This window comes from Gracilibacillus pellucidus, from assembly GCF_033949965.1.
GTDB lineage: Bacteria > Bacillota > Bacilli > Bacillales > Amphibacillaceae > Gracilibacillus > Gracilibacillus pellucidus.
This window is the reverse complement of record NZ_JAWZSR010000009.1, coordinates 57,672-115,342: the sequence shown is the minus strand read 5'-3', so window position 1 is coordinate 115,342 and position 57,671 is coordinate 57,672. Positions and strand designations below refer to the sequence as shown.

The window sequence follows — 57,671 nt, the reverse complement described above, 5'->3', positions numbered from 1 at the left end:
ATTCTTCAGGCGAAAGGTCAAGAAAACTACCGAATTTTCCTATTCCTGCATTGTTGATCAAAATATCAAACTGTCCCATTTCACTGGTTAGTGAATCGACTGCCTTATTCACCTGTTCTAGTGAAGCAACGTCAGCTATAGCATAAGCTACTTTTACTCCAGTAGGCTCTATTTCTGCTACAAGACTTTTTAAATCTGCCTCTGTACGGGCCACAAGACCTAAATTAACCCCTTCCTTCGCTAGAGCGATTGCAGTCGCTTTTCCGATTCCTTTACCACTACCAGTGATTAGGGCTGTTTTTCCGTTAATAGTTTGTCCCATCAATTATTTCCTCTTTTCTATAACAATAGTTCCTTCTTTCGTTATAAATATAATTGTACAAAATCCATTCTAATATGTAAAATAACACACTTTTTTTATCATAAGTGAGCGTTTTACGGACGTTTACTTCGTGATAAAAAATAAACTTTCCTCTCTTTATGTTTATCTTACTAGGCGAGAAAACTCCCATCTTCAAGGAATGTGAAGGGCATAGCCCAGTGAGTAAGAGGGGGATGAATCGCCTTTCGGTCTTGTACGTCTATAGACGTGCAAATAGACCGAACGTGCGTTGCCCTAAACTTGATAACGTGTTCTTTGACAACTGAACCTAGGGAGTTGCATGAGGAAACGATAAAAGGCGAAAACCAAGCCATGTTCCCTCTCATGTGTAAAAGGTTCAAGATACATAAAGAAACGTCCATTCTTGGAACCGTAGGGACTACGGGGATAGCTTGATAAAGAAGAGAAACCTCTGTTGGTAAAGACATACGCTAACAAGTACGCTCTGTTCCCAAGAATCCCCCACTTCAATCGAACTCAAGGTCGATAAGTGGGGGGTAGTTCAAATTCATTACTATAAGACACTTCCTTGTCACATCTTCCCCATCTACGTAGAACAATTAATATATTCGTGTCATTTTTTCAATGTTACATCATAAATATCTATCAACAAAAACAACAAGGTAAAACCTAATGCAAAAATCATATTTGGATCATTCATTCGGCTTATGAGTAACCGAGTGAACTTCCTTTTCTGCATTTGGGTCACTCATAATATCATTAATCAAAATGCCAGGTATTTTGATTATTGTCGTCCTCTGTCAGGGCTTCATTCTCGTTGGTTTCGATCATTTCTTCAATGGTACCGCGGGCAACCAGCTTGATTACTTCTACCGTTTTGGTCTGTCTCATTCTGTTTGCGCTGTTCTTCAACTGCTGGGTTCCACCAGCGATCATATAAGATAACGGTATCTGCGACTGTTAGGTTATGACCTATGCCACCTGCCTTCAATGAAATCAGAAATATGTAAATTTATTTCAATATATTCACTTCTTTCATTTCCTCAACCACTTCATCTATAATCTTTTCCATTGTTAGTACGTGTTTTTTTATATTTTCGATCGTTTCTCTAATAGAATCAGCTTCAACAGAAATGCTCAATACAAGTAATTTACTACCCTTTGCTTTGACAGGTAAACCTTGTTGTATAGATTTATCCACTAATTTTTGACCAAAATCCGCTTTGTTTTTGACGAAAGCTTCATAATTCGGTAACTTGTTAATCTGTCTATGTGGTTTATATGGAAATGTTTCAAACCGCACTCCAATTTCTTTTAATTGTTTTTCTTTGCTATCCAACATATTCACATATGTATCAATATGTATGTTAAACGTCTGTAAAAGACCTTCATCCTGAAACGATTCACTACTCTTCCAATTACGTTTAGAGATGAGAAATAAGAAATTGCTGCGGCCCGAGCCTCCAGTTTCTCCCCAATCCAGTAGGAATTCTTTATATGTATAGAACTTCTCATGCAAAATTGTCTGCCAACATATTTTTCGTTGTATGTTATCCATCTGCTCATTACATTCTAGGCTCTGATAAGGTTGTTTTAATGGCTCATAAAAATGATGTAACTTCTGCTGAAAATCATTCATTAGATATTGGAGTGTTTTATTATGTAATTGCCAATCCCCATGTAGAAAAATTGAATAATTTAAAAATGCAAATTGTGAGTTTTTCGGCCTTACCGTAGAATCTAAAGCAAGAAAGATAAAATAGAACTCACTGTTTTCTTCTTCTGCATTAAATCTGCTTGCTATTCTAGTCTTCGCTTCCAAGGATTCATAGCGATTCGTCTGTTCCTTCCCTTCAACGGCTCCCATTTTATTTTCTATCACAATAAATGATACTTGATTGTTAGTGGTTGCACAGATAATGATATCTGGTGTTCCAATCCCCTTGCCTAATCCAACTCGTTCATTAATAGAAAAATGAGTATTTTCTGTCGTTGTAATTTCTGCCCTATTTAAAAATTCTCTTAAAAACAGGCTAGAGTCTCTGAAACAATTAACGAGAAAATCAGAAATTGTATCTTCTCTATACATAATATTTAAAGCATCAAAAACGTTCACGGTATCTACTCCTAACTTCTTATTTGGAAACTATTAAATTCTAACACACCAGATCCTGTTGGTATACAAAAAAAGGAAGAGGTCTGCCGTTTCATTACAAGAAAGTTCTTCGAAGCAAGAAAAACGAAGCTCTTTTGAGCTTCGTTTTTTCTATATATTTTCTTATTCAATAGCCTCTTTCTCAAAAACTCTCGATCGAATTAAAAATCGCTTCCCTTCTGGATTTTCCAGTGAGAACATCCCTCCTCGCCCTTCCACTACATCAATAATTAGTTGGGTATGCTTCCAATATTCATATTGATCTTTCGACATATAGAAAGGATTATCATCTACATAACCTAATAAAATATCAGCATCTCCAACTCGAAATTCTCCTCTTGGATAGCACATCGGCGAGCTTCCGTCACAGCAACCACCAGACTGATGGAACATTAAAGGACCATGCTTTTCTTTCAACAGCTCCATTAGCGCCACTGCTTCCTCCGTTGCTAAAACTCTTTCACGTTCAGTCATACACCCGCCTCCTTTCTTCAGGATTAAAAGAATCCTTTTGGATCGGTACTATAACTTACAAGCAAGTTTTTCGTTTGTTGATAATGAGATAACATCATGAGATGATTTTCTCTGCCAATTCCTGATTTTTTATAACCACCAAAGGCAGAGTGAGCAGGATAATCATGATACGTATTAGTCCAGACACGCCCTGCCTGAATACCTCGACCGAACCTGTATGCCTTATGGAAATCACGCGTCCAAACACCTGCACCTAATCCATATAATGTGTCATTCGCAATTTCCAAAACTTCTTCGTCATTTTTGAATGTAGAAACTGCAAGTACCGGACCAAATATTTCTTCTTGGAAAATTCTCATCTTATTATGACCTTTGAAAATAGTTGGCTTGACATAGAATCCTTTGGAAAACTCTCCATCTAATTGATTTCGTTCACCACCAACGAGCACCTCTGCCCCCTCTTGCTTACCGATATCTAAGTAAGACGAGATCTTTTCCATTTGCTCTGTTGATGCTTGAGCACCCATCATTGTTTCCGTGTCTAATGGATCACCAATTTTTATTGCTTTCACACGTTCAACAGCCCGTTCAATAAACGCCTCATAAATATCTTCATGAATGAAAGCACGTGAAGGACAAGTACAAACTTCGCCTTGATTTAAAGCAAACATAACTAAACCTTCAATCGCTTTATCTAAAAAGGCATCATCATCAGCCATGACATCTTTAAAGAAAATATTAGGCGATTTTCCTCCTAGTTCTAACGTAACTGGAATAATATTTTCAGAAGCATATTGCATAATGAGACGCCCTGTTGTTGTTTCACCAGTAAAGGCTATTTTCGCAATACGGCGGCTCGAAGCTAACGGTTTCCCTGCTTCTAAACCAAATCCATTTACAACATTTAGCACTCCAGGCGGAAGTAAATCATGAATAAGTTCAAGTAAGACATGAATGGATGCTGGTGTTTGCTCTGCAGGCTTCATAACAACCGCATTACCTGCCGCTAGCGCTGGAGCAAGCTTCCACGTTGCCATCAATATTGGAAAATTCCATGGAATAATTTGACCAACAACACCAAGTGGTTCGTGGAAGTGATAAGCAACTGTATCCTCATCAAGTTGACTAATCGATCCTTCTTGCGCTCGAATCGTTGCTGCAAAATAACGGAAATGATCCACAGCTAAAGGCAAGTCTGCAGCTAACGTTTCTCGTACTGCTTTACCATTATCCCATGTTTCTGCAACAGCTAGCATTTCTAAGTTTTCCTCTATTCGGTCGGCTATTTTATTTAAGATATTTGCTCGCTCTGTCGGAGATGTCTTTCCCCATGCTGGCGCAGCTTTATGGGCTGCATCTAGCGCAAGCTCTACATCGTCAGCAGTAGAACGAGCTATTTCACAAAACACTTCACCTGTAACTGGTGTTACGTTTTCAAAATATTGTCCTTTTACCGGCGCTTTCCATTCACCACCAATATAGTTGTCGTACCTTTCCTTGAAGTTTACAACGGAATCTGGTTGGTTTGGCTTTGCATACTTCATTCTTATTCCTCCCCATTTTAATATTACTTAAAGTAGGTCTCCAGCTATCTGGATAATACCTATTTAAATCATATTGATTTTTCTCTCCCTTGCCTAAAACACGGGTTCTTTGGGTTGGCGCGAACTTATCCGTACCGATGATTAATACTCCTCAACCGATTGCAATTAACTTCTTTTAGTAACCGCTTACATAATGAGATTATAGCATATGACCCTTACGTTTTCTATAAAAATCTATATTTTGTCAGAAATAACTTTTAGTATATCTATCCTCCCCAAAAGGCTCCTGGTCGAACGTGTCTATGGCCGCCCCAGCAATTATTTTCTGTTGTAAAGCCTTAATCAGATCTCCTTCAAAACTAATTATCACTATTATAGTATATGGGGGGATTGTTTAAACGTTATGTCGCTCTGCTTCAACTATTCGATGATTACTATTGATTCTATCTCTCTTTTAAGTAAATATAGGATTCACTGAGCCACGGGTGAATTACTTTTAACCGCTCTTTTCTTCTCATTAAGAAATCCACATAACTAAAAGATGCGTTTTCAATAGAAATACTTAATGATGTATGTAGATCATCGATGTATGGAGGAATACCATTTTGATCCCACTCTATTTTGTCGGCTACAAATACAACGTGATCTAATAAACTAGGATTAGCCCTTAAAGTTGTGTGGCATTCAATTGCTTCTAAAATTTTCTGATCTTTTATAAAGAAAATCTCTTCAGCTATTACTTTTGAGATTTTTTGATGGATAATCATAGGAAATTCTCTTTCTTCAGGTAAAAGGTTTACGTTTAGTAACTGTCCAACATGAATTCTTTCATTGTTCGGAACAATTCCCCCAATATCATGTAACAACCCCGCTATATACGCTGCATTTTTATCCACTTTGAACTTTATTGCTAGGTTTTCTGCCATTTGGGCTACTCTTACTGAATGCTGATAAATATGGTTACAATTATATTCATTAAATATAATCTTTACATTGTCTTCAATAGCTCCCCCTTTTCTTATCCTGTTATATAAATCTTCTAGAAAATTAGATTCGATCATCGAATTTTAGCCCCCTTGTTCATTCATTCATAACAAATATGGCAGATTAAATAAGATCCTATCTGGTTGAATATTTATGTCCATTCGTTTTTGATAACATACAGGTCCATGCGCTTACAATAAAGTTTCGCTAACAATCAGAGAGTTAGCGTCCGTTTATCCCCACTTAGCTTCCTCGTTTTTACTCGAACCTTGAATTGGGGGTTTTACGAACGTTTACACCATGATAAAAATATAAACAAAATTTTTCTCTTTTAATATTTCCTTATAAGGGATATTCATTACTATAAGAGCACTCCTTGTCACATCTTACCCATCTATGTAGAACAATTAATATATTCGTGTCATTTTTTCAATGTTACATCATAAATATCTACCAACAAAAATAGCAGCGTAAAACCTAATGCCAATATCGTCATAGTCGTATCTCCAAAGGAAAAGAAACTTCCTATCAAAATAAACAACATAAATCTAATTACACTAATTATCGTTAATGCCCAAATCATATTGCGAAAAAAATATGTAACTACCGCAAATGCTAAATTATCCGCAATTAAGGAATACGCAACTACAATCACAGACATGAATAGCAATTGCTTTATATCTAATTCGACTGAAAATATGAAACTAACTAAATTGTCAGCACCAAACACAACAAAAATAAAAAACATCAAAACAAGCGTTAGAATAAGCGAAAGAGCTAAAGAAGCGAAAATTTTAACATGCAAGGGATCTTGCTCCTCATTATCCTTTTTCGTTTGATAAGTTATAAACACAAATAACAAAATAGTACTAACCACATAAATACCTAAGAAAACAAATAGAAAATTCCACATTTTTTGTTCCTTTCACTTATTTTTGATAACTTCAGCTATGAACTTATATAACTGATCTGCTAGGATGTTAAGCCAACACCTGCTGTAACTCCATCAAATCATCAATAACAAAATCCGCTTGCACAAGTTCTTCTTCTTTCGCAAAATCAAAATTACACCCAATAGCAACCAAATTATTTTCTTTAGCCGCCTGAATATCTGATAAACGATCACCCACTACCGCTCCATTAGTAATACCATATTTGTTTACGATCACTTGCACTAAATCTGATTTATGTAAGGAATCAATTTGCTGTATACTGAATGTTTCAGTAATCCAATTATCCAAGTGATAATAACGGACTATTGCTTCTAAATAAGCTGTCAATCCATTACTAGCTATGTAAATGGAGTAGCCATTTTCTTGTAAAAACTGCAACACTTCTCTTACATGAGGGTATAATGCTCCTTTCCCGTTTCTGATATTTTCTATTAATCTATCTAGAAAATAAGCATCTGTTCGTTCTCTTTCTTCAACAGAATGATTAGGTAATAACATCTCCCAAACCTTTGGTAAAGGTACACCCATTATTTCACGGTATTTTTCAATAGGTGTATCTGCATCCCATTTATTTAAGGAGCGTAAATGGGCAAAAGTATCTTCTAGTGATAATTCTAAAATCGTTTCTGTTTGAAATAACGTTCCATCCATATCAAAAATAATAGACTGTGACATCGCTTTTTCCTTCTTTCTCTTCGATTTAAACAACCCCAGAAAAATAGATAATCGAATATACAATAAGCCCACTAACAAGCAAACTTAGCGTTACAACACTTAACAAATATTTACTAGAATCTGGCGCCATTTTTCGCTCCATGATCACACGCAATATAAATGATACGCACGGTATAATAAAAACAAACCAGCGAAGTTGCGTGTAATCACTTAGAGCAAATGGGATGATGAGTAAAGTTAATAAACGCAATCCTTTTTCTGTATACTCATGCCATTTATTCAGAAATTTTTTCTCTAATTCATGATCTTCTATTTGTTTTATTTTGATTAATTTACGGTTGATGATTTGATCTAATGCAAATATCGAGAAATAAATAATCAGCATGAACAGCATATAAACTACCCCTTGCTTTTCTGCTTATAATCTACGGTAAGCCAAATAATTAAACAAAGTAAAAAAGCAATAAACGATACCGGAATTACCCATAAGTTCGTTCCATCCAGCATAAAGCTTATCAACATTATCGCAACCGATATAACTGGTGCCATCACATAATAAGCTTTTGCACGATAAAACCACCCATAAGGGAAAAAGTGGGCACCTGTAATAATCGCAAATAATGCTATTGCATCTTCAGGACTATTCACCATCCCGATCACAATTATCGGAAAATAGATTAGTTGTGCTAGATTTAAATACAATCCTAGATTTCCTAATGGATTATTTTTCAGTTGCCAATCTGCTTTTATCAAAGTAGACAATGCAACAGCTAATGGAAACATTAATCCAGTGGAAAACAGCATAAACATATTTTTTTGTTGTATTTCAATCGATAGAGAAAATAAGATCGAAATAATTGTCCAAATAATAATGGCAGAAAGCAAAAATCCTATACCGTTTTTTCCTTTTACTGATAATTCATTTCTTGCTGTTGTTAAATTCAAAAATAGTCCTCCCTCACGGATATAACTCGCTTTTTTTCAAAAGTTCTGTCTATGAGGTGGGTTCTCACGGACATAACTCTGCCTTTTTACAATGTTATGTCTATGAGATGGGTTCTCACGGACATAACTCATCTATTATTCCTATGCTTCCCTTATAGGAATTTTCTTGCACATATATCTGGTAATGTTAGCATTCCAGCTAAGATTAACAATTAACTTTTGATTTTATAAGATTTTTCAATAATATCCCTCATTATTTTGTACCACCTCTTCTAATGAATGCTACACACTTCTATTCTAGCAATGGTACTACATTCACAACGGGTTCTTCATAGGGATGATGCTCGTTGATGACCAATTTTGCTTTATCCATATTTTCTATCGAACAACGAAACTCCATTTTACATTCAGAGCCGTAAGAGATTTCTCCCTCGGCTCCTTGAAATGGTGTGGAACCTTCTAATGGTCTCCAATATCCTTTTACAACGGAATAGGAAATAACATGATCATAGTTACCAACTTGTAAAAGGCCATGACTGTTCAATTCATTTCTTAGTTTCTCTATATTTTCTTCCGGAAGTAGCACCTCTACTTTTACATGTGTAAAATTCATAAAAATCCCTCATTCCTCCAGATAATTCAACACTCGATCCACTCGTTCCTCGACAGAACAATCTCCAACTATTCTCAATATCGGACAGGATAATTCCTTCATCCAATACTCATGTAGCACTTTACTCCTTACTTCCATTCCGGCTGTATCATATAAAGCTGCCCATTCTAAAAATGTTTGAGACTCTTCATATCTGCTACCACCAGCTAGTACTTCTTTTCCATATCGCTCAAATTCTCTGTCCTTAAGTCGCTGTAACCTGATATCTTTTGGGATTTCTAGAAATATGACGAGATCAAAATAATCTTTGAAACTATCTCCCCAGCCACAGATCGCACCTGAGAGAATCCAGTTTTTATGTGAAGTTACATCTTGTTTTAACATACTACGTCTTTCTGGCGCGGACCTTAATTCTGTATACTTGGTCTCCCATAAATAATCATCAGAATCAAGCTTTGTATGTGGTAATACGTCTGATAGAGCTTCGCCTAATGTCGATGTTCCAGAACCAGATGCTCCTAATATGTGTATGTTGTTTTTCACTGTCTTCTCCCTCCTCAAAACCATTAATTTTCCATTCCTTGTATCCGACTATTCAATAACTTCCCTTATTTATATATTCCGCAATAAAACTTTTATCATTTTCAGTTAATTCACTTGGTAAATTATCCACGGCAAAATATCTCATATCTTTCGATTCACTATAATCAATCTTTAAATCTCCACAAACATCTTTCGTATAATATACAGCAGTTACCGAATATAGTTCGTCTCCATTTTGGACTTTCAAGTAATAGTTAGAACCAGAGAATACATTCAATAATGTCAGATTTTCCACTACTAATCCTGTTTCTTCAAAAATCTCTCTTTTCGCTACCTCTTCAAAACTCTCCCCTAAATCCATTAAACCACCTGGCAATCCCCACTTCCCATCATGTCTCTCCTGTAACAATATCTCATCCTGTTCATTTATCATGATAACAACTGATCCAGGTAATATAATTGGTTTATTACCTACATACTGTCTTAGATATTTGAAGTATTCCATGAATATTTACTCCTTTTCTTTGACCAAGTAGCCTGAATGAAAAAAATTCATCTGCACTCTTTCTCTAAACTTGCTCGGTTAACTTACGTACATTTCTTTTTGATGCGGGAATCTTACGGACTCATGCACCGTGATAAAAACAGCTTAAACGATTTATCAGTCGGAGAAAGTAAATTTACTCGATAGAATGTGAGATTGTTCGTTACATGTATATCTCCTAAAGATGGTTGCCAATGTTCAAATGCACCAGCTGTTATCATTATTTTATCCTGCCCATTTTGCATAGCTAAGCTATCCTTTTTCCAAAAGTAATGGTTATCTTCTATTTTCTCGATACCCGTTCCAGCAATTACCGTACTTGAATCAACAATAAAAACTACTTGCATAAACACATCTTGTAGGTCATCAGCATGTATATGAATATTCCAGTTCTCCCCTTCTCTAATGATATCCACCCATACGCTAAACGTTTGCACATGAGTAGCTTCTCTTAATTGATGTGGAAGCAGATACCATATACTTGTATCACCACTGGTTGATTGAGGTAGTGGGCCTGTATAACCTTTTTCTAACACCGTTGATAAACGATACCCACCATCGATTTTCTTAATAGAATCAAATTCAACCACTCCTGGGGAAAAACTAGTGTATAGTTGTGTGCCTAGTAGCTTTATTTTCCCGTAACGTAAAGAAAAAAATGATGGATTCATCCCCATAATTGTCACGCTTACATCGTCTTTACGATATCTTACAGTTGGTGCTCCAAACGAAGTATGCATGCTACTATGTTTTATGTTGGCGTGATGTCCCACCATTTCCATCTTGTGTAGATTTTCTTTTATATTATAATCTTCATTAATCAATAATTCGTATGTTTTTGGTAGGTCAGCTCTTGTGATATGTTCTTGTTGAATATGGGGAAAAGTTAAATATCCGAGCATAAGATGATTATTAACAGGGCCTATATCGTTGATTTTTTCTAATGCTTGATCAGCCATCGCCATGTACTCTGAATTGGCATCCTTAAAGGCCATTAAGCGATAGATTAAGTGATATGGTGACAGATCATATGCATTACCTAAATCTTGCCGTCCTGAATAATCAGTGACTACTTCTCCATCTGGATGGACAAGATATCGCATCATATCAAGGTTTTTTCGGATATACGTAAATAATGCTGGTTTATCTAGGAGTGAAGCAGTGTAATATAAGCAAATATTACTGACGGAATTATATATGCCATTACTCCTTTCCGTCCATTCACCATCTTCAGATATATCAATTCCTTCTCGGAGCCATTCTTCTGCTCTTTGTTTTAATGCTGGATCATGAAAGATCGCATAAAGATTTGCCAGAGCGGCAGTTAAGACCCAGCGATGGTTAGGTGTATGACAACCACCAGTTAACATGGCTGGAATCGACCTTACTAAAAATAATGTCACTTTTTCAGCTAATAGATTGGCTCCATCATTTTGTAATAAATGATAGACTTGCGCAAAACCTATTACAATAAAAGCTGTATCTGGTGGTGAATGATAATTGGTCCAACCCGGTGATATTGTACCGTCTTCATGCTGTTGGTTTAACATATAATCCAGTGCATCTGTCAGTCTTTCTGCTAATGCTTGTTGATGAAAGTATGTTGAGTCTTTATTAACATACGAGCATACCCACGTCCCAATCACACTGCTTGTGCCAACATGGCTAGGGCTTGGTATACCTGTAGTTTTGTTAATAATCCCTCCGTGGTATCTACTATCTTTATCCTTCACTTGATCGGCGATATATAATGAGGTATGTTCATCATTGATACGAACAAGTTTGTTATATCCACTCATCCTTTGTTCACCTCATCCTCTTGTTTTACAATGATATGCTCTGGATGAGAAGGCAATTCGGTTAATGCAGTTCTTAAAAACGCTGGATATAGTTCCACCTCTTTCAATTGGCTGATTGGTATCCATTGAAAAACAAGTCGGTCACCTTCTGCTCCATAAAAAGGAGTCTGATCAATGACCATAGCATGATTATCCGATGTAACCGTATAATAGAAGCCAATTTCATGAAAGAGATTCTCCTCATAGGTAAAAAAATTCTCCACTACCCAAATTAAACGGCCTATTTGTACGTCTATATCTAATTCTTCGAGAAATTCTCTTTTTAGACTTGTTGGTGAATCTTCTGTTAAAGCAACTCTACCACCTGGGAGTGACCATTTCTTATCGTTAGCGCTTCTATGTAAAAGGACATGGCCGTTCTCGATCCATATTCCAGCCACTCTATAATTAAAAACGGCTTCATTTTTTTTACATACTACATCCATACTTGTTATCTCCCTTTTTGCTCATCCCATATTTTCAGCGCCTTTGCTTCTATCTCCTTCACAAGCCCATCTTTCCCCTCCATATATGAAATCATATCATCCGGGAATTGTTGTGCTAAACGCTCTTTTAATGTTCCGTAACGTTCTCGATCTTCTGGATGGCTTCGCAAATAATCTCTGAATGCTAGATGTCGGTTGATTTCATCACTACCATGCTGAAAAATATGGACATGATGTGTACGATCGTCTCCACCTTTTTGAAAATATTTTCTACCAGAGATACCATTTTCCCCTTTGCATTCATATCCGAGCTTGTTCATTTCTTGATTGAATGCGTCTACATCATCAATATTCTTAACAACGGGCATCATATCAATGACCGGTTTCGCTTGTAATCCTGGAACAGAAGTACTGCCGATATGGTGGATGGCTATCATTTCTTGTCCAAAAATAGATTGTAGTTTTTTCGCTTCTGCTTCAAACATCGATGGCCAATTTTCATTTGATGGGCAAACCTCTACTTTTCTCATGATATCTTACCATCCTCCCCAGCTTATTTTTTCGCAACCGCTTCAAACGTAATGATTTCATTCATTTTAGTCGGATATTGTCCATAAACATAATCGGAGGAGATCGTAATATCCGTGAAACCAACCTTTTCAAGTAATAGCTTAAACTCTTCTACTCCATACCAGCGGAGCGGAAAACGTTCTAACTCTGTTTGGATTAGCTCACCGTTACGCCATTTTTCATAACGATGATGGGAAATGGTATGTTGATTGATATAATCTACCTCTACTATTTTACTTTCTAATGTAATCATATGATCGTCATCAGCTTCCCATGTCCTTGTCGATACTTTGTCCATAGAGAAATCTTCTTGCAAAAAGATATCGATGATTAGCTTGCCTCCATCAGATAGATGCCGATAAAAATTTTCTAACGCTCTAATCGAATCTTCTCTTTTATGTAATAATAGGAATGTTCCGGTTGGCACAATAATAGCTTCATAGTTTGTGTCTAATGAAACGGACTCCATTTCTCCTTGGAACAATGTCGGATGTAGTCCTCTGTCTGCACAGTTTTGCTGGCATATTTTTAACATTTCATCCGATACATCAAATCCTTCAACATCTAGGCCTTTTTCTAAAAGTGGAATAAGAATACGACCTGTTCCAACCCCTGGCTCCAAAATTTTGCCTTTGCAAGTAGCTAAACGCTCATGATAAAATTCCACATCACCATATGACAGACCAATATATTTGTCTAAATCGTATACTTCTGAAGAAAGCTTACTATAGTAACCAAGCATATATTTTTATTCTCCTTTGCTTTATCATCTGCATAACAATACTCACTTTATATTAACATTAAATGGTTAAAGTTCCAATAAAGTGAGACTTGAATCAGTGGGAGTTTTTGACTCTCACTAATTGTTAGCGAAACTTATCAGGGAGTTAGCGTCCGTTTATCCCCACTTATCTTCCTCGTTTTCACTCGAACTTTGAAGTGGGGGTTTTACGGATTCATGCACCGTGATAAATACTTTGTGTTGTACTAGTAATATAATTGACGTTTTTAAAAAGGTTCCGCTCACCTATTTAGTGACCGGAACCTTTTTTCTGATACGCTATTAATTTATCTCTAATTTCTGAATCATTTACTCTTCGGCTATCTAGACAATTATATCCAACTTATCGATAATCTCATTTTAATGACAAAAGGTACATTTTTCATTTCCATATAAAGAGAGACTCCAATTAGTGCTGTGCTGTAATGAAGTCATCTATGAGGCTGATGAATGCCCTAAAATTTGAGCTTACTGTGATTCGGGCACTCATCACGCTTATGATTGACCTATATTTTGATTCTACTCCGTTTCGGCTTTTCATCAGGCAATTGCCACTTGCGCATCCCTTTTGCCATGATAAAGTCTGACTCACTAGTCGATTTCAAATCGGTAGCTCTACATACACTTCTTCTGCTTCAATAATCGTTTTAAATGTCTGTACACATCCTTCATCTGGTGCTTGCACTTCGCCATCTGCTATGTTAATTTTCCAATCATGCATCGGACAAAATACGTATTGACTTGAAACTATACCTTCTGATAATTTTCCTCCTCGATGTGGACATTTATTTTCGATTGCTTTGATGCCGTTATTCGCTAAACGAAAAACGGCTAGCTCTTTATCCCCTACCATCACTGCTTTGCCAAGGCTTATCGGGAAATCATCCATTTGTCCGATTCGTACTTTCTTCACCGTTTGTTCCATTACACGTCACCCTTTCTTCTTAGTGTGTTTGAATGTTTTGATACAGGTCCTTCACCGTTTGTTCATCTTCTATTACCGCTTGCCATGGTTCTTGATAAGCTGACAATGCGCGCTCCATCCGCTCATTCAATGCTTGGCGAACATGCTCATCCATTACTACTTCTTGCACATGTTCTAGACCTACTCGTTCAACAAATGCAGAGGTACGTTCCAAGTAGTTGGCATTTTCACGATAATATTGCAAAAATGCTGCTGTGTATGCTAATACTTCATCTTCTGTTTTCACTCTTACTAACAGTTCCGCTTGCCTTAAATCTGTACCACCATTACCACCAACATATACTTCCCAAACACCATCTAATCCGATGACACCGACATCTTTTACGCCACCTTCTGCACAATTACGTGGACAAGCGGAAACACCCATTTTTACTTTATGTGGTGTATTCAATCCTTCAAATTTCTTCTCTAACTGAATCCCCATACCGACGGAGTCTTGTGTACCGAAACGACAGAATTGTGCACCAACACATGTTTTAACCGTCCGGACTGATTTTCCGTAAGCATAGCCTGATGGCATCCCTAAATCTTTCCACACATCTGGTAAATCTTCTTTTGTAATTCCTAGTAAGTCTATTCGTTGTCCACCAGTTAACTTAATCATGCCAACTTGATATTTCTCTGCCACATCAGCAATTTTGCGTAAATCTTCTACATTTGTCACACCACCATACATTCTTGGTACAACTGAATAGGTGCCATCCTTTTGGATATTGGCATGTAACCGTTCATTGACAAAACGAGATTCGCGTTCATCCTCATAATCTGCTGCATGCACCATTCCTAAGTAATAGTTTAGTGCTGGCCGACACTTGGAACAGCCTTCCTCTGTTTTCCAACCTAGAACATTCATGACTTCTTTTGTATGGGTCAATCCTTTTTCACGAATTGCCGCTATTACTTGCTCACGAGATAAATCGGTACAACTACAGATAGTTTCACTACTGCTTTCACTATAATCATCCCCTAATGTTAATTCTAATAAATCCGTAACCATCCCTTTACATTGACCACAAGAACGAGCCGCATTCGTTACATTTTTCACTTCTTCTAATGAAGTGAGACCCTCTCGGTTAATGGCTTCGACAATCGTTCCTTTAGAAACACCATTACAACCACAAATGACTTCTTCATCTCCCATTGATTGCACAATACTTTCTTCTTCCTCCGCATTTTGCTGGCTTGCTAAATAGTCCTCAATGCTGGCATTTTTCTTCATGTAACTGAATAATTTAGCGCCTTCTTTCGTATTGCCATACAAAACAGTTCCAACGATTTTGCCTGATTGAATGACGATTTTTTTATACGTTTTCTGCCATTCATCCAATACCTTCATCGCTTTCGTATCTGCTGTCTCGTTAATAATTCCTGCTGAAAAAACATCTACACCTGATATTTTTAATTGTGTCGAAACAATAGAGCCTTTGTATCCTTGATGGTTCATGCCACAAATATGTTTCGCCAACACTTGGCCTTGTTCATATAACGGGGCAACTAAACCATAAGTTGTATGATTATGCTCCGCACACTCTCCTACCGCATAAATATTCGCTACATTTGTTTGCATAAAATCATTGACGACAATGCCTCGATTAACGGTAAGTCCTGTTTCTTTCGCAAGCTGAATATTCGGCCTTATCCCAATTGCCATCACGACTAAATCTGCCTGTATCACTTGCCCATCTTGAAATTGAATCCCTGTTACACGCTCATCTCCTAATATTTCTGTTGTTTGTTTATTAAAATGAAACTGCATCCCCTGTGTTTCTAATTCTTCTTGAAGTAATCCTGCCGCTGTTTGGTCTAGTTGTGCTTCCATCAAATAATCAGCAAGCTCGATGACATCTACTTTCATCCCTAAATTCAATAAACCACGCGCAGCTTCTAAACCTAAAAGCCCACCACCTATAACCGTTGCATGTTGATATGTTTTGGAGGTTTTGATCATCTCTTCACAATCAGCTATATCACGAAAACCAGTAACACCTTTTTTATCAGAACCTCGAATCGGTAAAATAAATGGATGTGAACCTGTCGCAATAATAAGATAGTCATATTCCGCTTCTTTTCCTTTGTCTGTAAAAACGACTTGCCGCTCCTTATCAATTTTCACAACCGTTTCTCCTGGATAAAGCAAAATATTATTGTCTTCATACCATTGCCATTCATTTAATATAATGTCCTTCAGTTCCGTATCCCCTTGTAACACATTTGATAATTGAATTCGATTATAATTCGGGTATGGCTCTTTGCCGAAGACTGTTATCTCAAAATAATCAGGTAACAACTTTATTATCTCTTCAATCGTACGAATCCCAGCCATACCATTTCCAATTAAAATAAGCTTTTGCTTTTCCATATCGCTAACCTCCTATTTCTCTTATTGCTCAACATTTCACATTTTGTATTATTATACTTGCTTCTTGTTTATTATTCTGTGATATACATCACCTTTTGCATAAAAAAACTGCACCTCCAATTGTTAGATTGTGTCTAACAATTGGGGTGCAGTTCAAATCTCCTGCTTTTTTAAAAATTAGTCATATCAAATCCGTTTAATAGATAAGTCGCAGCAATTAAAATAAGTAAGTATGCGGCAATTGTCCAATATAAATCGAATTTTGGTTTTTCCATATGAACCATAAATAAGTAAATATGAAGCACACCATAAAGCATGATAGAAAATAGATAGGTAAGAACAAAGAGATCTACTAATAAAAATCCAAAGAATAACGTTACTAAACAAAATATGATTGCAAAAGGTATGTTCACAATTGCATAATGTGTCAGCAATTGCTTATGCTCCATCTTTTTGTTCCCTGCATAAAGCAAGAATAAGTAAAGAGAGAAATAACCAACCGCAAACGTAATTATCCATGAAAGTGCCGTACTAAAGATTAACGTAAAACTAACAGTTGAAAAATAACTTAAAAGTCCTTCAAATCCAAATCGATAAAACAAGAAGGTACAAATACCTATTAACAAGGATAAAACCACCAAAATAAGTCCACTTGTTTGCATACTTATCGCTCTATTAGAACTAATAACAGCATGCGGTCGTAAAATGGAATCCAACAAAATGCTTTGTGTCTCTTTCACACTCTTCTTAAAAGCAGCATTCATCGCCGATTTTTTTTCTTCCTTTGCAACAGGCAAAGTCTCATCTGTTCCTTGCTCTACCGTATCTTCTATCTGCTCTGATTGTTCCAGATCTTGTGTATCACGATTTTCCACTTCGTCACCTCATCATTCTAAATTTACCAACAAAATACAACCTATCATTAATGAATAGTAACTTCAATAGGTAATTTCCATCATTTAGAATTAAGGGTAATATGTACTATTTATGAACAAACTACTCTCTTTTGCTCTGGATTTTTATAAATAAATCTGTTTATCTACACTTTATTTTCTTTTTCTCTCTCGTTTTGTAGATATATTTGTTTATCTACACTTTCTCACTGATTTCTTCTCCGTTTTGTAGATATATCTGTTTATCTACACTTTCTCACTGATTCACTCTCCGTTTTGTAGATATATCTGTTTATCTACACTTTCTCACTGATTTCTTCTCCGTTTTGTAGATATATCTGTTTATCTACACTTTCTCACTGATTTCCTCTCCGTTTTGTAGATATATTTGTTTATCTACACTTTCTCATTGATTCCCTTTCCGCTTTGTAGATATATTTGTTTATCTACACTTTCTCACTGATTTCTTCTCCGTTTTGTCAGTAAATCTATTTGCTAACACTCTCCCACCTATTTCTTCTCGGTTTTGTCAGCAAATCCGTTTACCAACACTTTCCACACCTATTTCCTCTCCTTTTTGTCAGCAAATCCGCCGATGCATCTTTAACCGTATTGTCTTAACTGGCGTATTGATCGACGAATGTTTACTTGATTAAATACTAACAGGAAGATACAGGTGAAAAAGATGTATATTACCCCGATAAAAAGGGAGCCTTGTAAGGGGGATAGCCATTCCATAAGAAATCCGGCTCCAATCATCGCAATCCCCATTGAACTATTTTGAAGCATGGATAATGCTCCAAATAGAAAACCTCGATTAGATGCTGGCAATATCCTCATCAAGACAGAATCAAAACAAATATTACTGATACCTCCAACGAATGTAATGAAAATAGCAATTAAAACTGCTTGCACAAAAAAGACTGACTGACTTAACAGCAGATGACCGATTCCTTCCAATAAAATCATCGAAATCCCAATAGCAATGTATTTTCCTCGCAACCATTGTGCTATCCAAGAACTTAAAACAAATCCAACACCTAATGCAGCATATATAATTCCCACACCTAAATCACCTTTGTCAAACACATCCAGTGCAATTAAATTAACTATTACATTATCCACACCATTCGCTAGGGGCATCAATAACATGACAATCACAAACGAACGTAATATAGCAACTTGAATAAGTAACCATACATTGGCGTTATCAGAGGATTTTGTGGCATGATGAACCAATTTATCTGTTTTCATTAAACGCCAAACGAATATTGCCGCAGCCGAAAGGAATAATCCATGAAAGATAAATAATACTTCTGTATTAACAAAAAAGGCTATTATACCACCCATAAGGGAACCAAAAATTAAAGTGATGCCAACAATATTTTGCTCTAACCCATTAATCTCAGCTATATTCTTCTTTTGAACTATATCAGGAATAATGGCGAAACGAATAGGTCGATAGATTGCCTCCCCACTCGCTACCATAAACGTACTCACATATAACAACCCTAATTGTTCGGAAGAGGCTGCCCATAAAGGAAGTAAAGCAAATGGCATTCTTATCATATCTGTCCAAAATAGTAATTTTGCTTTATGAAAACGATCTGCTAAATATCCGCTAAGTGGAGCTAAAATAATCGTTGGTAGAACAAGTAAGGCCATTAATATACCTAGTGCCATTCCTGATTCTGTTAAAAGATAAAGAAGTGCAAACGAGCCAACTTGAGCAAACCTTCCTCCCATTTTATTTAGTACGGAACTCCAAAAGATGATTCGATATTGTGGTTCTTCTTTTAATAATGAAAATCCTAACATCGATTTATTCCCCCCATTAATGAAATTTGATATATATCTAATTAGTTCTTTTTAAAAAATGACCTGTCTACACAGGCCACATTTCTTTTGGATTTAATTCGTAAACGCCATCTTGTCGATACATAAATTGTGTCATGACAAATTCGCGTCTGATTGTTGCGTAATCTTCATGATAGCGAAGAATATGCTCGTTAATCTCTTCTTCTTTATATTGCTTACCTTGCTCCAAGCCTCTCACCATGTACTCTAGCAAAATATTTTTCTTTTTTCGTTGGGCTGGAATTGTTTTTAATCTGCCGGTACTGTCAATAAAGTTCTGAATCACTTTTGCTTTTTCTTCTTCACTAACAATTAGCTCATTGTCTAGGTTTATTCCACCTATTTTTGTAATGGCTTCTGCCATTCGTTTCAGTTTTTCTTCATTTAAATAAAAATAAATTGTATTCTTATCTCGTCTTTGTGTTACGACATCGATTTCTTTTAATTTGGCTAAATGGTGGGAGATTGTCGGAGGCTTTAATCCTAGTTTTCCGGCAATCGCTTGACCGTGAAGTGGCCCTGATTTCAACAAATAGATAATCCGAATACGTGTCTTATCACCGATCGTTTTATGAAAATGGACGATTTTACTTAATTGCATCGTTATTCCCCCTATCTAATTTGATTATAATCTAATTAGATGAATACGAAAAGTGTTTCGATAACATTTGCCAAACGTTATGACTTTTCCCTATAATCAAGATAATGAATATAGACAAGGAGAAATCCATTATGACTAAAAAGCAATTATCCGCGGAAGAACAAACAGTGTTACTAAACACGCTAAGTCAGCGCTTCGAACAAAACATGCACCGACACGAAGGACTAGAATGGGCAACTGTTCAAGCTAAACTTGAAGCAAACACAGAAAAACTATGGTCACTCAATGAAATGGAGAAAACAGGCGGTGAACCAGATGTTGTTGATTATGATGCAGAAAATGATGCATATATTTTCTTCGATTGCTCTACTGAAAGTCCTAAAGGCCGCAGAAGTGCTTGTTATGACAGGGAAGCGCTCGAATCGAGAAAAAAGAACAAGCCTGAACATAATGCGATCGATATGGCCAATGATATGGGAATTGACCTATTAACCGAAGAACAATATCGCGCATTACAGGAAATTGAACGTTTTGATCTGAAAACATCAAGCTGGATCCAAACTCCCGCTCCAATCAGAGAACTTGGTGGTGCGCTATTTTGTGATTGTCGTTATGATCACGTATTTACTTATCATAATGGCGCTTCTTCTTACTATGCAGCCAGAGGATTTCGTGGTGCGTTAAGAGTCTAATACAGACAGAGCTTGGGCTTGACACATTTCCATAATAGAGAATTTAGTAGGTAAATATAGAGGACGTGAGGAATGACCAAGTCTTTTCATTTCCCTCTCCTGTTCATACATATTTTAATGAGTCCCAGGTAAAATATTATTACAAACTTTCATAAACTACTTGGAGGTTCACAATGACAATTATAAGACTTGGCTATGTAGCAATGAGCAACTATGTACAAAATGCCTCACCGTCCCAAACGATGACATTTAAACAATTTGATATGATTGCTGATAGAGAAGCAGCCATTCGTAAATTAGAACGAATTTCCATCAATAATTTGCATAACACATTAAGAATTTTGAGACATAATGTAGCTTCAGACGTTTACTTTTACCGTATGACTTCAAGACTTATCCCATTAGCTAACCATGAGGAACTTCAGGATTGGAATTACATGAAACCACTCAAAGAAAAGCTAAAAGAAATCGGAGACTATGTGAAGGAGCATCAAATCCGAGTAGATTTTCATCCAGATCATTTTGTCCTACTAAATTCCACAAAAAAAGAAGTTCTAAAAAATTCTGTCATGACCTTAAAAATGCATTATTTATTATTAAAAGGGATGGGAATAAACCCCGAGCATCGTTGTGTAATGCACGTTGGTGGGAAATATAAAGAAACAGAGAGATCGTTAGAGCGGTTTATTGATAATTGGATGGTCGTTCCTAGTGCTATTCAAAAAATGATCATGCTTGAAAATGACGATACTTCTTTCACATTAGATGATACACTGTTTTTATGTGAAAAATTAAGTGTTCCACTCGTATTTGACTATCATCACCATATTGTTCATCATCAAAACGAAAACTGGGAAGAAAACTGGGAGCGCATCGTAAAAACATGGGCGCACTCACCTCTCCCAATTAAAATGCATATATCCAGTCCTAAAAGCACAGATAAAATTCGACATCATGCTGATTATATTGATTTGGAGATGTTTTTTCGGTTCTTAAAAGAAATAAACGGAACAGTGCCGCAAATAGATTGTATGATTGAAGCCAAACAAAAAGATGCAGCACTCGTAAAACTGATCAAACAGGTACAGGAAAGAGATGATATCCAAATGATTAATGGGTCTTCTTTTCGATTGCTGTAGTTATGGAATTAAAATTCTGTCCCATAAAGGTCCAATCGTAGCTCTACCACTACTTTTAAGAAAATAATGTACAATTATGCAGAATTTCCTTAGTACTTAATAAGGTTGTTTCCCCTATCCCTACATGATGCTCTTTCATAAAAGATTGTACTGCTTGATATCCTACTGCATAACCTGCAAATGGCGAAAGTCCAACAGGTTGATAGCCCTGTTCCTCTGCAATAGTGTCACCAAACATAAAACTACTAACCTCAGCAAATCCTTTTATTTCTAATGAATCTCTTATTATCTCTATTGAATATGCCAAATTCTCTTGATCAAACGAGGTAACCCAAGGCCCTAACAGAGCTTCTCCATACAGTTCTTTTACAAAAGACTCCGCTAATCCTTCTATAATTAAGTAATCTCCAACGGTTACATTTCCATGATCCCAATCAACATAGGAAAAACGGATATTATGATGAAACTCATGCGCAATGACAGCAGGAAGTCTTGGAACATTATACGAATTCGGAAAAATGGATACTTGGATAAATCCTGGAATTCCGCCAAATCCACAATAGCCTTTTTGTAACGTTAGCTTATCCGGATCAGCTATATACATTCCAAATCTCAATTCATCAGCATTTATACTTATGTTATTTTTCTCCATAAAATTAACACAATCACTCAATGTCGTATGTGCCGTTTGAAGAGCTTGAATTTCTTTTAAATTCTTCAATGCTTTTCTTCCCATTTCATCATCTGACAGACTAAGATATCCTAACATTTTTGTTGCCATTAAAACATCATATCCGCCTTGTTTTTTAGCCTTTAAAGGAACATTAATGGTTTGCCACATCTTTTCAAAAGGCTTCATCATTGAATATCGAAAGAAGTCTTCTCGTTCTTCCATGGAATATAACTTCTCATACTGTTCGATTGTATCTTCTATTACTATGTTCATCGCTATCACCCTTACCTTTTTAATACTTACATTTGTTACTTTAAGCTATTACGTAACGTGAGAGTCAATAGGTGATGGCTCGATCATTGTTATCATTTTTTCGGGTTTGGAATAATGTTCTTCAGAAATACTATGTATTGCTACTAACATCCCAAAAGAGATCATTAGAGACAAAAATGAAATCATTATTGCCAAAACGTTTTCGATATCCATAGGCGTCACCTCATCTCTTGACTAAGCATTCAAGAAAGGGAAATCAGTGCGCCACCCCTCATATGAAGTCGATCTATTGATAAGCCTGTCATGTGTTTACTTACTTACCATAATGGAGTTCTCTTCTACTATGCAGCTGAAGGATTACAAGGAGCGTTAAGAGCGTAAAAATAAAAGGGTAATCATCGTTTATGTATAATCATCTTTTATCATTATTAAAAATCAATTTTGTCTGCTATTTTTAGGACTGTTTCTCGATCAGCACCAGCTACTGTATATAATTTGTTGGTTGTTATGATGTGAAGCTCACAAATATCATCTACTTCATGCAAAATAGCCTTTTCTCCTTGTATCGTCAGTTCCTCCATTGATTGATGAGGCAAAAACCAACTTTCCACCTCTTCTGTTATTTCAGAAATCGTAAAATTCTTTTTATAAACTGCTTCCGCTACGAAAATCTCTGGATAACTATGGTAATGAGCCCTTGTATCTTTTACTGTGCTATCCTCTGTGACCGTATAGGAAACACTTTGATTATCATTAAAGTTGGGATTATCCTCTAATATATCCGCAATTTGTTTAGGAATATCTAGCTCAGCAACTTCTTGTTCGGACGGAATATACGTGATAGATTCATCGGAAATGTTGGAACGTAGCTTTTTTTCCCCAAAACTAATAGTAGATACCGCTGCATTTTTAGCTACTGGCATAGTTGGTTCCATAACGCCAGACCAAACTGCTAGAAAAAGAATACCAAGACTTACTATCAACAAGCTAAAATTCACAGCCACTCTCCATCTCTTCTTTATTTGATGCGGTACATGCTGCTGTTCAACCTTTTGCAGCACCTTTTCATAACTAGCTTCACTGAATTCTATCGATGATAAGCTTTTTTTCAAATTTGGTAAATCTTTCTCCATTCCTGCTCCTCCTCCCCCATTTGCTTCTTTAATCTATCTTTTGCTCTTCGTAAGCGTGTTTTAATCGTATGAGGTGATTTGTTCAATATGTCGCTCATCTCCGCAACAGTTAAATCTTTATAATAGAATAAAATAAGCACTTCTTTATATTTGATAGGCAGCGCCAACACATGCTCCAACAGCTTCTCATTCCAAGCTTTCTTGACAACAAAAGTTTCTGGCGTCCCTTTTTTATCTACTTCTTCTTTATTACCTAATCCGAATGTTATTTTTCGATAGAAAGCACTTTTTAGATAATCTTTCGCTGTGTTAATCGCGATTCTAACTATCCAGGTATGTATATTGGATTGATCATTGAACGTATCTAGATGCTTAAACACCTTCACAAATGTATCCTGTGTTAAATCTTCAGCTATCTTTTCATCGTTTACATAGGAATAAATGATACGTTTAATATCTGATCCATGTTTCTTCATTAAATCTACTAATATACTTTTATTCACTTCATCCACCCATTTCACCCCTTTACTACCAATTAGACGAAATGCAGAAGGAGATAGGTTCAAAATATAAAAAATATCTTACTTGAACACTGAATATTTCGTTTTCTCCATTTCCATCTACCTACCAAGGAGGAAATAGTGTGAATAAATTTTAAAAACGAAAATTACATATTTTTAATCATCTTCTGATAAGTTTCTATTTGTTCATCTAACAATTCACTTTGTTTAATCGTTGATGGAGCAGTGAAACCATCTCTAAATGCATCATTTACTAATTTTCTTCTCATTTTTTCTATACGTTTTAATAATGATACTTCATTGATTTCATTGACATCTTCTCCTACCAATTTTACTCCTCCTTTTATTTTTGTACGTTTAAGCGTACAATCTTGAGTTAAATTATATAGTACGCTTATGAGTACAGTCAATCATTTATACAGAAGTGAGGAAGAAATTTGAAAAAAGTAAACATAGCACTTAATGAACTGCTTCATCAATATAATTTAAGCATAAACCAACTCCATTTATTAACAGGGATTCGCCGGGCAACTTTAAGTGAGCTAGCAAATGGAAAACGCCAAAGAATTCAATTAGAGCATATCGAAAAAATAGCCAATGTTCTTGAAATTGATGATATAAACAAGATAATAACGCTTATAGAAATAGACGATGAGTCTAGTACTTCGTAAATATGGAAACAAACAACATAAAGGAGCAACCAACAATGAACATCACACTAAAAACTTGCACAGTAGAAGACATACATACACTAAGAGAAATCAGCTATGAAACGTTTGATGAATCATTTCGCGAACAAAACACCGCCGAAGCAATGGAAGCGTATTTAGAAGAAGCATTTACATTACAAAAACTTGATCAAGAACTACGCAATCCGTTCTCTCATTTCTTTTTCGCCTATATCGATGGCCAAATCGCTGGTTATTTAAAGCTTAATACTGGTAATGCCCAAACAGAGGATATGGGAGAAGATGCCCTGGAAGTGGAACGTATTTATATAAAAAAGAACTATCAAAAACATGGAATAGGCAACTATTTGATTAATCAAGCTACCAGCATCGCAAAGGAAAAACAAAAAAATAAAATTTGGCTAGGCGTATGGGAGAAAAATGATAATGCGCTTGCCTTTTATAAGAAGATGGGATTCATCCAAACTGGGAGTCATTCCTTTTTTATGGGAGATGAAGAACAGACAGATTTTCTGATGACAAAAGTAATCTAAATCTATGTCAACGAGGTGGACTAAATGGATTATGAACGATTTTACGAAGAAGTTAGCATCGAAAATGGTTGGGATTTTAGCAAGGTAAGAACCTCTACTGAAGGGATTAAATGGGACTTTTATGAAGAAGTCACGAAACGCGCTCGCAAAACAGATATACTGCTAGACATCGGTACAGGTGGTGGCGAAAGGTTATTAGAGGTTGCCGCGTCTCTCCTTTTTTCAGTAGGAATCGACTTGTCAAAAGGAATGGTAGAAACAGCTCGAACTAACTTACATCAGTCCAAGCTTACTAACGTTCGTTTCTCCCAAATGTCTGCTGATACCTTACAATTCCCTGCTGATTTTTTCGATGTGGTCAGTTGTCGTCATGCAACGTTTTTCGCCAATGAAGTTGCACGAGTCGTGAAGAATGGTGGCTACTTCCTCACACAACAGGTTAGCGAAAATGATAAAATAAACCTCAAACAAGCTTTTGGTAGAGGACAAGCATTAAATGAACCAGACGGTTCGCTGAAAAATCGCTATATCGAAGAGCTGACAGAGGTAGGCTTTACGAATGTCCAAGCCTTTGATTATGATGCGGTGGAATACTATCATCGGCCAAGTGACCTTATCTTCTTACTCAAGCATACGCCGATTATTCCGCATTTTGGTGATGAGCCAAAAGACTTTGATATTCTCGAAGATTTTATTGCAGATAATCAGACGGAAAAAGGGATTCAAACCAATTCTAAGAGATTTCTTATTGTTGCAGAAAAATAATTTAATACTTTTTTACTTTTAATGTTATAATATGGTATAAAATGCATAATAGAGGTATACAAATGAAGAAAAATATAACATTAATCATATTTATTAGCCTTTTTGTCATTAGCCTAGGTTTCAATATATATCTTGGTGTCACAAGCTTTATCAAAAGCACTTATACGCCTGACTTGGACGATCGAGATTTATTAGCCGAAATGACAAAAATGGTAATAGACAGTGAGGAGTATCAGGAAATCGCATCGAATGAAACCATATATGCAATTGATACAGGAGTAAGCCGCTTCAACGTGGCAGACCCATCATCGATTTTTCACTATGAGGTGATAGTTAAAACCGACAAACAGTCTTATTCCTTTACTTGTGATGATGAACCGTGCTCTACCCTTTCACATAGCGGATCTTCCTACTCGCGGTATAGTGAAGAAAAAACTTTACTCCCGCTCGACTGAGCGCCAAACAAGGCACCCTTTTACAATAAGTAAAAAGGTGCCTGCTATCCTTTCATAACAATCATGCTTGGCGGGGATGTTGCTAACACTTCGATCATATCATCTGTCGTTATGAATACATAATGTTCTATGTCACTTGCTTGATAGACTCCTTTACTTTCATGAAGGAACCACTTGATATAATCGGAATTTTTCACTTTGAACAGTGTCCATTCACCAAAAAAGCTTGTTCCATATTGTTCTTCTAGCTTCTCTAACGTGTCTAATAATGCACCTGCATAGGCACTTCGGTATGACAAAACGCCATTATTAAACTTCACAACTACTTTCATCTTCTCTATATCATCACTTAACTCTAACACGATCCCTTCTTTATCATCTGAAAAACGATCGCGATACATTTTCAACGGTAGCCCATTTATCGGCACCCATTTTTCCCAGTGTTCCAAAACCATTTCCTCCTACGAGTTCAGTGTTACTTGCTGCACCAATTCTCTAATATCTGTTAATTGCACAATATGTTCTGCTTTATATTCTGATCCAACCTTAATACCAAAGCCTTTTATCCCCAATCCAATTGCCAATTCAACATCTACAGCTGAATCACCAATCATGAAAGAGTTCGCTAAATCAATCGTTGGATACTTTTCCATTGCTTGTTGTATCATACCATCTCGCGGTTTGATACATGCACAACCTTCGTGACGTGCATGAGGGCAATAAAGTGAGACTTCAATCAGTGTCCCACTGATTGCTAGCGAAACTTATCAGGGCATTAGCGTCCGTTTATCCCTCACTTAGCTTCTTTGTTTTAACTCGAACCTTGAAGTGGGGGTTTTACGGACGTTTATACCGTGGCAAAAAACATCGAGTATGTCTACTCCGTGCTTTTTCAATTCCTCTAGCATCTGTTGGTTGATATGTTGATATGTTGATATTCTTCCCATGTAATATATCCTTCATTAATGATGTATTGATTCGTCACAATAATAATCTGATATCCTTCATTTACAACCTTCTGCAACGTATCTATCGCACCATTTATGAAAACAGGGTGCTTTTTGAATGTCCATTCATGATCTGGATAATCTTCTATAATCGTACCGTCTCGATCAAAAAAAGCAATATTCATCCTATCTCCACCCTTTTTTAGCATAGAATAACTCCAGCAATCCATCAGGTACAAGCTTCCGTTTACCCGTCTCGAAATCATGGATAGATGCCCAAGACAACTTAAACATTGTACCATCATCTTCTACTCCTTCAAAAACATCCGTTTTATAGAGTGATTCATCAACAAATTGAGCATCATATATCATCACTATTTCATGACCTGTGTCACCATTGAATGGAAAGATATTTTCAATAAAAACCAGTAATACCTGTGCAGATCATATCATTGTTTAATTTATGTTATAATAGGTAATCTAAAGAAATTTACATAAGTAATGGAGGCAACAAGAGATATGAAGGTAAAATTAGGTATATTTTTAGCATTAATTTCCGCGTTAATCATAACGGGGTGTAGCGATAATGCCAGTAGTGAGGATGTTAAGTCTAACGAAGATCAACAGAATGTGACAGAAAAGGAAGATAGTGAAACTGAAGACAAAGAGGTGTCAACAGAGGTAGAAGATGTTCCTGAATACGAGATTGTGAGTCAAGGTGATACGAATGTGGGTAATGCAATTCGTTTAGAGTATTGGGTAAAACCAGATTTAAGTGTCACAGAAGATGGTATAAAGGCAATAACAAAGGATATAGTAGAGGAAGCAAAGGACTCTAATCCGTTTAATGCAATTGTTCTATTTTTCATTGATGATGAGAGACAAGTAGATAGAGGGTACTCAATGGCTAAAGCAGAGTATTCTCCTAATGGAAACTGGGAAGAAGCTGTAGATGTGGAAACTGGAGACTACTCAAACCATGAATATGTGTATGATATTGGTTCTTTAACTAGTGGTATGTTACCTAGTGACTATGAAGACGGAGAGTATCCAACGGAAGAAGAATTAGATATTTACTTCCGATACTCTGACTTAATGAATGAGACGGACCCAACTGATCTCGATGCAGAAAAAGAGGTTATCTCTAAGGTTGCAGATGAGTTTGGATTAAGTGATGAAGAAGCTGATGATATAATCATGAAAGTAGTAATTAGGTAACAAATAATTAAATCAGGGTACTAGTCGCACGAAAGTGTAGTTACTAGTACTTTTTTTATTTCTTCAATACAGGTTACATCCCCAACTACTTTACTGCTTAATACTAGGCTATGTTAAAGTTTATTGTTGATATTAGGTGAAAAATTATAAGTTCCAATTAGTAATATTGTCTTCTTTCACTAAAGCATCCATTTATTGAAGTACATTTGAAACCAACATTTATCCAAAGTAATTATGAAAACACCAAACAGCAAGAAACATACTAACTATTCCCCAAGCTGTGGTACTCCATATCCACCAAATTATAGATTTGGCTTTTTTTGTTGAACTTGGCTCGCCTTCCATATCTGCTTTTATAATAGCGAGCTTACTTTCCATACCTTTTTTCATAGAAGCGAGAACAACAAATCCGATTATTATGAAACCAATAGTTATCTGGAGTAATACATCCACCTTTTATATCCCCTTTTTTTGTGAATTACTTTACTTTCCTTTCAATCTTCTTTGTTCAATTATCCTACCTCGTTGAATAAGAATCAGTATTTATACAGCAAATTTATTTAACCTAAGCGTATCATAAGTTTCAGCATTTCTGTACTAAATTTCCTCTAATAATCAAATCAGTTATCGTGATTTCATTTCTTTGGTGTTGGACACTTTCTAAGCCTTGAAACCAAGCAAGATAATTGTTTAAATACTTGGTAGCAACACCATTAAAGCATTGTATCCATCCCTTTCTTATTTTTATGTTCAGATATTTCGTGAAGAACAGTTCCAGTCGAAGTTGATACTGTGAGAGCATCAATTAGATATTCTCGTAACCTGTGCTTCTCTACGGGATTTATTGTTAAAGGATATCAGTTGCTCTCACAATTATCAACAACATACTTTAACAGAGCCTAATATTAAAACTCTATATGGTAATCCTAAAAATATCTTCAATATTACTTATCCTCTATAAGTTATCCGCTAAAGATAAAGTGAGACTTCAATCAGCGGGAGTTTTGACTCCCACTGATTGTTAGCGAAACTTATCAGGACGTTAGATCCGTTTATCCTCCACTTAGCTTCTTTGTTTTAACTCGAATCTTGAAGTGGGGTATTACGGACTCCTGCACCGTGATAAAATAGGCTACTATCAGACGTGTCCTGTCGATCAAGCAAATTAATTTTATTTTGTAACAGTTATTGTTACGATGAAATGGAATGTGAATGTAGAAAGGAAATGACGTATGACAAATATAAATATACCAGTTTCTGTTCTTAACCTTGTACCTATTCGCAAGGGGGACGGGGCAAAAGAAGCGATTGACCAAATGGTTGACCTTGCGCAAGCAGTTGATGAAATGGGCTATGAGCGTTATTGGATCGCTGAGCACCACAATACAACAACATTAGTTAGTTCTGCAACAACTATTTTAATGAAACATACATTAGAAAACACGAAAAATATCCGCGTTGGTTCAGGTGGAGTGATGCTACCAAACCATGCACCGTTAACAGTAGCGGAACAACTTGGTACAATGGCAACTATTTATCCTGATCGTCTAGATTTAGGATTAGGTAGAGCTCCTGGTACAGACCAATTAACCGCAAGTGCATTACGCAGATCACAAAATGATTCAACCTTTACTTTTCCAAGTGATGTGCAATCATTATTAACATACTTCGGACCTGAAGAAGACCAAGGATTTGTGAAAGCATTTCCTGGAATAGGCACGAATGTCCCAATTTATATTCTTGGTTCATCAACAGATTCTGCTCATTTAGCGGCAAAACTGGGCTTACCATATGTGTTTGCTTCACACTTCGCACCAAAACATATGGAAGATGCGATCTCGATTTATCGCAGAGAGTTCCAACCATCTGCTTATTTAGATAAACCATATATGATGGTCTGCTTAAATGTTATTGCTGCTGAGACAGATGAAGAAGCAAGAAAAGAAGCAACAACGATGCAACAGTTCTTCTTAAATATTGTAAAAGGAACAAAAAATCCATTAAGCCCACCTGTAGATGATATGGATGAATTGTGGTCTGCCCAAGAAAAACATGTCGCATCATCTATGTCTAGTGTAACACTACTAGGTAGCAAAGCATCTATTCGTGAACAATTAACAGATTTCCAAGAAAAATATCAAGTAGATGAATTAATGGCTGTTTCTTATATTTTCGATCCAGAAAAGCAAAAACGTTCTTACCAAATCTTAAAAGACGTTGTCGACGGGAAATAAGAACTATTATAAAAAGCAAATTCCGATTGGGAATTTGCTTTTTTGTATTTATTTCTTCGATAACGTACTAACTTCCCCATCAGAAGAAATGAGCACCGTACTTACCATATCAACAAACAAACCTGTTTCTACTACTCCAACTAAACCTTTTAACTGGTTGTGTAAGCTCTGAGGATTAGGTATTTCGCCAAAGGAACAATCCAAGATATAGTGCTGATTATCTGTGACAAAAGGTTTGTCCTCTCCACCTCGAATTTTCGGTTTAGCCCCAAGTTCAGCTAGTTTCTTTGCCGTAAGCTCCCAGCCAAAAGGTAATATCTCCACAGGTAATGGAAATCTCCCTAGTGTAGCAACTAATTTTGATTCATCGACCATGATCAACAATTCTTGAGCAGCAGATGCGATAATTTTTTCCCTTACGAGTGAACCACCGCCACCTTTTAACAATTGAAATTGTTGATCGACTTCATCTGCTCCATCAATCATAAGATCGAGCTGTTCTACTTCAGAGAAATCTGTGAGCGGAATACCAAATTTCTTTGCTAAACGCTCTGTATGAATGGACGCTGGAACAACGTGAATCTGGATATTTTCCTTATGAAGGTGCTTAGCAAGTGTCTCGACCATCATATTTACTGTCGATCCCGCTCCCAATCCCACTGTCATGCCGTCTTTCACGTACGCAACAGCTGCTTCGCCAACTTTTTTCTTATTATTTTCTGCTTCTGTTAACATGCCCTACCCCTCCTACTGCGATCGATAATTTAATATTTTTTCATATCCATAAATTCTTTTATACAAAAAACAATCCAAGTACTTAATATGGATAGAATCAACACACTTGGTTTTACATATCCCCCTAAATTTATTAACGCAATGATCGATATCCACAGTATACTGTTTGCTATAACTCTGTTCCACGCTTTACGTCGCCATAAACGTTCTCCGTACATCTCTCGATCCAATTCATTTTTATAACGAACAAACCTCGTTCCAATCGTATCGCCTGTTAGCGCTGTATATAATTCGGGCACAATGAGAAATATTAAAAGTAACATGATGACACTATAACGAAATAACACGTCGCCCGAATAAATTCCCAATAGAAAAATGGTCACAGAGAAAAGCACAAACAGATTCAATTGGATCACATGCATTTTCTTCACATCTTTCATTTCTTCCTGATCGATGTATTCCATTGTATTCTCTCCTCTTTCATACGATATATCTATTATAACAAATGATGAGATATCATTTGGATAATAGAATTCATTCTTCAGAATTTTTTAACATGTGATATATGTAGAATAGTGTATTATAATAGCTATGTGTAATCATTAAAAGGCGGGAAGGAGTGGCGTAGTGGAGACAAAAGAAGTAAACATGATTCTTCAGGCAATTAAAGAAGTATCTGAGAAAGTGGACGAAAACCAACATGCTATCAAACATCTTGATGAGAGAGTTACGAAGCTCGATGAAAAGCTGACAAATCTTAATGAAAAAGTAGACAAAAATCATCAAGAATTATCAGGCAGACTCGACAAATCTGCAGAGAAGTGGGAATTCTTGTACACTAAATACTCGGAACACGATCAAGATATTTATCGCCTAAAGAAAGAGGTATTTTAAACCAACAATAAGTTAACGGAGGAAAACAACTTGCTATACTCACATCCATTAATCGATTAAAGGACATTTCATTCAATCCAAAAATGAAATGCCCTTTATTTTTTTGCCGAAAAGCACTGTCTGATAAGTTGATATGTCCGTCTTTTTGTAACTTTGTGCTCTCTTCTTGCAACTTCCGCTCCCCTTCTTGCAACTTCCGCTCCTCTTCTTGCAACTTCCGCTCCCCTTCTTGCAACTTCTGCTCCTCTTCTTGTAACTTTGTGCTCTCTTCTTGCAACTTCCGCTCCCCTTCTTGCAACTTCCGCTCCCCTTCTTGCAACTTCCGCTCCCCTTCTTGCAACTTCCGCTCTTCTTCTTGCAACTTCTGCTCCCCTCTTGCAACTTCCGCTCCCCTTCTTGCAACTTCTACTCCTCTTCTTGCAACTTCTACTCCTCTTCTTGCAACTTCCGCTCCCCTTCTTGCAACTTCCGCTCCCCTTCTTGCAACTTCCGCTCCCCTTCTTGCAACTTCCGCTCCCCTTCTTGTAACTTCCGCTCTTCTTCTTGCAACTTCCGCTCCCCTTCTTGCAACTTCCGCTCCCCTTCTTGCAACTTCCGCTCCCCTTCTTGCAACTTCCGCTCCCCTTCTTGCAACTTCCGCTCCCCTTCTTGCAACTTCCGCTCCCCTTTTTGCAACTCTTCTCACCTTTCCACGCAAAAACGTTCACCAATCCACAAAAAAGCGCCTGGACTCTATCAAAAAGTCCAAGCGCTCACGTTTTATCTAATTAGATACTCATAATTCCGCCGTTAGATGCGTTTGTTACTAATTTAGAGTATCTTCCTAGCCAACCTTTTTTGATTTTTGGTTCAAATGGTTTTAAGGATTTTCTTCGTTCTGCTAATTCTTCATCCGATACTTTTGCGTTCAATGTACGGTTCGGTAAGTCAATCGAAATGATGTCTCCATTTTCGATTAAGGCAATCGGTCCGCCTTCTGCTGCTTCAGGAGAAATGTGGCCAATTGAGATACCACGAGATGCTCCAGAGAAACGACCATCTGTTAAAAGGGCTACCGTTTTACCTAAGCCGCGTCCCATGATCGCGGATGTTGGTGCTAACATTTCAGGCATTCCTGGTCCACCTTTTGGTCCTTCATAGCGAATGATTACAACATGACCTTCTTTCACGGTACCATCATCGATTGCTTTTTGTGCTTCTTCTTGTGATTCGAAGACAATCGCTTCCCCTTCGAATTCCGTAATGGAAGGATCAACCGCACCTACTTTGATTACCGCTCCTTCAGGGGCAATATTTCCGAATAAAATGGATAGGCCACCAACAGGACTGTACGGATTATCTTTCGTACGGATTACTTGGTCATTCGTAATCTTATAATCTTTGACAAGCTCACCCATTGTTTTCCCTGCGATAGTGGTTCGCTCTGCGTGAATCGCACCCGGGATTTTCGTTAACTCATTGATAATCGAGCTTACTCCACCAGCTTTATTAATATCGTCCATCGAGATATCTGATGCTGGCATGATCTTCGCAAGATACGGAACACGAGCTGCTACTTTATTAATATCTTCAATCTTATAATCAATATCCGCTTCATTAGCAATAGCTAGTGTGTGAAGTACTGTATTTGTGGAACCACCCATGGCCATATCAAGTGCGAATGCATCATCAATCGCTTCTTTTGTAATGATATCGCGAGGTTTTACATCCTCTTCTACCATGCGTACTAAATGACGAGCTGCCTCATAGATCAATTCTTTACGTTTTTCATCTGTCGCAACAATCGAACCATTACCAGGTAACGCCATTCCGAGCATTTCCATTAAACAGTTCATTGAGTTGGCTGTAAACATACCCGAACAAGATCCACATGTCGGACATGCATTATTCTCAATATCTTTCAATTCGCCTTCTGACATTTTACCAGATTTATAGGCTCCAACACCCTCAAATACAGATGATAGTGATAGCTGCTGTCCGTCTGAACTAGTCCCTGCTTCCATCGGTCCACCAGAAACGAAAACAGAAGGTACATTCGTACGAGCCGCTGCCATTAACATACCAGGCGTGATTTTATCACAGTTCGGGATATAAAATACACCGTCAAACCAGTGTGCATTAATTACCGTTTCCGCACTATCTGCAATTAATTCACGACTTGGTAACGAATAACGCATACCAATATGCCCCATTGCGATACCATCATCAACCCCTATTGTATTAAACTCAAATGGAATCCCACCAGCTTCAATAATCGCATCTTTTACTACTTGTGCAAATTCACGTAAGTGCACATGCCCAGGAATAATATCAATGTAGGAATTACATACACCAATAAATGGCTTCCCAAAATCCTTCGCTGTTACTTTTCCTGTAGCATATAGTAAACTACGGTGAGGAGCACGATCTACCCCAATCTTAATCGTATCACTTCTTCTCATTTGAAACACTCCCATACCCTTTATATTTATCACAGACGCTAATTCCCGATAAGTCTCGCACATTCCCTTTCTACCATCAAGAGTCCACGCTTGATTACTAGAAATTTTATGTTATAGAGTATTGTATCTCGCGTGTTGTCTGTTGTCAATAGAATTGTATGACAAGTCTGAAAATAAAGACTATTTATTTTATTTATCGGGCACTTTCCCAGTGATATCAGGCACTTCTCGATCAGACAATCCCCAACTCATTCATCGCATGTAAAATATGTATTCTCATCGCACTTTTTGCACCTTCTGGATTACGGCTTTCCATGAATTCCATAATCATTTTATGATCATTAATCGTATCTTTAATCGCCAGCTCTCGTTTCGTAGATAAAATAACACCTTTGTTAATAGCTTGATAGATGACAGGCATCAGTTTCTCCATAAACTCATTATGTGTCGCCTTCATAATTGATTGATGAAACTGTTGCTCCACCTCTGTTCGGTCTTCGTTATGATTAATTTTGCGTTCGATTTCTTTGCCGTACTCGACAATTCGCTTAATTTCCGCATCACTGGCCCGAAGTGTTGCATAAAACGCTGCTTCCGGTTCAAAAATTAACCGCATTTCATATAAATCACGCGCATTAATTTTCGCATCTGCAAGAAAACTCAAATGCTCGACATTATTAACATCTAAATCCTCTTTAACAAATGTCCCTCTTCCCCGCCGAATTTCCAACACACCATTTGTCACCAATATTCGAATCGCCTCTCGCAATGTGGTTCGACTAATATGAAGCTCTTCTGATAATTCATTTTCATTCGGAAGCTTTTCTCCCGGATTAAACCGTTTTTCGATGGCAATCATCGACATAATATCATCTGCTACACTATCTGATAACCGCTTTTGCATATGTAAAAATCACCTATTTCCCCTCAAAGTCAAGGCAATGCAAATAATCCGCATGCCCACGTGCAAGCTCTACTTCATCAATAGAATTAATCCAAAAATAATGGAAAGTCAAGCCCTCTTCCTCGCCACCCCCAACAGGACGAAAATCCCACTCATCAGGAGTAACCGCTACTTCCATTTCATAAAAAAAGCGATGATGTACTGCACCATCATCCGCATTCCAATCATCCTCCGTGAGAAAACGAACAACCTTGAATGCCTCTAACCCCGTTTCTTCTTTCATCTCACGAACCACAGCTTGAAGAGGTGTCTCCCCCTCTTTCACTGTTCCCTTCGGTATTTGTATACCTGCCGCTGGAATAGAATGCCGAAAAACTAACACTTGCCGCTTCCCATGTCTCCATCTCGTTACATAGCCATACGCCTTATTCAAAATACGACCCCTCACTGAAATGAAACATATTCTTACCATTCTTCTTGACGTTATACATCGCTTGATCCGCCTCTTTCAATGCCTGACGAACATCGGTTGCATTCTCGTCTGTAACCAGCGCAATACCAATACTAACCGAAACCTTTATCGAAAATGGGTAGCTGTTCCATTCTGATAATACTTGGATAATCTTTTTCGCCATTTGCTCTAATGCCAGCTCACCATCAGCGCGCGTCACAATAACAAATTCATCCCCACCGAGTCGTGCCACGAAATCGCCACTCCCGATTTGTGCATGAATCCGACTAGCCGCTTCTCTCAAGACTAGATCACCGACATCATGACCATGTGTATCATTGACAGCTTTAAAATTGTCCAAATCAAGTAGTAGCATCGCCGTTTTTCCTTCGATTTTCGCATAATTTTCATATATATAGCGTCGATTATATTGGTTCGTTAAATCATCCATATTCGCTAATTTATCAAGCTCCAATACATAGGAGAATAAGCGGGAGAATTTCTCAACTATTTTTATATCATCAGCAGAAAAAGCATCTGATTCTTGTGCTAATACACATATCGTACCGAACATTTTACCATCTTTATAGAAGAGCGGAACACCCATATACGAACCGATATCTTCCATAGAGGTGATCGCTAACTTTTTCGTTGCAGGGTGTTCTCGCGTATTATTGATAATCAATGGCTTCTGTTCCCCCATATAGACATACTGACAAATAGAATGTTTCATATCTACTAATTGGTCATCATACGTATGACATTCTTGCCCATCCTCACCTAGCATTTTCACGATAGAAAAATATTCATCTGTTTTACCTAAATAAAGTTTTTTCCCTTTGAATGATTGATTAACCAATTCCAATAGATCCAAAACAATTCTTTGTTCCATGCGATCACCTACTTATCCATTTTCCCTGACTTTATATGATTGTTGTTATTATACTCATTATAGCAAAGGGTTAGCAAGGAAATATAATAATAACATATGTGCAAAAAATAGCATGCTGATATATTCACATTCAGCATGCTAGTAATTATATTCTTTATATTTCAACATTATTATTATTGCGCTAACCCCACAATCGACTGAATAATATAGTGAGATAGCCTAACTCTTGCTTCCCAAGCCGCTACCTTCTCTTCTTCAGTTGATTGATTAATCTGCTGCAGACATAAGCCATTGACATTTACTGTTCCAATTCGTTCTTTTCCCAATGCATTTCTGATAATTAAGGGCCATTCTGCATCCGTCATTTTTGCTTGTGACTGTTGCGCAATTAACTCAATAGCCGCCTTACTTAACCCACAAGAACCAGCTGTTACATCACAATCAAATCCTATCTCGATGGAGAATACTTTATTCGTAATAGATTCTGTTTCCTGCCATGAGACAGGATGCGTTGCGAAAGCTTCCGACGTCCTACCAATCACAACATAATCATATTGAATTAATTCCGTCTGTAGCTTGTCAATTTCCGATGGACTTGTTGAGAACCAGGTTACTAACCGATCCTTGCGACAGCTTTGGAATGTCCACTATCAAATGCTTGAAGGATACCGTTGGAAGATTATTTGATATATAGAATATACCACAAGAAGGATAAGGAGTGTTTTTTTAAATTAACAAAATATTTAATTAATTTAAAAATAACTAAATAGAAGGAGGGGATGCATGATGTCAAAAGCGGTATGTTTACTTTCAGTCATTCACGATCCAAAGGAGAAAATTATAGAAGATTTACGAGAGGTCATACATAAGATTAGTGTGGCTTACATAGATAAATTGGTGTGTATCAGTGACCAAACGACAAAAGAAATAGTCAATCTTTTAGAAGATGCTGATTTTAATGTAAAGATCATTCCGAAACAAGGTGCTGCTAACGCAAGAAGAAGCGTTGTACAGTTCGCTTCGGATCGTGATTATTCTCATTACCATTACTGTGACTTATGGAGATTTGTGGTCGTGCAGGCGGACTGATTTCTTCTAAAACCATTCAAGGGATTATATGAATCAGTAGAAGCAGCTGAAGAGTTTATTAACTAATAGAATACAAATTAATATAGATAATATATTTTTTCTATTTCCTGCCCAGACAAAAATCCATTGTCAATAGAACTTGCTCAATGGATCAAAAAACATGGTAATAAGTTTGTCATTGTGATTGGATTAGAAACATCGAAAGTAAGAAACATAGTAAAACAAGCCAAAAATCCATTTACCAATCTTCTAACTACCAATAAATTAAAATAGTATAATAGTTAATGGATTTTCTAAAACTCATTAACCATCATACTATTTTGTCATGACTAAATTTATAACAATAAACTATTAACTCTTTATAATTTTTTAGAAATAGTTAGAGTTGTGAACAAATATTTACTTACCTATAAATCATTATATTCTTTGACCAAACATCTACATTTCCCTTTGGTCCACGTACCAATACTCTTACTTTAGCTTTTGTAGAATAATTTAATTTTGAGAGTGATAATTTTTTTACTGGCGTTAAATATGAGAAGTATCCAGTTTGTTGACTGATAGAATCTATCATAAAATCATATCCTGTAGAATCTATCCCCCATACATCTACATAATAGTCCATACGTGAACAGTTTGATGATTGAGCTTGAACGTCTATTGAATTTGCTCTGGAGGTATAGGTACTATAATCTGTTGAAACTCTCACTTTACAACTACCAGATACAGTTTGCCAATTTGACCAAGTAGCAGCGCTTGTTTCAAGAGAATTAAAACTGAAAAAAAGCGGTACCAAAAGTAAAAAACTAATAACTACCTTAAAATTTCTTTTCATAAACAATTTACCTTCCTTCTCTTAATTTTCAATTACTAGATTATTATACCAAAAATATGTAATTAATTACAATAGATATATAGATTCTAATGTAAATAAAGTCTATATTTTTTGTAATTTAACCCCCTCTTTTATTTCATAGATTCTCTATAGTCCATTTATATAATATAGTTGTACATGTATGAGATAAGTTACTTTTCTTGTCTCTTGAATCCATATTGTTTGGCATAGCTCTCCATCTTTTATGAATTAGCTTCGAATCTTTTGGTGTATTCTAGCATATGTTTTTCTTTAAGCCTTTCAAGTATGCTATATCATTAGTAACATCTTTTATATTCTTTATCTCAATGTTGTTAGTCTAATGCGAAAAATTTCATTTTTAGAGAAGTTGGTAAATCGATTTTACTTCAAATAATTTCTATATCTCAACTACATTTAACCCGCAATAATTTTATTAGTACCTCTTCAAATACTATTCTCTTTGACTTTTTGAATAGAAGTTCATCAATTTCTCAAGCGAACAAAAATAACCTTATTTACTTTAAATAAACAAGGTTACTTTTTATAAAAATTATGGTTAGTTCGCTTCATCCACAATCATATTATGAACTTTCGCTAATTCTTCTTTCGGCACAATATAGTAATAAGTATTATTGATTCTTTTACCACTTCCTTGAAGCATATATTCATTGGTATTCTTACGAACATTTGCATAGTTAGCAATTAAATTTTGCATATCCTCAAAATCCATATTTGTTTGCATATTTTCGCCTAAAATATCAATGAAGTTATGAAGCTTCGTTACAGAAGCAATATTTGCCCCTTTATCAATGGTTGCTTCTATTACTTGTCTTTGTCTATCCGTTCTACCGAAATCTCCACGAGGATCGTCCTTTCTCATTCTTACATATCCTAGTGTCTCTTTTCCGTTAAGATTTAATTCCCCTTTGGCATAATTCATACCATTCTGCGTAAAGTCTAAATCATTTTGAACAGTAATTCCACCAACTTCATCAATTAATTGGACCATACCCTCCATATTGATTTCCACATAATAGTCAATATCAATATCTAATAGATTTTCTACTGTAGCAATCGACATATCTGGCCCACCAAAGGCATATGCATGATTAATCTTATCCTCTGTTCCTCTACCAACAATAGTAGTACGTGTATCACGAGGAATACTTAAAATTTGCATTTGCTCCTTTTTCGGATTAAGTGTCATTACTAATAGAGAGTCTGATCGTCCACGCTCACCAGGGCGCTGATCATTACCAATTAATAAAATATTTAGTGTTTCTTGATCACTAACCTTTTGTTTCGTAAGATCTCGATCAATTGTTTCAACATCATTGTGCATTTGATCATTAACTGTTTTCTTCGCGCTGTCATAGACCGTATAAGCATAAATAGCAATTCCAATTAGCACGACGAAGATGGCGATTAGTACACCAAGAAGAATTTTAAGCCATAATGGCTTCTTTTTTTTCGATCGTCTCATTTCCGATGACATTTTTTTATCGCTTCTTTCCTAGTTAATTTAATTCATATGTAGCATTATATCATATTTTGTAATTTTGCAACTAAAAATATCCAAATTTCATTTGAAGATTCTATCTTATTATAAAAAACCCCCTCTTGCCAACTCATAATAAACTGGCAAGAGGGAATCCACAATTAATCTCTACTAAACAAATCTCTCGTATATACTTTATCCTTTACCTCTTTCAAAGCATCTGTTAAGCGATTAGCTACGATCACATCAGATGCTTGCTTGAACTCAGCAAAATCTTTGATAACGCGTAAACCTTCAAATTCTTCTTCTTGAAGCACTGGTTCATACACAACAATTTCTACACCTTTATCACTTAAACGCTTCATAATACCTTGAATAGCAGATTGTCTGAAGTTATCAGAATTTGTTTTCATTGTTAAACGATAAATGCCGACAACCTTTGGATTTTTAGCTAGGATACTATCTGCAACATGATCCTTGCGTGTACTATTCGCATCCACAATCGCTTTAATAATATCGTTCGGTACACCCTGATAGTTAGCAAGTAATTGCTTCGTATCTTTTGGTAAGCAATAACCACCATAACCGAAGGAAGGATTATTGTAGTGACTGCCAATACGTGGATCAAGTCCGACACCTTCAATAATCTGTTTCGCATCCAAACCTTTGATCTCTGCATACGTATCCAATTCATTGAAAAAGGCTACACGCATTGCTAGGTACGTATTAGCGAATAATTTAATTGCTTCTGCCTCTGTTGAATCAACGAAAAGTGTATCAATATCTTCCTTGATAGCACCTTGAGCTAATAAATCAGCAAACACTTCTGCGCGCTCAGATTGTTCTCCTACTACGATTCGTGAAGGATATAAGTTATCATACAATGCTTGCCCTTCACGCAAAAATTCCGGTGAGAAAATAATATTGTTTGTATTATATTTCTCACGCACTTCTAATGTATACCCAACTGGAATCGTCGATTTAATCACCATTACTGCGTCTGGATTAACACTTAGCACTGTTTCAATAACATTTTCTACTGTACTTGTATCAAAATAATTATCTTTCGGATCATAATTTGTTGGTGTAGAAATAATGACATATGTTGCATTTTCATATGCTTTTTGTACATCTGTTGTTGCTTCTAAGTTTAAGTCTTTCGTTTCTAAATAATCTTGAATTTCCTTATCTACAATTGGGGACTTCTTGTTGTTAATCATCTCTACTTTTTCTTCGACAACATCTAATGCCACTACTTCATTATGCTGTGCTAATAAGATAGCATTAGATAAACCGACATAACCTGTTCCTGCTACTGCAATTTTCATTTTCGTTTACTCACCTCTATATAGTTCTTGTATTTTATTATAACTTTCGATTGTGCCAATATCATAGCATAAACCCTCAAATGCGTATGCATAAACAGGCTTTCTTTCGATAAGCCATGGAATAAAATTACCAGGTGCATCTGGATTATTCCCTTCTTTTACATACTGCTTAATCAATGATACTGTCTCCGCCTGATAAATATAAAAAGGAGGTACAGCTATATTTGATTTTGGCTTACTTGGCTTTTCTTCAAATGATACGATAATTCCTGCCTCATTTACTTCAGCAATGCCAGTTTGTTTCATTTCTTCCTCATCATGTATCATATGGGTTGTGACACAATCTGCCTTTACTTCTTGATAGAAATGAACAAAATCTGTTAATTCAAAATCAAAAAGGTTATCACCAGCTAGGACTAAAAGGTCTTCGTTAATCCCATGCTCTTCCAATACATACTGCATATCCGCAATGGCACCTAATCGATTGGTATTTGTTGTCGTATGATCATTTACGACGATTATTTGTTTATTGCCTTGATAGCTTTGAACCCAGCCTTGAAAACTTGGTGTAAATTTCTCATTGGTAACAATATAAACTTCGTCAATTGAATCAACCTTTTCGACCTTGTCGATAATATGATTCAAAATTGGCTTCCCTGCTACTTCCAATAAAGGTTTCGCTTTATTTTTCGTTAAGGGATATAATCTTGTCGCATAGCCTGCAGCTAGGATGATACATTTCATCTTTATCCCTCCAGGATTAGAACTTCTTTGATTGAACTTACTAAATTATAGCAAATAATATATCCTTTTTCTCGGATAAATAACCAATGAACTTTCAAAATCACTTAACATTTGCTCTCTATTATCATGAGGAAAGACATGTACATTCTTACCTCTTACTATCAAATAAACGCTCCTGCTCTATTCAAATGTTCTAATAAATGATAAAGGTAGCCCCTCCAAAAAAGAAACCTTGAAAGTCTATTTAGCCAATTGCTACCCCCTTTATAGTTTATGCTTGTTAGTTCGTTGAAAAACCGGAATAAAAGGGTTTTTTTGTTTTTAAAGAGGTGGGTTGGATATTTTTGATAGATGCTATGTTTTTTTTATAAAATTATTGCTAGTTCAAAGCAAACATTTGCCTTGAGCAATATGTGTTAAATGGGTGACGTTTTTAAGGTCAGGTTGTAGCGTTCGAGGCGAGAAGGATGGGGGCGGATATAAGCGATACTGGGTTGGTATCGTGCATATTACTATTAACAGCTGAGCAAAATGCGAATTCGGATACCTTTTTTTAAATCCTCCAATAACATAGAGAGCCAATTGGACTTCTTTATTGAAAACTTCTTAGAGGAATAAAGCGATAAGATCATGGTAAAACATAAGGTTTTTTCCTATATATTAGTGGGGAGCAGCATATTTTTGCTGCTTACCTCTTTTAAGACAATGACTCTTGGGGCGACATACACTCCCTTCAAGGATGTAGACCTCCAATAATTCCAATGATACAACTCTCATGTTGCAGGTAAAAAGCAGGAAGCCCTGAGGATTCCTGCTTTCCTTTTTGTTGAAAGGATCACTCTTGCTGATTTATATGGCTCTTGGCGAGTTTCCTTAATCGCTTGCTTGAGATATCTGTACTTATCTCAGGAACGTTGCTGCTTATAAAATTTTAATGATTGATATGATAAACACTTTTCAATTTGATCATATTTTCATTCAATGATTCATTTACTCTTTCCTTTGAAATCTTGATATGTTTGGGCTCATTTGCCGATAAATCAAAATAATTATCGGATAACGGGAGCTCACCTGCCGTTGTTTCAATTTCCACATATTTTGTGTAGGCTTCAGCGTTTATAATTAACTCAAAATGATCAGCTTTATCTTCTACTTTAACGCTTAGTTTAGGATCTAGAAATACAAAATGCTTTGGCTTACAAAATATAACGGAAGTTTGACTATAGTATGATCCATCTATATACAGAGTAGCTTCTAAGTAAGTATGATACTTGGTCATTTCATTAATAGTTTCAGAAAAATTCAGATTGGCACATGCTTTAGCTGTTAAAGGATCTACTTTAAAGTTCATAGCACCTTCTTCTATTACTTCTGACTTGTTGTTCCGTAATTTCCATTCGACATGACCGGATTTACTCTTTAACGTATCATTGGTTATATAGATAGAAGCTTCTTTTTCACTTTCTTCAATTGATAAAAGGATTGGGTCATAAAATTTCTTCGCGTAATAATGCAATGCCTTCCATCGACCAAAATAATCTATACTTGACCATGATGCAACTGGCCAACAATCATTCAATTGCCAGTAAAGTGCCCCCATACATCTTCCTAAGTTACGTCGCCAGTGTTCTACACCGTATTTAATCGCTTCTGCTTGTAACAATTGAGAAGTATAAAGTAATGTATCAAAATTTTTCGGATACAAAAAATTTTCGGATAGGTAATATAGTATTTTCCCATTAGCATCATCATTTTTTTGATGTTTTTCCATTATTCGTGAGAATATATTACGATCTTCAGGAACAGTGAATGTTTCTACCGTTTTTAAAGATGGAAAGGATTGAAATCCAAATTCAGAACAAAATCGAAAATGGTAGTTGCGATAGTCTGTAAATGGTTTTTGTCCATGCCACACATCCCAATAATGAACATCGCCTACATTCGGATCTTTAGGATTGTCGAAACTTCCGCCAGATGATGGAGAGGATGGCCAGTAGAATGTTTGCGGGTCGTGAATGGCAACTTGATCACGCAAGTCTCTTTCAAATAATTCGATATAACTTTCACGCCAATCTTCTCGTTTCGGCCACCCCCAATACTCCATCGCTTCTTCTACTTCATTATTACCACACCATATACCTAAACAAGCATGATGGCGTAACCGTTTAATTTGGGTACTTGCTTCTTGTATAACATTCTTTTTAAAGTCATCATTCATCGGATAGACACTGCAGGCAAACATAAAATCCTGCCAAACAATAATGCCATGTTGATCACATAATTCATAAAAATAATCTTCAGGGTAATGTCCCCCGCCCCAAACACGAATCATGTTAAAATTAGCTGCCACAGAATCTTCTATTAGACGTTCCGTTCTTTGCTTAGACAACCTAGGAAGTAAGTTATCTTCCGGAATGTAATTCGCACCTTTCATAAATAAGGGATACCCGTTAATAACAAATTCAAATGATTTTCCCCATTGATCTTTTTCATGCCTTACGTAAATGGTTCTAAGCCCGATTTGCTTTGTCTGTTTATCTATTACTTTACCATCCTTTTTGAGAATAACTTCTATAGAATAAAGTGATTGTTCCCCATAACCGGCAGGCCACCATAAAGTAGGGTTATCTACTATTAATGAAAAAGATTTCCTTTTATCTGTTTGCATACAGATTATTTCCCTCTTTTTTCCTTTAGGAGAGGTAAGTAAGACCGCCGTTTCTATTCCATCTGGTTCCTTCTCTAAATCGACTTCAACCGAAACATTTACCTGATCCTGTGTATCTGAATGATCTTGCTTCACATGAACTCTACTTATACGATTTTCGTTCCAAGCAAGTAATTCAACATCTCGCCATATTCCTAAATCAGGTATTTTCGGACCCCAATCCCATCCGAACATACTATGAGATTTTCTTAGATGTTGAAAACCTTCCACAGCATGGTGAACACCTATCAGTGGATCATCTGCTTGTTTTTCCTTTATGTAGTTTAAAGGAGAATAAAGAGTGACTTGTAATTCATTCTCGCCTAACTCGAGATAAGGCTTAATATCCCATTCATATACTCTGTGCATATTTTCCGTCTTTGCAACAAATTGATCATTAATTGAAACTTCAGCCACCGTATCAATACCATGAAAACATATACTAATATTTTCATGTTCTATCAGAGATTGGTCTACATTGAATTTTTTCCAAAATTTATAGTCATTCTTAGCTATTTCCAATGCTTGATCTTCATTATCACGATAATAAGGATCTGATATTTCATTGTTTTCCAGCAAAATATTCATGACTGACTCTGGTAGTGTAACACTATACTTAGTCGAGTTATTAACACCTCTTACAAACCATTCGTTATTAAAATTTATTTTTTTCATGCAGCACCTCACATTTTTTCGTTAAGTAAATATTAGAACCGGGCTTGTAATCTATCAAATACGTTACTGGATATTGCAATCTGAACAAATGCAATTGGGATTATCCCAAAAATGATAAGTAAAGCTGGAGCAATATAAAGCAATAATCCATAGATAGCAATGATCATACATTGCATAATAATTGCTGAAAAAGAAGTTAATCCTATTCTCATATTAGCAACAAAATAATTAGCAATCGATAATGAATAATGAACTAACATAGGGAATACATATAACCACTGTATGACAACAATCACGAATATAAAAATCAATACCGAATACATGATCAAACGAACTGTATCATTTAAAAAAGGGATAATGTAAAGATTTAAAGCAAGGGTTAACGTAGTTATCATTAGCATCCACCCTAAAAGATTGGACGCCTTAAAGTTTTCTCGATAGTACTTCTTAAATAATGATGCAGTCCCTTTCACTCTGCCATGGAGCATCCAATTACGTATCACCGCATAAGTAGCAGCGGTTGAGGGAAAAATCCCGAATATGACTCCACCTTTAAGCGTGTATAGCATCCAGTACATATGCAAAATCAACATTTCCAAAATCCAATCTGCAAACACATACGTTCTATTCATTATTCCACCTTCTATTTGTTGATTTATTTAACTGCACCTTCTGTTAAGCCGGATATAAATTGCCTGCTAAATAGTAAAAAGACTATCAATATCGGTAATGTAGCCAAAAAAGTTCCTGTCAAAATTAAAGAATAATCTGTATTATAGACATCATTTAAAGTTCTTAAAGCAATTTGTAACGGGTGAACACTACTGTCTTTTAAGACCACTAATGGCCAAAGAAAATCGTTCCATGTCATCATAAAAGTAAAAATACCCAACGTAGCTAATCCTGGCCGAACTGCTGGTATGACAATATTTAAAAATATTCTAAAATTACTGCATCCATCTATTCTGGCGGCTTCAATCAATTCGTAGGGGACGGTGGAGGAAATATATTGCCTCATCCAGAAAACGCCAAAAGCATTTACTGCAGCAGGTACGATAACAGCTTTTAAGTCATCCACCCAACCTAAGTTAGACATAATCATGAAATTCGGAATCAAACTTAATTGTGGCGGAATCATCATGGTCGCAATCACAAAGATAAAAAAACCATCTCTTCCTTTAAAATTCAATTTTGAAAAAGCAAAACCTGCTAAAGAACAGAAAAATAAAACAGAAGCGGTCACCACAGCAGAAATCAGTATAGAATTAAATAATGCCCTAAAAAAATCTATTCGTTCAAAAACTGCTACAGCATTAGAAAAGAAATTAGTTCCTGGTAAAATAGCCGGTGGAAATTTATTAATTGCTGACGTTGTATTAGATCCAACTACAAACATCCAATAAAAAGGAAACACAGAAAGCATTGCACTTACAAACATAAAAAGATATAGTGCGATTTTCGATAATTTACTTTCGCCAACCTCATTCATTTTTAAACCTCCTTGTGTGAAAGCCTTCGTTAAGATGAACTAATTTTTCTTGTTAAATATAGATTGAATAATGAAAAAACAATAATTATTAAGAATAACATCCACGCAATGGCTGATGCATATCCGAATGAAAACCGGTTAAATGCTTCTTGATATAAATATAATGTCATTGTTAAACCTTGAGATCGCGAACCTTCTCCAAACAATAAAGGCTCAGCAAATAACTGCATTCCACCTATCGTTGATTGAACCACAGTAAAAATGATGATAGGACGTAACAAAGGAACCGTAATATACACGAGCTGTTGCATTTTGCTGGCACCATCAATTCTTGCAGCTTCATATAAATCTTTCGGAATACTTTGCAGACCGGCTAAATATATAATGGCGTTATATCCCACCCACCTCCACATCACCATGACAGCAATAGCTACGTGTGTCCCGAAATAGGAACCACTCCAACTAATCGGGTCTATACCAAGTGTAGACAGTACGAAATTAGCAAGCCCGTACTGGGTACCAAATATTGCCGAGAAAACCAAAGCAACAGCTACTACTGATGTCACATTTGGCATAAAAATCGCTAATCTGAAAAAGGACTTATACTTCAAAAATGCCTGATTAAGAAAAAAAGCAATTAAAAGCGCTGCCATTAACTGAGGAATTGTTGAGAGCGCCCATATGCTAAACGTATTACCTACCGATTTCCAGAAAAGTGGATCATTAAGAATGATAGAAGCATAGTTACTCCAGCCCACAAATTCTGTTTCACCTAATATATCCCATCTTTGAAAAGATAAATAAAATGTAAAGATTAATGGGAAGACGCCAAAAACACCAAATAACAGGAAAAAGGGAGAGATGAATAAATATCCAGATTTTAACTCACTTGCTTTTTGACTGTACCTACTATTCCCTTTTGATAATTTGTTATTTTTTCGAACTGCCTCCAATTTTATACCTCCTTCATTAAAAATTAATAAGGATAAAGAGGCTTTATAGTATAGCCTCTTCCTCCCTCTACTTGTATTTTAATTATCGGTCTAATTGACGGTTTACTTCCTCTATCACACTTTCCCACGCTTGTTCAGGTGTCGTGTCACCGTCTTCAATAGAAGTTAACCCATCTTGAAATAATTCGTTGACAGGATCATGCATAGTCCCTTTATATCCTGCAACAATTTCTTCTGCTGCTTCTGCATAAATCGCACCCAAATTATTATTATTTACGAAGTCATCTTCTAATTCTTGAATTGCTGGATCATCATATACTTCCGGTGTAGAGGGAAAAGGTCCACTGTTTTTGAAAATACGTAATTGCTGTTCTGGCGCCATTACCCAAGAGGCAAAGTCATAGGCTGCTTGAGGCTGATCACTTTGTTTAGGTATGGTTAAAAATGACCCACCAAAGTTACCCGATCCTTCTGGCATAAACGTAATATTCCAATTACCCGCTGTATCTGGTGCTGCATTTTTGATATTTTGCAACATCCATGGTGGTAATAAAACCGTAGCGATTTGGTCATCAGCTAAAGCCGTTCCCCATTCAGCTGAATCTCTTTCCAGATTCATCGATATATCTCCGGCATTTGCAGCAATTTCCCACGCTCTTAAATTTTGACTGCTTTCATCGCCAATAAATTCTTCATCTGGGGTAAAATACTGTTCTGCGGATTGTTCTAAAATAGCTAAATATAAATCTGATGTTCTATTGATCATAAATTTGCCAGTTTCTTCTTTTACTTGTCGTCCTGCTTCAACATACTTTTCCCAATCATCTATTTCTTCGGCTACCTCTTCTGGATCGGTTGGTAAACCTGCCTCTTCAAAAATATCTTCTCGATAAGCCATAACCATAGGTCCTACATCTGTCGGAACACCGATAAGAAAATCTTGATCTGCATTCGTTGCCTGTTCCCATTTCGACTCAAGGTAAACACCCTCTAGTTCTTCTCCGCCTAAATCAAGTAAATTATGAAATTGATTTTGATTTTCCTTCATTCTATCCAGATAGCCTTGGTCTACCGCTGAGATATCAGGAGCACCGGAACCAGATGCAAGTGCAGTAATTAAATTCTGGTGTACGTCCCCATAATCTGCTTCTTGGATGTTAATCTTCACACCTGTATCTTCTTCATATTCCTGAGCTAATTCATCTAAACCGAATCCCGGCCACGCCCATAGTGTCAATTCATTGTTTCCGCTTTCATTTCGATCGCTTGAACTTTCCTCATTACACGCTGCCAAAAACAAGGACACTACTACACCAAAAAACAATAACAATAAATACTTCTTCATAGAAAAACCTCCTGTTATTTTTGTTATTTAGTTTGTTATTTGATTTGTATAGTAGCACACCTTTTATTATATGTAAACGCTTTATTATATTTCTTTTTATTTCTTCGGAGGGGCAACAGATCCTCTAATAATCATTTCGCAAGCTATTTGTATCTTTTCATTCGGGTATTGATCGTGTTCCAAACGCCATAACAACATGCTAACCGCACGTCTTCCAATCGTCTCTTTTAATACGTGCACTGTAGTTAGGTCAGGCTTAAGCTTCAAATTGTAATTAATGTTGTCAAAACCAGTGACAGATATATCTTCAGGAATATTGTACTGTTGTTCTATCAACACTTCTATGACGCCATTGGCAATTTGATCATTTGCACAAACTAAAGCAGTATGTGCAGTGTTTTCTTCTTTCCATTTTTGCAACTGAGCAGAGAATTGTTGTTTGACCGGCGTTGATGTCGCATAATCCATATCAAATAACGAACTTTCGCTAACTTTCAATTGATTGTGTTCCATTGCGTTTCTAAATCCTTGCCACCTATCTTTAAAGCTTGGAGAGAAATTAATATCCCCTACAAAACAAATCTTTTCATGACCTAAACCTATAAGATGCTCTGTTAATTGGCGGGAACCCTCCAGATTATCCATAAAAATCTTGTCAGCTTTTATAATCGGATCCTCATGATCAACCATGACAATCGGCACACTATTCTGACTTAACTTCAACAACATCTGAGTAGAAACAAACCCTGCTGTGATAATCCCTAACAGTGACTCTGCCTTAACATGTTCTATTAAATTATCTTGATGTGAAATAACAATGAAACCTATTTTTAGTTCGTCGAGATAATCCACAATCCCGTTAAATACGTTACTCCAATAAAATGATTCGAAATTTTGCTGTCGAATATTTGGCATAACCACCAATACAAAACCTTCTTTTTCTCGTCCTTTAACATCTATCTGCTGTTCATTATTTTTAAAATATCCTAGCTGTTTAGCCACAAATAAAATTCTTTCACGTGTGCTTTCTTTAACACCCGGCTGGTCATTTAACGTTTTAGAAACGACATACTTGGAATATCCAGCAGCGTCCGCTATCATTTGTAATGTTATTTTGTTCGACATATCTATTGCCCCTTTGTTATTTTTGTTATTTTAATAGTTATTATATTTTGATTATGCCTCCTTTATATATTGCCCTTTTTCAATACCTTTTGCAATTATGATTGAGACATTTCTATGAGATTTATTTTAACTTATATTAAAGAGATTTGACTATTAATGTCGTAATTACCTATAAAGGAGGGGTTATGAATGTTATTAAAAAGGCGACAAAAACCAAAACTTATTTCTTCTTAAAGAGGGAATGATACGATATCGAAGAAAAAAGGCGAAATAGAACAGGAACTTCGCAATTTGATACAAGACTTGAAGCTGAAGCAAAACTTGATTTTTATCTTCATAAATTGGATATTATTTCCAGATAAGTAGTGATACTTCAAGACATTCGTTTACCCGCAAGTGATGAGAATACTTTTTTTCAAAATAGATACTCTTACTCTTCTCCTTACTCCTCACTTCGGCTTGATCATTGCCCCAACAGATTTTCCTTTCTTTTTTTCTTCTTTATCTTGTATGCTTTCCATGGCGTTACTTTCCATCGTTTGTAGTGTTTGAAACTTTTCCGTAATACTTTTTATTCGTTTTTCTTTAAAGCGCAGAATATAGTTCCATTGATCATCCTCACAACGATTAAATACCGACTCACAAGCATATAAACTGTCTCCAGTGATGCGGAGTTTATATTATGAATGGCTTCTTCTTTATTGAATGGATGCGTCATGGTACGCATCGCCTTAATATCACAAGCATTTTTCAGGATCAGTAAAACGTCAGGGGACTAGGTGATATAGCTTTCATATCGGACATCTTTGACTTGTTTCAGCTTTTGGGTGAACGCAAAGAAATAATTTCACTCCTTTTCTTGCCTACGATTCTCTTTTTTTAACATTGCCGCTCTTTCAAATACTCCTCCAACATCCGGTCGACCTCTTCTGCTTTTCTTTTCCTGTCTGCTTCTGATTCCTGTTTTACCTCTTGCTTATTCTCTGTTTGTTGTTTCTGATACCACTCTGGAACAATATCGGCTTTATTATTTTTTTGCTTTTTCTTTGAGTAGCTAGATTTCTTGTTTGCTTTTACTTGTTTTTCATACTGTGTCGCGTCATCTAATGTTTGCACACCTGCTTCTTTCCAATTGGATAACACTCCTTCTAAGAATCTTACGCCTTTCGCTTCTGCTTTGGCTGATACTTTCATCGCGGCATATAATAAATCATAGCCAACCTCACTATACCATTGTGTCAGCAATTCATAATTAAAAGGAGATTCTGTCACAGCTCTTTGTAAATTAGCACGATAAAATTGAATAAGCTCTCCAAAACGATGGTCCCTACTATAACTACTAACTATCTTTATATCTTTAAGAACTAATTTCTTTACTACTTTCTTTAAAGAAGCTGCACGCTTGATGGTGACTGACTTACCGCCTTGTTGTGGTACGTATTTTACTAACTTAAGCGTTCGTGTTTTACTTACCGATTGCTTGGAAGAAGTCAGTATTTTACGTACTTTAAGATTTATAACAGTTCGTGCTTGTCCCTGTTGATTTGATTCTTCTTTTGTATTTGTAGCTTTTTTCCGCTTTATATTTTCATAAATTAACTGATTAAATGCTTCATTATCCCATTTTTTATTAGGGGTAACTTGCCAGTTTTGATAATGCTTATTAATACTAAATACCATCGATTCTTCCTCCCATTCTAATACAGCACATTCTCGTAGGAAGACGAGCTCTTTTTTGACATCTTGCTTATACATGCCTACTTGTTCAAAGGAAGTGAACTTAGCGATTTTACATGCTTTCTGTCCGGTACCATAAGACAAGCGCCAAATAAATAAAATAAGATTGATTTGTCTTTTCGTAAAATTGCGTCGTAATATTTCATTCCATAATTCATTTGCAATTCTTGTGTATCCATTCTCCAATTGAGGATTTGCCATTTGTATCACCTCTTCTTAATAGTTAAAAAAACAGCCATGAACATGTAGTGATTGATCATGGCTGCGTAGAAATCACTTTACCTGTATCCTTTCTCTCTCAATTGCTTCTGTATCTTCTTCCGTGCGTTCTTTCCCCAGTTTTTCACCGCATTTTCTGTTACACCGTAAACTTCAGCAATGGCTTTAACTGATTGGTCTTGCAAAATATAAGCAACAAACCATGTCCATTGTTTTTCTGTTACTACCTCTTTAATATCCAAGAGCATTTGTTCATCTATCGCATACTCATCTTCTGTTAGTAAATCACTTCTTTCGGCATGCTCAAGCCATTTGTTTAGCTTTTCTTGATCGTGATTGTCTTTCTTTATCTTGTTAAGAAATTTCCTTGTAATACAAGAGTAAATATACGTAGATAATCTTGATTTCGTCGGATCGTGCTTTTGATAAGCTTCCCAGATAGCAATTAACCCTTCCTGATAAAACTCCCCCTGATTATCTCTAATCCGGTACTTATGAATAAGATGATGAATCATCTGCTCATATGTTACTAATACTTCTTCGACCTCCTCCACACTCATCAAACTCCGGTGATAAGCGCTTATCTAGTATTCCGCGGTAATATCATGATAACGAGAAGCGAAAAAGGTGTCATATTACCGTATGTCGTTCTATTGTGTGAAAAACGGCTTTCTATTAAGGGAAAATCAATTTTTGTTTAGGAATTATGTAGGAATCATTACACTGTGAAGAAGTTTAGTATAGATACTATTTCTTTCTATTATTCTCTTGAGAACATACTCCCACCTTTATAAATGTAAAATAATCCCTAAAACCACAATATATTATGTTAAAACTTCTATTTCATTCTAGGAGAATGAAATAGAGGCTAAAATTTTATGAATGAAAAGGAAAAAAGTGATTTTCTATATACGTTCGGACAACTCGTTAAAAATCAGCGAATTTTAAAAGGATTAACACAAGATGAAGTTGCAGAAATCTTAGAAGTGAGTACAAATGCTATTTATCTATTGGAAAAAGGTGAATTGGATACTAAATCAACGCGATTCGTTCCACTCATACACATATTAGATATACCGTATTCATCTGTTCAAGAACCATTTCTTTTATTTGCAGCGGAGCCTTTTGAAGAACGCCTAATAGAAGTAATGAAGCGGAAGGAAAATAAAAGAAGATGATGCAAAACTATCGAATAACAGAGAATACACTAGCGATTCTACCGACAGATAATGCACCAAATCGAACAAAAATTATCGAGATGGAGCAGGACGTTTACCATACGTCCTCTCCTTCTCAAATCATCAGAGAAAACTGTCTACATTATGGCGCTTCCTATGAAGGACGCAAACAATCTATTAACTATCATTTACACTATCATCAAAAAGTCCCCATTGCTATTTTCCCTAAAAGAGACCTATATGCGTTCCCAACCGAATCACCTCGAAATAAGAATTGTATTTGGTTGTTATTTCATGGAGTTAACGATATTCAAGTAGAAGGAAATGATGCTTCAGGTATGGCAACTGTGCAGTTTATTAATGGGAGGAGATTAGTTTTGAATGTATCTGTTTATACGATGCGTGCGCAGTATGAGCGGGCTGGGGTTTGTAGGGGGGTGTTTGAGCAGTTGTAAAGATATAGATAAGTCTAATAAAAATTTTGCTCACTATATCACATTTTTGTCCCAAGCAAAAACAAAGCATATGCACCACTTTTCATAAATAGTACATACGCAATGCTTTTCTATTAGAATCAATCAGATAACTAAACGTTACTTAATAGATATTCAACTAATTAATCTCTACTAAACAAATCTCTCGTATAAACTTTACTACTTACATCTTTTAAATCTTCCGTCAATCGATTAGCGACAATCACGTCAGAAACTTGCTTGAATGCAGCAAAATCGTTCACTACACGTAAACCATCAAACGTTTCTTCTTGAAGAACTGGTTCATAGATTACTACTTCTACCCCTTTATCTGTAATATGCTTCATAACATCTTGGATAGCAGATTGTCGGAAGTTATCAGAGTTAGTCTTCATTGTTAGACGGTAGATACCAACAACTTTTGGATTTCTCGCAAGAATACTATCAGCCACATGTTCTTTACGTGTATCATTCGCATCTACAATTGCTTTAATGATATTGTTTGGAACATCTTGATAATTAGCAAGTAATTGCTTCGTATCTTTTGGTAAGCAGTATCCACCATAACCAAATGACGGGTTATTGTAGTGACTACCGATACGTGGATCAAGCCCAATACCTTCGACAATTTGCTTCGTATTTAAACCTTTTATCTCCGCATATGTATCTAATTCATTAAAGAAGGATACCCGCATTGCTAAATAGGTATTGGCAAATAATTTAATCGCTTCTGCTTCCGTTGAATCGGTAAATAACGTTTCAATATCTTCCTTGATCGCACCTTGTGCTAATAGGTTTGCAAATACTTCTGCACGTTCAGATTGTTCTCCTACCACGATTCGTGAAGGATATAAGTTATCATACAATGCTTGCCCTTCACGTAAAAATTCAGGAGAGAAGATAATGTTATTCGTATTATATTTCTCACGTACTTCTAACGTATAGCCGACTGGAATCGTTGATTTAATTACCATTACGGCATCCGGATTAATTTGCAATACTGTTTCGATAACATTCTCTACTGTGCTTGTATCAAAGTAATTACGATCTGGATCATAGTTTGTTGGTGTAGAAATAATTACATAATCTGCATTCTCATATGCTTTCTGCACATCTGTCGTTGCTAATAAGTTTAAGTCTTTCGTTTCTAAGTACTCTTGAATCTCATTATCAACAATTGGTGACTTCTTATTATTAATCATGTCTACTTTTTCTTCGACAACATCTAATGCGACTACTTCATTGTGTTGTGCTAATAGGATTGCATTAGATAAACCAACATATCCTGTTCCGGCTACTGTTATTTTCATTTTCTTTTATTCTCCTTTACATAATTCTTGAACCATACAAAACGTTTTGTATGGTCCTCCTATTTATCATTTAATACTAGTACCTACTCTTATACTAGAAATAGATACTCTTTCCACCGTTAAGATCTATGAAATTTATCTTGTCATTTCTTCCTTCTTTTCAGCTAAGTTATAGTATTGCACATACCAATTAGCAAACTGTTGTAAACCTTCTTCGATCGGTGTTTCTGGCTTGAATCCTACTGCTTGATGTAGACGTTCTGTTGATGCATACGTTCTTGGTACATCACCTGGTTTAATTGGTTCAAATACTTTATCAAACTCCACTTCTTTACCAAGTGCATTGCTAAGAGCTTTCTCTAATGACGTGATAAAGTGCATTAATTTTTCTGGGTTGTTATTTCCAATATTAAACACTTCATGTTGCACATCACCAGATGGCGTTCTTGGGATTAATTTCGTAATTCCCTCGACAATATCGTCAATGTATGTAAAATCACGATATAGATCATTCTCGAAATCACCATTATTAAATATTTTGATAGGTTCATCATTAAAATATTTATCTGTAAAACCAAAGTAAGCCATATCTGGTCGCCCCATTGGTCCATACACTGTGAAGAATCGTAATCCAGTCGCTGGAATGTTATACAAATGGCTATATGTATGTGCCATTAATTCATTTGATTTCTTCGTAGATGCATATAATGATACGGGATGATCAACAAAGTCAGTCTCTTCAAATGGTACCTTTTTATTAGCACCATATACAGAACTTGAAGAAGCATAAATTAAATGATCAACAGGATAATGACGACAAGCTTCTAAAATGTTGTAAAATCCTATTACATTACTTTGCATGTAAACATCAGGATTTTCAATTGAATATCGTACACCTGCTTGTGCAGCAAGATTAACGACAACATTTGGACGATATTCTTTAAACAATTCGTCAATTACTGCTTTATCTGAAATATCTGCCTTCACGAATGTGAAGTTCTCATAAGGATCTAATCCTTCTAAACGTGTATGTTTTAACTTCACATCATAATAATCATTTACGTTGTCAATTCCGATTACTGTGCAGCCTTGATCTAGTAGTCTTTTAGACAGGTAATATCCAATGAAGCCAGCTGCGCCAGTTACGAAAAACATTTTATTTGTATTTATATCACGGTTATTCAAGATTTTTAACTCCTTTATTACAAACTTATTGGTTAAAAATTAATATCTAATAACATATCTAGGTAAAT

The 57,671-nt window shown here is 36.1% G+C and carries 64 protein-coding genes and 3 pseudogenes (1 of these 67 only partly in view); 12 read left to right on the top strand and 55 right to left on the bottom strand.

The window, feature by feature from the left end:
• From SH601_RS14480 to SH601_RS14375, 22 genes and pseudogenes are all read right to left on the bottom strand, one after another.
• Positions 1 to 322 carry the 5' portion of a 3-ketoacyl-ACP reductase gene (locus tag SH601_RS14480; protein WP_319959055.1) on the bottom strand. 398 nt of this gene lie to the left of the window's left edge, so the window shows 322 of its 720 coding nt (coding positions 1-322); the start codon lies at positions 320 to 322; its stop codon lies off the left edge, out of view.
• A gap of 780 nt (positions 323 to 1,102) precedes the next feature.
• Positions 1,103 to 1,349: pseudogene (locus SH601_RS14475) on the bottom strand (helicase-related protein); the annotation flags it as partial.
• A 6-nt stretch (positions 1,350 to 1,355) separates the two neighbouring features.
• A complete protein-coding gene (locus tag SH601_RS14470; protein WP_319959054.1) occupies positions 1,356 to 2,459 on the bottom strand; it encodes a PD-(D/E)XK nuclease family protein in 1,104 nt (367 codons plus the stop codon).
• Between the two features lie 162 nt (positions 2,460 to 2,621).
• Positions 2,622 to 2,972: a DUF779 domain-containing protein gene (locus SH601_RS14465; RefSeq protein ID WP_319959053.1), complete on the bottom strand. Its 351-nt coding sequence runs from the start codon at positions 2,970 to 2,972 to the stop codon at positions 2,622 to 2,624.
• A gap of 23 nt (positions 2,973 to 2,995) precedes the next feature.
• The gene (gene adh / locus SH601_RS14460) at positions 2,996 to 4,516 is read right to left on the bottom strand and encodes an aldehyde dehydrogenase (RefSeq protein ID WP_319959052.1); all 1,521 of its coding nucleotides are present in this window, start codon (positions 4,514 to 4,516) and stop codon (positions 2,996 to 2,998) included.
• 443 nt (positions 4,517 to 4,959) lie between these two features.
• Positions 4,960 to 5,577, bottom strand: a complete 618-nt coding sequence (yqeK, locus tag SH601_RS14455; RefSeq protein ID WP_319959051.1) for a bis(5'-nucleosyl)-tetraphosphatase (symmetrical) YqeK — start codon at positions 5,575 to 5,577, stop codon at positions 4,960 to 4,962.
• Positions 5,578 to 5,921: 344 nt separating this feature from the next.
• Positions 5,922 to 6,413 carry a hypothetical protein gene (locus tag SH601_RS14450; RefSeq protein WP_319959050.1) on the bottom strand — a complete coding sequence of 164 codons (492 nt, stop codon included), beginning with the start codon at positions 6,411 to 6,413 and terminating at the stop codon, positions 5,922 to 5,924.
• Between the two features lie 67 nt (positions 6,414 to 6,480).
• Positions 6,481 to 7,143 (bottom strand): annotated as a pseudogene (locus tag SH601_RS14445) (HAD-IA family hydrolase); the annotation flags it as partial.
• Between the two features lie 10 nt (positions 7,144 to 7,153).
• Positions 7,154 to 7,522, bottom strand: a complete 369-nt coding sequence (locus SH601_RS14440; RefSeq protein ID WP_319959049.1) for a DUF4181 domain-containing protein — start codon at positions 7,520 to 7,522, stop codon at positions 7,154 to 7,156.
• Positions 7,523 to 7,527: 5 nt separating this feature from the next.
• Positions 7,528 to 8,073 (bottom strand): DUF7010 family protein, encoded by a 546-nt coding sequence (locus tag SH601_RS14435; RefSeq protein WP_319959048.1) that lies wholly within the window; start codon positions 8,071 to 8,073, stop codon positions 7,528 to 7,530.
• A 292-nt stretch (positions 8,074 to 8,365) separates the two neighbouring features.
• A complete protein-coding gene (locus tag SH601_RS14430; RefSeq protein ID WP_319959047.1) occupies positions 8,366 to 8,686 on the bottom strand; it encodes a YqfO family protein in 321 nt (106 codons plus the stop codon).
• A gap of 9 nt (positions 8,687 to 8,695) precedes the next feature.
• Positions 8,696 to 9,229 carry an ATP-binding protein gene (locus SH601_RS14425; RefSeq protein ID WP_319959046.1) on the bottom strand — a complete coding sequence of 178 codons (534 nt, stop codon included), beginning with the start codon at positions 9,227 to 9,229 and terminating at the stop codon, positions 8,696 to 8,698.
• Positions 9,230 to 9,281: 52 nt separating this feature from the next.
• Positions 9,282 to 9,734 (bottom strand): NUDIX hydrolase, encoded by a 453-nt coding sequence (locus SH601_RS14420; RefSeq protein WP_319959045.1) that lies wholly within the window; start codon positions 9,732 to 9,734, stop codon positions 9,282 to 9,284.
• Between the two features lie 113 nt (positions 9,735 to 9,847).
• Positions 9,848 to 11,572, bottom strand: a complete 1,725-nt coding sequence (locus SH601_RS14415) for a prenyltransferase/squalene oxidase repeat-containing protein (protein WP_319959044.1) — start codon at positions 11,570 to 11,572, stop codon at positions 9,848 to 9,850.
• On the bottom strand, positions 11,569 to 12,057 hold the full coding sequence (locus tag SH601_RS14410) for an NUDIX hydrolase (protein WP_319959043.1): 489 nt from the start codon (positions 12,055 to 12,057) through the stop codon (positions 11,569 to 11,571). The genes SH601_RS14415 and SH601_RS14410 overlap by 4 nt, the downstream gene beginning before the upstream one ends.
• Positions 12,058 to 12,062: 5 nt before the next feature.
• Entirely contained in the window at positions 12,063 to 12,587 is a 525-nt protein-coding gene (locus tag SH601_RS14405; protein WP_319959042.1) for a GrpB family protein, read from the bottom strand.
• Positions 12,588 to 12,610: 23 nt separating this feature from the next.
• Positions 12,611 to 13,369, bottom strand: a complete 759-nt coding sequence (locus tag SH601_RS14400) for a class I SAM-dependent methyltransferase (protein WP_319959041.1) — start codon at positions 13,367 to 13,369, stop codon at positions 12,611 to 12,613.
• 640 nt (positions 13,370 to 14,009) lie between these two features.
• Positions 14,010 to 14,333, bottom strand: a complete 324-nt coding sequence (gene nirD, locus SH601_RS14395; protein WP_319959040.1) for a nitrite reductase small subunit NirD — start codon at positions 14,331 to 14,333, stop codon at positions 14,010 to 14,012.
• A gap of 19 nt (positions 14,334 to 14,352) precedes the next feature.
• A complete protein-coding gene (nirB, locus tag SH601_RS14390) occupies positions 14,353 to 16,752 on the bottom strand; it encodes a nitrite reductase large subunit NirB (RefSeq protein WP_319959039.1) in 2,400 nt (799 codons plus the stop codon).
• A 170-nt stretch (positions 16,753 to 16,922) separates the two neighbouring features.
• Positions 16,923 to 17,627 carry a hypothetical protein gene (locus SH601_RS14385; RefSeq protein ID WP_319959038.1) on the bottom strand — a complete coding sequence of 235 codons (705 nt, stop codon included), beginning with the start codon at positions 17,625 to 17,627 and terminating at the stop codon, positions 16,923 to 16,925.
• A 621-nt stretch (positions 17,628 to 18,248) separates the two neighbouring features.
• Positions 18,249 to 19,463: an MFS transporter gene (locus SH601_RS14380; protein ID WP_319959037.1), complete on the bottom strand. Its 1,215-nt coding sequence runs from the start codon at positions 19,461 to 19,463 to the stop codon at positions 18,249 to 18,251.
• Between the two features lie 67 nt (positions 19,464 to 19,530).
• Positions 19,531 to 20,103 (bottom strand): DUF2087 domain-containing protein, encoded by a 573-nt coding sequence (locus tag SH601_RS14375; RefSeq protein WP_319959036.1) that lies wholly within the window; start codon positions 20,101 to 20,103, stop codon positions 19,531 to 19,533.
• 131 nt (positions 20,104 to 20,234) lie between these two features.
• Here SH601_RS14375 and SH601_RS14370 point away from each other — a divergent pair, with 131 nt between their 5' ends.
• Entirely contained in the window at positions 20,235 to 20,795 is a 561-nt protein-coding gene (locus SH601_RS14370) for a DUF4256 domain-containing protein (protein ID WP_319959035.1), read from the top strand.
• Between the two features lie 173 nt (positions 20,796 to 20,968).
• On the top strand, positions 20,969 to 21,934 hold the full coding sequence (gene uvsE / locus SH601_RS14365; RefSeq protein WP_319959034.1) for a UV DNA damage repair endonuclease UvsE: 966 nt from the start codon (positions 20,969 to 20,971) through the stop codon (positions 21,932 to 21,934).
• A 55-nt stretch (positions 21,935 to 21,989) separates the two neighbouring features.
• On the opposite strand, the gene SH601_RS14360 is transcribed toward uvsE, so the two are convergent.
• The 4 genes from SH601_RS14360 to SH601_RS14345 form a co-directional block, all read right to left on the bottom strand.
• A complete protein-coding gene (locus SH601_RS14360) occupies positions 21,990 to 22,880 on the bottom strand; it encodes a DUF2268 domain-containing putative Zn-dependent protease (protein WP_319959033.1) in 891 nt (296 codons plus the stop codon).
• 428 nt (positions 22,881 to 23,308) lie between these two features.
• Entirely contained in the window at positions 23,309 to 24,013 is a 705-nt protein-coding gene (locus SH601_RS14355) for a hypothetical protein (protein ID WP_319959032.1), read from the bottom strand.
• The gene (locus SH601_RS14350) at positions 23,989 to 24,525 is read right to left on the bottom strand and encodes a sigma-70 family RNA polymerase sigma factor (protein ID WP_319959031.1); all 537 of its coding nucleotides are present in this window, start codon (positions 24,523 to 24,525) and stop codon (positions 23,989 to 23,991) included. Before SH601_RS14350 ends, SH601_RS14355 begins: the two co-directional genes overlap by 25 nt.
• Before the next feature lie 155 nt (positions 24,526 to 24,680).
• Positions 24,681 to 24,863, bottom strand: coding sequence for an aspartyl-phosphate phosphatase Spo0E family protein (locus SH601_RS14345; protein ID WP_319959030.1), 183 nt, complete (start codon positions 24,861 to 24,863; stop codon positions 24,681 to 24,683).
• 108 nt (positions 24,864 to 24,971) lie between these two features.
• Between SH601_RS14345 and SH601_RS14340 the strand changes: the two genes are divergently transcribed.
• From SH601_RS14340 to SH601_RS14325, 4 genes are all read left to right on the top strand, one after another.
• Positions 24,972 to 25,205 carry a helix-turn-helix domain-containing protein gene (locus tag SH601_RS14340; RefSeq protein ID WP_319959029.1) on the top strand — a complete coding sequence of 78 codons (234 nt, stop codon included), beginning with the start codon at positions 24,972 to 24,974 and terminating at the stop codon, positions 25,203 to 25,205.
• Positions 25,206 to 25,240: 35 nt separating this feature from the next.
• A complete protein-coding gene (gene paiA, locus SH601_RS14335) occupies positions 25,241 to 25,756 on the top strand; it encodes a spermidine/spermine N(1)-acetyltransferase (RefSeq protein ID WP_319959028.1) in 516 nt (171 codons plus the stop codon).
• 24 nt (positions 25,757 to 25,780) lie between these two features.
• Positions 25,781 to 26,521, top strand: coding sequence for a class I SAM-dependent methyltransferase (locus SH601_RS14330; protein ID WP_319959027.1), 741 nt, complete (start codon positions 25,781 to 25,783; stop codon positions 26,519 to 26,521).
• Positions 26,522 to 26,583: 62 nt separating this feature from the next.
• Entirely contained in the window at positions 26,584 to 26,976 is a 393-nt protein-coding gene (locus tag SH601_RS14325; RefSeq protein WP_319959026.1) for a hypothetical protein, read from the top strand.
• Between the two features lie 44 nt (positions 26,977 to 27,020).
• On the opposite strand, the gene SH601_RS14320 is transcribed toward SH601_RS14325, so the two are convergent.
• The 4 genes from SH601_RS14320 to SH601_RS14305 form a co-directional block, all read right to left on the bottom strand.
• Positions 27,021 to 27,425 (bottom strand): hypothetical protein, encoded by a 405-nt coding sequence (locus tag SH601_RS14320; protein ID WP_319959025.1) that lies wholly within the window; start codon positions 27,423 to 27,425, stop codon positions 27,021 to 27,023.
• A 12-nt stretch (positions 27,426 to 27,437) separates the two neighbouring features.
• A complete protein-coding gene (locus SH601_RS14315; protein ID WP_319959095.1) occupies positions 27,438 to 27,662 on the bottom strand; it encodes an HAD hydrolase-like protein in 225 nt (74 codons plus the stop codon).
• 215 nt (positions 27,663 to 27,877) lie between these two features.
• Positions 27,878 to 28,108, bottom strand: a complete 231-nt coding sequence (locus SH601_RS14310) for a hypothetical protein (RefSeq protein WP_319959024.1) — start codon at positions 28,106 to 28,108, stop codon at positions 27,878 to 27,880.
• A 1-nt stretch (position 28,109) separates the two neighbouring features.
• The gene (locus SH601_RS14305) at positions 28,110 to 28,298 is read right to left on the bottom strand and encodes an NUDIX hydrolase (protein ID WP_319959023.1); all 189 of its coding nucleotides are present in this window, start codon (positions 28,296 to 28,298) and stop codon (positions 28,110 to 28,112) included.
• 144 nt (positions 28,299 to 28,442) lie between these two features.
• Between SH601_RS14305 and SH601_RS14300 the strand changes: the two genes are divergently transcribed.
• Positions 28,443 to 29,141, top strand: coding sequence for a hypothetical protein (locus tag SH601_RS14300; protein WP_319959022.1), 699 nt, complete (start codon positions 28,443 to 28,445; stop codon positions 29,139 to 29,141).
• Positions 29,142 to 29,360: 219 nt separating this feature from the next.
• Here SH601_RS14300 and SH601_RS14295 read toward each other — a convergent pair whose 3' ends face one another.
• Positions 29,361 to 29,594: a hypothetical protein gene (locus SH601_RS14295; RefSeq protein WP_319959021.1), complete on the bottom strand. Its 234-nt coding sequence runs from the start codon at positions 29,592 to 29,594 to the stop codon at positions 29,361 to 29,363.
• Between the two features lie 90 nt (positions 29,595 to 29,684).
• Positions 29,685 to 29,877: pseudogene (locus SH601_RS14290) on the bottom strand (IS1595 family transposase); the annotation flags it as partial.
• 496 nt (positions 29,878 to 30,373) lie between these two features.
• Here SH601_RS14290 and SH601_RS14285 point away from each other — a divergent pair.
• Positions 30,374 to 31,375, top strand: a complete 1,002-nt coding sequence (locus SH601_RS14285; RefSeq protein WP_319959020.1) for an LLM class flavin-dependent oxidoreductase — start codon at positions 30,374 to 30,376, stop codon at positions 31,373 to 31,375.
• A gap of 48 nt (positions 31,376 to 31,423) precedes the next feature.
• Here the strand turns inward: SH601_RS14285 and rpiA are convergent, their stop codons facing one another.
• The gene (gene rpiA, locus SH601_RS14280) at positions 31,424 to 32,110 is read right to left on the bottom strand and encodes a ribose-5-phosphate isomerase RpiA (protein WP_319959019.1); all 687 of its coding nucleotides are present in this window, start codon (positions 32,108 to 32,110) and stop codon (positions 31,424 to 31,426) included.
• Between the two features lie 29 nt (positions 32,111 to 32,139).
• On the bottom strand, positions 32,140 to 32,574 hold the full coding sequence (locus SH601_RS14275) for a hypothetical protein (protein ID WP_319959018.1): 435 nt from the start codon (positions 32,572 to 32,574) through the stop codon (positions 32,140 to 32,142).
• Between the two features lie 163 nt (positions 32,575 to 32,737).
• On the opposite strand from SH601_RS14275, the gene SH601_RS14270 reads away from it, so the two are divergent.
• Positions 32,738 to 33,004 (top strand): hypothetical protein, encoded by a 267-nt coding sequence (locus tag SH601_RS14270; RefSeq protein ID WP_319959017.1) that lies wholly within the window; start codon positions 32,738 to 32,740, stop codon positions 33,002 to 33,004.
• Here the strand turns inward: SH601_RS14270 and SH601_RS14265 are convergent.
• From SH601_RS14265 to SH601_RS14235, 7 genes are all read right to left on the bottom strand, one after another.
• Positions 32,949 to 33,365 (bottom strand): hypothetical protein, encoded by a 417-nt coding sequence (locus SH601_RS14265; RefSeq protein ID WP_319959016.1) that lies wholly within the window; start codon positions 33,363 to 33,365, stop codon positions 32,949 to 32,951. The two genes, SH601_RS14270 and SH601_RS14265, sit on opposite strands and share 56 nt — an antisense overlap.
• 65 nt (positions 33,366 to 33,430) lie before the next feature.
• Positions 33,431 to 33,679 carry a hypothetical protein gene (locus SH601_RS14260; protein WP_319959015.1) on the bottom strand — a complete coding sequence of 83 codons (249 nt, stop codon included), beginning with the start codon at positions 33,677 to 33,679 and terminating at the stop codon, positions 33,431 to 33,433.
• 92 nt (positions 33,680 to 33,771) lie between these two features.
• Entirely contained in the window at positions 33,772 to 35,445 is a 1,674-nt protein-coding gene (gene ilvD / locus SH601_RS14255; RefSeq protein WP_319959014.1) for a dihydroxy-acid dehydratase, read from the bottom strand.
• A 232-nt stretch (positions 35,446 to 35,677) separates the two neighbouring features.
• The gene (locus SH601_RS14250; protein WP_319959013.1) at positions 35,678 to 36,349 is read right to left on the bottom strand and encodes a FadR/GntR family transcriptional regulator; all 672 of its coding nucleotides are present in this window, start codon (positions 36,347 to 36,349) and stop codon (positions 35,678 to 35,680) included.
• A gap of 13 nt (positions 36,350 to 36,362) precedes the next feature.
• Entirely contained in the window at positions 36,363 to 36,782 is a 420-nt protein-coding gene (locus tag SH601_RS14245) for an NUDIX hydrolase (RefSeq protein WP_319959012.1), read from the bottom strand.
• Positions 36,775 to 37,692, bottom strand: coding sequence for a sensor domain-containing diguanylate cyclase (locus SH601_RS14240; RefSeq protein WP_319959011.1), 918 nt, complete (start codon positions 37,690 to 37,692; stop codon positions 36,775 to 36,777). The genes SH601_RS14245 and SH601_RS14240 overlap by 8 nt, the downstream gene beginning before the upstream one ends.
• 173 nt (positions 37,693 to 37,865) lie before the next feature.
• Positions 37,866 to 38,234, bottom strand: coding sequence for a hypothetical protein (locus tag SH601_RS14235; protein ID WP_319959010.1), 369 nt, complete (start codon positions 38,232 to 38,234; stop codon positions 37,866 to 37,868).
• Positions 38,235 to 38,478: 244 nt separating this feature from the next.
• Here SH601_RS14235 and SH601_RS14230 point away from each other — a divergent pair, with 244 nt between their 5' ends.
• Positions 38,479 to 38,781 carry a hypothetical protein gene (locus tag SH601_RS14230; RefSeq protein ID WP_319959009.1) on the top strand — a complete coding sequence of 101 codons (303 nt, stop codon included), beginning with the start codon at positions 38,479 to 38,481 and terminating at the stop codon, positions 38,779 to 38,781.
• A 403-nt stretch (positions 38,782 to 39,184) separates the two neighbouring features.
• Here SH601_RS14230 and SH601_RS14225 read toward each other — a convergent pair whose 3' ends face one another.
• The 12 genes from SH601_RS14225 to SH601_RS14170 form a co-directional block, all read right to left on the bottom strand.
• Complete coding sequence (locus SH601_RS14225) at positions 39,185 to 39,616, bottom strand: hypothetical protein (RefSeq protein WP_319959008.1); 432 nt, start codon at positions 39,614 to 39,616, stop codon at positions 39,185 to 39,187.
• A gap of 577 nt (positions 39,617 to 40,193) precedes the next feature.
• A complete protein-coding gene (locus tag SH601_RS14220; RefSeq protein ID WP_319959007.1) occupies positions 40,194 to 41,132 on the bottom strand; it encodes an LCP family glycopolymer transferase in 939 nt (312 codons plus the stop codon).
• Positions 41,133 to 41,296: 164 nt separating this feature from the next.
• A complete protein-coding gene (locus SH601_RS14215; RefSeq protein WP_319959006.1) occupies positions 41,297 to 42,463 on the bottom strand; it encodes a nucleotide sugar dehydrogenase in 1,167 nt (388 codons plus the stop codon).
• Positions 42,464 to 42,469: 6 nt separating this feature from the next.
• Complete coding sequence (locus tag SH601_RS14210) at positions 42,470 to 43,207, bottom strand: nucleotidyltransferase family protein (protein ID WP_319959005.1); 738 nt, start codon at positions 43,205 to 43,207, stop codon at positions 42,470 to 42,472.
• Between the two features lie 931 nt (positions 43,208 to 44,138).
• Positions 44,139 to 46,589: a beta-mannosidase gene (locus SH601_RS14205; RefSeq protein WP_319959004.1), complete on the bottom strand. Its 2,451-nt coding sequence runs from the start codon at positions 46,587 to 46,589 to the stop codon at positions 44,139 to 44,141.
• Positions 46,590 to 46,621: 32 nt separating this feature from the next.
• Complete coding sequence (locus SH601_RS14200; RefSeq protein WP_319959003.1) at positions 46,622 to 47,221, bottom strand: YesL family protein; 600 nt, start codon at positions 47,219 to 47,221, stop codon at positions 46,622 to 46,624.
• A 23-nt stretch (positions 47,222 to 47,244) separates the two neighbouring features.
• Entirely contained in the window at positions 47,245 to 48,078 is an 834-nt protein-coding gene (locus SH601_RS14195; RefSeq protein WP_319959002.1) for a carbohydrate ABC transporter permease, read from the bottom strand.
• Between the two features lie 29 nt (positions 48,079 to 48,107).
• Entirely contained in the window at positions 48,108 to 49,031 is a 924-nt protein-coding gene (locus SH601_RS14190; protein ID WP_319959001.1) for a carbohydrate ABC transporter permease, read from the bottom strand.
• An 82-nt stretch (positions 49,032 to 49,113) separates the two neighbouring features.
• Positions 49,114 to 50,376, bottom strand: a complete 1,263-nt coding sequence (locus SH601_RS14185) for an ABC transporter substrate-binding protein (protein ID WP_319959000.1) — start codon at positions 50,374 to 50,376, stop codon at positions 49,114 to 49,116.
• Positions 50,377 to 50,472: 96 nt separating this feature from the next.
• The gene (locus SH601_RS14180; protein WP_319958999.1) at positions 50,473 to 51,501 is read right to left on the bottom strand and encodes a LacI family DNA-binding transcriptional regulator; all 1,029 of its coding nucleotides are present in this window, start codon (positions 51,499 to 51,501) and stop codon (positions 50,473 to 50,475) included.
• A gap of 879 nt (positions 51,502 to 52,380) precedes the next feature.
• Positions 52,381 to 53,439, bottom strand: a complete 1,059-nt coding sequence (locus SH601_RS14175) for a replication protein (RefSeq protein WP_319958998.1) — start codon at positions 53,437 to 53,439, stop codon at positions 52,381 to 52,383.
• Positions 53,440 to 53,516: 77 nt separating this feature from the next.
• Positions 53,517 to 54,011 (bottom strand): sigma-70 family RNA polymerase sigma factor, encoded by a 495-nt coding sequence (locus tag SH601_RS14170; RefSeq protein WP_319958997.1) that lies wholly within the window; start codon positions 54,009 to 54,011, stop codon positions 53,517 to 53,519.
• Between the two features lie 324 nt (positions 54,012 to 54,335).
• On the opposite strand from SH601_RS14170, the gene SH601_RS14165 reads away from it, so the two are divergent.
• Both SH601_RS14165 and SH601_RS14160 read left to right on the top strand, forming a co-directional pair.
• Entirely contained in the window at positions 54,336 to 54,635 is a 300-nt protein-coding gene (locus tag SH601_RS14165; RefSeq protein WP_319958996.1) for a helix-turn-helix domain-containing protein, read from the top strand.
• The gene (locus SH601_RS14160) at positions 54,632 to 55,090 is read left to right on the top strand and encodes a competence protein ComK (protein ID WP_319958995.1); all 459 of its coding nucleotides are present in this window, start codon (positions 54,632 to 54,634) and stop codon (positions 55,088 to 55,090) included. The genes SH601_RS14165 and SH601_RS14160 overlap by 4 nt, the downstream gene beginning before the upstream one ends.
• A gap of 161 nt (positions 55,091 to 55,251) precedes the next feature.
• On the opposite strand, the gene SH601_RS14155 is transcribed toward SH601_RS14160, so the two are convergent.
• Positions 55,252 to 56,418 (bottom strand): nucleotide sugar dehydrogenase, encoded by a 1,167-nt coding sequence (locus tag SH601_RS14155; RefSeq protein ID WP_319958994.1) that lies wholly within the window; start codon positions 56,416 to 56,418, stop codon positions 55,252 to 55,254.
• A gap of 135 nt (positions 56,419 to 56,553) precedes the next feature.
• Positions 56,554 to 57,573 carry a GDP-mannose 4,6-dehydratase gene (locus tag SH601_RS14150; protein ID WP_413775136.1) on the bottom strand — a complete coding sequence of 340 codons (1,020 nt, stop codon included), beginning with the start codon at positions 57,571 to 57,573 and terminating at the stop codon, positions 56,554 to 56,556.
• Positions 57,574 to 57,671 lie beyond the last annotated feature (98 nt).

Coding starts and splice junctions, on each gene's coding strand:
- SH601_RS14465 (WP_319959053.1), bottom strand. CDS start 2,972: ATGACTGAACGTGAAAGAGTTTTAGCAACGGAGGAAGCAGTGGCGCTA.
- adh (WP_319959052.1), bottom strand. CDS start 4,516: ATGAAGTATGCAAAGCCAAACCAACCAGATTCCGTTGTAAACTTCAAG.
- yqeK (WP_319959051.1), bottom strand. CDS start 5,577: ATGATCGAATCTAATTTTCTAGAAGATTTATATAACAGGATAAGAAAA.
- SH601_RS14450 (WP_319959050.1), bottom strand. CDS start 6,413: ATGTGGAATTTTCTATTTGTTTTCTTAGGTATTTATGTGGTTAGTACT.
- SH601_RS14440 (WP_319959049.1), bottom strand. CDS start 7,522: ATGCTGTTCATGCTGATTATTTATTTCTCGATATTTGCATTAGATCAA.
- SH601_RS14430 (WP_319959047.1), bottom strand. CDS start 8,686: ATGAATTTTACACATGTAAAAGTAGAGGTGCTACTTCCGGAAGAAAAT.
- SH601_RS14420 (WP_319959045.1), bottom strand. CDS start 9,734: ATGGAATACTTCAAATATCTAAGACAGTATGTAGGTAATAAACCAATT.
- SH601_RS14415 (WP_319959044.1), bottom strand. CDS start 11,572: ATGAGTGGATATAACAAACTTGTTCGTATCAATGATGAACATACCTCA.
- SH601_RS14410 (WP_319959043.1), bottom strand. CDS start 12,057: ATGGATGTAGTATGTAAAAAAAATGAAGCCGTTTTTAATTATAGAGTG.
- SH601_RS14405 (WP_319959042.1), bottom strand. CDS start 12,587: ATGAGAAAAGTAGAGGTTTGCCCATCAAATGAAAATTGGCCATCGATG.
- SH601_RS14400 (WP_319959041.1), bottom strand. CDS start 13,369: ATGCTTGGTTACTATAGTAAGCTTTCTTCAGAAGTATACGATTTAGAC.
- nirD (WP_319959040.1), bottom strand. CDS start 14,333: ATGGAACAAACGGTGAAGAAAGTACGAATCGGACAAATGGATGATTTC.
- nirB (WP_319959039.1), bottom strand. CDS start 16,752: ATGGAAAAGCAAAAGCTTATTTTAATTGGAAATGGTATGGCTGGGATT.
- SH601_RS14380 (WP_319959037.1), bottom strand. CDS start 19,463: ATGTTAGGATTTTCATTATTAAAAGAAGAACCACAATATCGAATCATC.
- SH601_RS14375 (WP_319959036.1), bottom strand. CDS start 20,103: ATGCAATTAAGTAAAATCGTCCATTTTCATAAAACGATCGGTGATAAG.
- SH601_RS14370 (WP_319959035.1), top strand. CDS start 20,235: ATGACTAAAAAGCAATTATCCGCGGAAGAACAAACAGTGTTACTAAAC.
- uvsE (WP_319959034.1), top strand. CDS start 20,969: ATGACAATTATAAGACTTGGCTATGTAGCAATGAGCAACTATGTACAA.
- SH601_RS14360 (WP_319959033.1), bottom strand. CDS start 22,880: ATGAACATAGTAATAGAAGATACAATCGAACAGTATGAGAAGTTATAT.
- SH601_RS14355 (WP_319959032.1), bottom strand. CDS start 24,013: ATGGAGAAAGATTTACCAAATTTGAAAAAAAGCTTATCATCGATAGAA.
- paiA (WP_319959028.1), top strand. CDS start 25,241: ATGAACATCACACTAAAAACTTGCACAGTAGAAGACATACATACACTA.
- SH601_RS14330 (WP_319959027.1), top strand. CDS start 25,781: ATGGATTATGAACGATTTTACGAAGAAGTTAGCATCGAAAATGGTTGG.
- SH601_RS14325 (WP_319959026.1), top strand. CDS start 26,584: ATGAAGAAAAATATAACATTAATCATATTTATTAGCCTTTTTGTCATT.
- SH601_RS14310 (WP_319959024.1), bottom strand. CDS start 28,108: ATGAATATTGCTTTTTTTGATCGAGACGGTACGATTATAGAAGATTAT.
- SH601_RS14300 (WP_319959022.1), top strand. CDS start 28,443: ATGAAGGTAAAATTAGGTATATTTTTAGCATTAATTTCCGCGTTAATC.
- SH601_RS14285 (WP_319959020.1), top strand. CDS start 30,374: ATGACAAATATAAATATACCAGTTTCTGTTCTTAACCTTGTACCTATT.
- rpiA (WP_319959019.1), bottom strand. CDS start 32,110: ATGTTAACAGAAGCAGAAAATAATAAGAAAAAAGTTGGCGAAGCAGCT.
- SH601_RS14275 (WP_319959018.1), bottom strand. CDS start 32,574: ATGGAATACATCGATCAGGAAGAAATGAAAGATGTGAAGAAAATGCAT.
- ilvD (WP_319959014.1), bottom strand. CDS start 35,445: ATGAGAAGAAGTGATACGATTAAGATTGGGGTAGATCGTGCTCCTCAC.
- SH601_RS14250 (WP_319959013.1), bottom strand. CDS start 36,349: ATGCAAAAGCGGTTATCAGATAGTGTAGCAGATGATATTATGTCGATG.
- SH601_RS14240 (WP_319959011.1), bottom strand. CDS start 37,692: ATGGAACAAAGAATTGTTTTGGATCTATTGGAATTGGTTAATCAATCA.
- SH601_RS14230 (WP_319959009.1), top strand. CDS start 38,479: ATGTCAAAAGCGGTATGTTTACTTTCAGTCATTCACGATCCAAAGGAG.
- SH601_RS14225 (WP_319959008.1), bottom strand. CDS start 39,616: ATGAAAAGAAATTTTAAGGTAGTTATTAGTTTTTTACTTTTGGTACCG.
- SH601_RS14220 (WP_319959007.1), bottom strand. CDS start 41,132: ATGTCATCGGAAATGAGACGATCGAAAAAAAAGAAGCCATTATGGCTT.
- SH601_RS14215 (WP_319959006.1), bottom strand. CDS start 42,463: ATGAAAATTGCAGTAGCAGGAACAGGTTATGTCGGTTTATCTAATGCT.
- SH601_RS14210 (WP_319959005.1), bottom strand. CDS start 43,207: ATGAAATGTATCATCCTAGCTGCAGGCTATGCGACAAGATTATATCCC.
- SH601_RS14205 (WP_319959004.1), bottom strand. CDS start 46,589: ATGAAAAAAATAAATTTTAATAACGAATGGTTTGTAAGAGGTGTTAAT.
- SH601_RS14200 (WP_319959003.1), bottom strand. CDS start 47,221: ATGAATAGAACGTATGTGTTTGCAGATTGGATTTTGGAAATGTTGATT.
- SH601_RS14195 (WP_319959002.1), bottom strand. CDS start 48,078: ATGAATGAGGTTGGCGAAAGTAAATTATCGAAAATCGCACTATATCTT.
- SH601_RS14185 (WP_319959000.1), bottom strand. CDS start 50,376: ATGAAGAAGTATTTATTGTTATTGTTTTTTGGTGTAGTAGTGTCCTTG.
- SH601_RS14180 (WP_319958999.1), bottom strand. CDS start 51,501: ATGTCGAACAAAATAACATTACAAATGATAGCGGACGCTGCTGGATAT.
- SH601_RS14175 (WP_319958998.1), bottom strand. CDS start 53,439: ATGGCAAATCCTCAATTGGAGAATGGATACACAAGAATTGCAAATGAA.
- SH601_RS14165 (WP_319958996.1), top strand. CDS start 54,336: ATGAATGAAAAGGAAAAAAGTGATTTTCTATATACGTTCGGACAACTC.
- SH601_RS14160 (WP_319958995.1), top strand. CDS start 54,632: ATGATGCAAAACTATCGAATAACAGAGAATACACTAGCGATTCTACCG.
- SH601_RS14155 (WP_319958994.1), bottom strand. CDS start 56,418: ATGAAAATAACAGTAGCCGGAACAGGATATGTTGGTTTATCTAATGCA.
- SH601_RS14150 (WP_413775136.1), bottom strand. CDS start 57,573: ATGTTTTTCGTAACTGGCGCAGCTGGCTTCATTGGATATTACCTGTCT.